Here is a 57,085-nt window from a genome sequence, read left to right on the forward strand (position 1 = left end):
CTCACTGCCGATGCTGTCCCTCGACCTCTCCCAAGTCGCCAGCAACACCACGCTCACCTCGGTGCTGATGACCTGCGCGTCAGCGTGGATGGAACCCGCTCTTCTGGACCCGGCCGGCGGCCGGCGGTGGGTGATCTATGACGAGGCATGGCGGCTGATGTCCCACCCGCCACTCCTGCGGCGCATGGACGCCCAGTGGCGACTCGCCCGCCACTACGGCATCGCCAACATGCTGATCTTCCACAAACTCTCCGACCTCGACACCGTCGGCAACCACGGCACCGCCGAGCACGCCCTGGCCGCATCACTCCTCGCCAACGCCGAGACCCGCATCATCTACCGGCAAGAGTCCGACCAACTCGGCCCCACCGCCGACCAGCTGGGCCTGACCGGCACCGAACGCCGGCTGCTTCCGACCCTGGGAACCGGCCAAGGCCTGTGGCGAATCAAAGACCGCTCCCTCCTCATCCAACACCAACTTCACCCCGACGAAGCCGCCCTGTTCGACACCACCCAACGGATGGCCACCCCATGAGACACGCCACCCAGCCGGCAGCCATCCACCTCACCCCCATCGACACCGACACCCTGTCGATGACGATCAATGGTCGGCCGGTCCCCCGACCGATCAGGCGGCGGGAGCTTGGCCGACTGCTCAGCCACATGTCTGACAGCCACGGACGCCCCGTCACCGTCCACTACCACGACGGCGACACCGTCCACCTCGACCTCCTCACCCCACCTCCCTCCCTCACAGACCCGCCGACCAGCTTGAAAGACCCACGACAGACCCGCCAGGCAGCACCGGCCGCGCTCGCCGGGTTCTGGCCGGGGGAGCGCGTGCACCTTGCGCCGGTCCACTGCACACCTACTGCCGATCAGGACGGGTGTGTCCACCCGCCCCGGCTGCGACGACGGGACCGGCACCGCCCCCTACTTGCCGTCGGGGTCACCTCCGGCCACCACCACCTCCACACCCCGACGTGATGACCCCGCCCCGCGATCATGCCGGGCCAGGCGTCACCATCGGCCTATTCTTGTTGTTCGGTGTTGTCACGGTCGAGCTCGTCCTCCGAGCCGCGGGGCACATCGCCGCGACCCTCCAACAACTCCCCACAACGTCCACGCCAGGACACGGCGGGCTGGCCATCCTCCGCGACCCCGCCAACCCTGCAACGGCGCTGGGACAGCCAGACCTGCAACCGTGGCTGTTCTGGACCACCGCCACCCTGCTCCTCATCGCAGTCCTCGGACTGCTCATCCTGACCCGACAAGTCGCCAAGCCAATACCGACCCACGGGACTGACCCGCTCCGGCTGCCTGGCACGGCCAGCCGGGCCCAGATCACACGCGCCGCAGGGACCCGAACAACCCGGCGCAAGGGCCGCACCCTGCGGCCATCACTGGACCGGCCGGCCGCCTCCGATGTTGGCTACTTCCTCGGTACCGCCCGAGGCCGCAAGGTCTGGGCCACCGTCGAGGACTCCATCCTGCTCATCGGCCCGCCCCGGTCCGGCAAAGGCCTGCACATCGTCATCAACAGCATCCTGGACGCCCCCGGCGCCGTCATCACCACCAGCACCCGCCCCGACAACCTCACCGCCACACTCACCGCCCGCGCCGCGCGCGGTCCGGTCGCCATCTTTGACCCCCAACAGCTCGCACCCGGCCTGCACCCAGGGCCCCGATGGTCCCTCCTCCGCGGCTGCAACCAACCACTCACCGCCATGATCCGCGCCGCCGGGCTGTCCGCCTCAACCGGCATGAACAGCGGCAGCGTCGACAACAGCAGCTTCTGGGAAGGCAAGACCAGAACCGCCATCCAAGCACTCCTCCACGCCGCCGCCCTCGACCACCAGCCACCATCAACCATCTACCGCTGGGCACTCAACCCCGCCAGCGCCGCCGACGCCGTCGCCACCCTCCACACCCACCCCGACGCCGCCACCGGCTGGGCCGACAGCCTCGACGCCACTGTCAACGCCGACCCCCGCACCCGCGACTCCATCTGGCAAGGCGTCTCCCTCGCCTTCGCACCACTCGCCGACCCCCGCGTCCTCGACGCCATCACACCACGCGCAGAAGACAACCACCTCGACCCCGAAACCTTCCTCCAAGAAGGCGGCACCCTCTACCTGCTCGCCACCGGCACCGGCGCCAGCAACGCAGCACCACTCGTCGCCGCCCTCATCGAAGACATCGTCGAGACCGCCCGCACCCTCGGCGCCACCGCCCCCGGCGCACGACTCGACCCACCACTCCTCCTCGCCCTGGACGAGATCGGCAACCTCGCACCCCTCCCATCACTGCCAACCCTCATGGCCGAAGGCGGCGGCACCGGCATCACCACCATGCCCGTCCTCCAATCACTCGCCCAAGCCAGAACCCGCTGGGGCAACCACGCCGCCACCGCCATCTGGGACGCCGCCATCACCAAAATCATCCTCGGCGGCGCCTCCAACAGCCGCGACCTCCAGGACCTCACCACCCTCATCGGCGACCACGACCACACCGTCCACACCACCACCATCGACACCCGAGGCGGGCGATCCACCCAAACCGCCACACGCCGCCAGCCCGTCATGCCCCCAGACACCCTCCGCACCCTCCCCTTCGGCACCGCCATCACCATGCTCCGCACCACACCCCCCATCATCACCCGACTCCGCCCCTGGACAGACCGCCGCGACGCCAAACACCTCACACGACAGCAATCAGCCACCCAAGCAGCCCTTCGCCAAACAGCTGGCCAGACCCACAACCATCGCGCGGACCCAACTCCCAGACCTTCAGGACAGAGTCAGGGCAGTCCCAGGGGAGACGAACCATGAGGCCAGAGCAGGAAACGACACCCGGGGGAACTGCCGCGATGGATGGCGATAGCACCTGGCTGGCGACCGATCTCAACGGGTCACCGTTGTCTGCGTTGGGACTGCCTGAGCCCGCCACGCTCAACGCGCCGGCGTCGTCATTTCCAGACTTCACTCCCGGCCCTGCAGTGACGCCGACCAACTGGCGAACCCTCTCCCCCGAAGAGCTCGAAGCCGCATGGTACGAACTCAACGCATGGGTGAACTGGCTCCGACGAACCTACGGCCTCCCCGCCAGCATCCTGCCGCCCTTCTGGCACCGCCACCCCGAACTGGTCTGGGAACTATCCGCCCTCCACACCCACTGGAAAGCCGCCTACGCACCAAACGCACACGGATCAGCCCCCATCAACTGGCACCGAGACTTTGCCGACTGTCGCGACCGACTCCGAGAATGGACCGCCACCTCCGGAACACGAGCCGACCACGACCAACCAACCCGACAGGCCTGCTGGCCCGGAGAACCTGACATCGACAACTCAACCAACGAAAGGCCCACATTGGCGGACCGAGCCGCGGATTTTACCAAGCACGTCACCAGAGCGGTCGCCACCCGGAGACACGACCCCGAACGACGTCTCCGATCAAATGGAAGTCGCACTGAGATCTGGTAGCAATCCACGCAAGACGACCCTCTCGTGCCTCAGGAAGAGGCACCCAGTACCCGCCGCATCGCGGATCCCGGCAAGGAGTCGCGTCGCTGACGCCGCCAGCGCGCGGAAGCAAGCTGTGTGCTCGAGCTTCCGCGTCTCCCGATAGGGGGGTCACGATAGCTGTGCCAACTCATTGGTCAGCCAGACCCTGGCCTGCGCTCGCTCACGCTTCCTCGTCCCAGAGATGACGGGTCTTGGGCGGGTGCTGATGGTCGATCACACGGATCACGTTGTGCTCATAGGACTTGCCTCCGTCGACGTCCTCCAAGACGGTCGTCGAGAGTTGGACCACGAGCTTGTCCCCTTCGGCGAACGCGATCTCGCCGGCTGCCACACGCTCAACAAAGCGCTGGTCCTCGATCCTCACCCACGCCGACTGCCCGCGGAGGAGGACTCGCCACTTCTCTGACGGATCCAGAGCCACTGCACGGATGTCGAGTGTGGCGTCGTCGAGGTAGGTATCGATCTGCACAGGGTCGCCAATGACCTCAAAGGCACCGATGTCGCCAGCCTCAACAGAGGTCTCGCGTTGAGTGCCGATGCGGGCTCGGATGCGGCGAATGCCTCCGCGAGCCGGCTGTATCCAACGAAGAAGGGCCATGCGAATCGGGCGCGATGTCAGGGCGTCGCTGACCCGCCGTGACACCACCTCCGCGGTCCCGTCCGGCCACTCGATCTCGACCTCATCTTGGGCCAGTGCCGTCTTTCGTACTGGCCAACCCTTGCGTCGCTTGACTTCTTCGACAACGAGGTAGAACGTAGATGCCAGCGTGGCCAGTCCTGTTGTGAGCTGGAAGGCGTCTGCGGATGCCAGTTGATGGGCCAGCCCACCAGAGCTATGTGCAAGCGTGATTTCGGCAATAAACGAGCCGTCCCGGGTCGTCCGGATCCGCACCTCGATATCTGGGTGATCTGGGGACTGCTGGCGCTGCAGTTCCTGCACGGCTTCGGTGAATCCCAACAGGGACTCGCTGAAGTCGGTGACGTTCATGGAACCGTCGGTAACCGCATCGCCTTCATACCGAAGTTCCGCTGGTAGCTCAGCCATCTGGTGTTTCCAGTCCTACGTGGCGCGCCCTGGGGACGTTTCACTCCGGGAGCGCAGGCGATTGCCGTACTTCTTGAGTCGGCAAGTAGCAAGTCGACCTGAGCGCGGCCGCTCCCCGCCGACATCTTCGACGGGCATCCCGGAGCGTGGATTCGCGGAGTCTGATTATGCGGATATCAGCCCTGTGGCAGGCCTACGCCACCCGGCGCCGATCGCACCCCACGGCTTCAGCGTTGAAGGACTCCCCAACGACATCCGCATCCACCTCGCCATACTCCCAGGGGACCAAACCCTCTACCCACTCCACACCATCCCGGCCGGCGAGTACACCGTCCACTGCGGCGTCGTCGGCCACCGAGAAGCCGGCATGGAAACCCCTTCTGGTCGCCCGAGGACCAGCGCCGCATCGACCGTCCGAGAGGCGATGGTGTCGACCACGGCGGTGTCGTCAGATCTAGGCACGGGTCGTGATTGTGTGTCATCAATGGATGGCAACGCTTCACCAGCGCATCCGCGGTGTCCGCCGGAGTCACAGTTGTCAGGTCCACGCCCCAGCTAACCCCGGCGCTGGCTTGAAGCGACTGCCTGGGAACTGCCGGCTACTGGCTACACCGGTTTGCCGAACGACTGACCCAGTAGCGATACGTCCGTCGCGATACGCTGACCGTCGTGATGCAGCGTCTCTCGGATGCCGGCTCGTGCCTCCTGGCTGCTGTTGTCGCGCATGCGGCGACGGGATTCGTCGTTCACGTGCTGCATCTGGATAGGGACCATCCTTCCCACCGCGTGCACGTTCCCCTTGCGGTAGCGGCTGCGGCACTACTCGTCGCAAACGTCGTCTGGCGGGAGCAGGGCACTCGAACCGAAAGAACTCTCGGCTCTTTGGGACCCAAGTCGCTTGTTCTGGGCGGATACTTGCTGCTCGAAGCTGGATTGATAGGTGGATTCGGTTCGCATCTGTTGCTTGATCCTTGGCTTCTTCTGACGCCTGTTGGTGTGCTGCTGGCCCACTTGAGTACAACGGCTGTGGGCACAGCGATCCTGACACTTGCTGTGGGGTTGATTGACAGCGTCCCCTGTCTGCAGGGGAGGGCACGTCGACCGAGCGTGGCAAGGAACCGCCGGTGGGTTCGCCACACTCTCTCCTCCGGGCTCCTGAGTCGAGGGCCGCCGCCCCGACGTACTGCCTGACGAGACCGCGACTAGCGGCCCTCCTTGGGCAGGCTGGGGCGGCTGCATGGCCAGTGAGGCGCGTTGTTGCGGCCGTGCGAGGGCTGGCTACCGGAGACGCCAGGAGTTGGGGGACGCCCATGATACGTACGCCTGTGCGGGTCTTGGACTACTCGGAAAGCGGCAAGGCCGCCACGGCCGACGACTCGCGCGACTGCGTGGCGGCTGAGCCTGCGGCGAGCGATATGACACTAGATGACGACCTGGAAAGGCAAACCATGGACGACAATCAATCACCCCGTAGCGTGACCAAGCGCGAACGGCAGAAGCTCAGACGACAGGAGCGTCTGGAACGCGAACGGGAGAACGCCACGCGGGAAGCACGCCGCCGATGGCTGACTACAGGAGTCATGGTCGTTGTGGGCACAGCCGCAGCAGGCTTCCTGATCGTCAGCGGCATACGTAGTGTCGTCCCGGGCGCGGAGCCGGAAGGGACGACAGACGTTGCGGCGGAAGATCGGACGCATACCGAGGAGGAAGTTGACTACCCGACCACCCCTGCGGCCGGCGGCCCGCACTCCCCGGTGTGGCAGAACTGCGGCTTCTACGATGAACCAGTCGGTGAGGAAAACGCCGTGCATTCCTTGGAGCATGGTGCCGTCTGGCTCACCTTCGATCCAGACCTTGCCGATGACCAGGTGTCGACACTGCAGGACCTGGCCGGTGGCTACGTGTTGGTATCTCCCGCTGACGAAGAACTCCCGTCTCCCGTGGTCGCGTCAGCGTGGGGTAAACAACTGACCCTCGACGGCGCCGACGATCCCCGCATCGAAGCGTTCATTCGCGCCTTCGAGCAGGGCCCACAGACCCCGGAGCCTGGCGCTGTCTGCACCCGAGGGATCGGAGAGCCCGTTTGACGGCCGTGCAGGAGTCAGACTCGATGGACACCACCTCGCCGCGGTGGATACGGATCGGAGGACTACTGGTGGCCGCCTTGGTCGGTGCCGCTCTGGCCACCGTGCTTCTCGTGACACCCTCCCCGGATGATTCGTCGGCAGAAGCAGGGTTTGCAAGGGACATGTCGATGCACCATGCGCAGGCGGTCGAGATGTCCCTGCTGATCATGGATCGAAGCACGGACGAGGACATCCTGGTGCTCGCAGAAGACATGGCCCTATCTCAACAGGCACAGATCGGACAGATGGGCGGGTGGCTGGATCTGTGGGGTCTACCGCGCGCCGGGGCGGAGTCTTCAATGTCGTGGATGGGCATGGGCGGCATGCCCATGATGGGAATGGCAACGTCCGACCAACTCGCAGCCCTCCGCGAGGCTGAGGATGCCGAGGCCGAGCGCCTCTTCTTGGAACTGATGATCGCTCACCACATTGGCGGTGTGGACATGGCGGAGGCGGCCTTGGAGCGGACGGACAACGCCGTGGTGCAAGCATTGGCTACCGCGATGGCGACCAGTCAGTCCAGCGAGATCGAGTACATGGAACGGCTTCTAGACCAACGGGAGTAGGCGGTCGGGGCCCAAGCCACGCCCACGAAAACAGACGCTGCCAGTAGCGTCGGACCGTCCCCGAACCGTACGAACGGCGTCAAGGCCGTCCGCTTCATGACTTCGCCCGTCAGAACCTCTCCGGAGCCGAGCTGGCTCAGCCGCCTGACCGTCCCGTCCGGGTCGATGATGGCCGAATAGCCGGTCGGGGCAGCTTGGGCTATCGCCCTGCCCGTCTCCATGGCGCGCAGACGGGCACCTGCCAGTTGTTGTGCTGGCACGTCTGGCCCGACGTAGGATGACGCGTTCGTCGGCACCACGAGGAATTGACCTCCTGCGGAAACGGCAGCCCGGACGCGCTGTGGGAACATCGCCTCGAACGAGATGACCGTCCCGATGGTGCCGAGTGAAGTCTGAACGGTCGGCGGACCTTCACCCACGATCGCATCTCGGGGCACGCGGCTGAGATCGACCACCCGAGCCAGCAGATCACGTAACGGGACGTACTCCCCGAACGGCACCCTGATCACCTTCTCGTAGCGGTCACCCACCTGACCATCCCCTTCCACAACGACTGCCGCATTGCGAAAGCGAGGAACCTCGCCCAGAGCGTCGTCGTTCTCGGTCACACCGACCAGCATCGTCGTATGGTTCTCTGCTGCCAGTACCCCCAACGACGCCGCCACGTCGCTGTCCTCGAAGGGGAAGGACACCTGAATGACGTTCTCGGCCCACACGACGAGATCAGTCTCTTCCGGGATGTCGGCACTGAGGGCAAGTGCACGGCGTAGCGGAACAGCGGGATCGCCTGTCGCGGCCGACGTACCGGTCGGTCCACCGCCTTGCACGATTGCGACACGAACTACATCCGCCCGACCGTTCTCGACAGACACTGGCCACGGGCCTGACAGGACGAAGGGTGTCAAGGCAAGTGAGAAGGCTGCCATGGTGATCGCCTTCCCTCGTCCTGCAGCGAGACCCGCCGCCAGTGCGCCGCCAACTGCTGCCGTCACCAAGAGAACACCGAGAGAGCCAGCCAGAGGAGCGATAGCGACCCAAGGTGCGTCCACTTGTCCCAGGACCGGACTGGCAAACGGAAGGCCGCTCAGCGGCCAACGCCACCGCAATGCCTCGACGAGCACGACTGCGCCGGTCAAGGCCGTCCACGGTCTAACCGGATTGACCAGCGGACCGATCAGCCCGAAGAGGAGTCCCTGGCATGCGATGAGCACGATCCCCCCGCCGAAATGGAGACCGGTCGCCCACCACAAACCGACCGTCAGCAGCGTTGCGCCTGCAAGCGCCCCCAGCAGGAATCGACACCGCGCTGTGACGTCGCGAAGCGTGGCACCGAGCAGGCCGATGCCCGCGACTCCCAGCGGCCACCATCCGCGGGGCGGAAGGCTGGACGCAAGCAACGCTCCCGCGGCAACTGCGGTGCCGGATCTGATGCTCAACGGTAGTCGGGCGGCGGTTGGACGTTGGTCGGCCATTCACCCAATACTACGAGTCAGTCGTAGCAACAGGGTTGGGCCTTTCGCGCTTCGCGGTACTCTCGAGGTTCCCAAATCACCGATGTTGTTTGGAGCAGGTCCGTGGCTACGCCGACGTCAAATGCGCGGCTGAAGGAGCTTCTCGGCTCGTTGGAACATGCGGTGATGCAGGATCTCTGGGACCAGGGATCGGCCACGGTGTCCTCAGTCCACAAGCGGCTGAACGAGAGCCGCGGAGCCAACGAGGCGTTGGCGTACACGACCGTGATGACGGTTCTGGTTCGACTGACGGACAAGGGATGGCTATCTCGCAGCAAGCCAGGGCGCGGCTACCAGTACACACCGCGCTACAGCGATGAAGAACTGCTCGAACACATGAGTGGTGCGGAAGTAGCGCAACTTGTCGCACGGTACGGCGATGCGGCGCTCGTTCACTTCGCAGGCGCGCTTGAACACGCGGACCCGGACTTGCTCGAGATGGTGATCGCGATGGTCGAGGCAGATGAGTAAGTGGTTGGTTCCGCAGGGCCTCGCGGCGTCGTTGACGGCCACGTGCCTCATTGGTCTCGTGGTAGGCCATGCGGGGCCCGCCCATCTGCTCGGTGCGTTCGGGCTACTCCTCGCCGCGGTTGCAGCCTTGGTGGCTGGCCAGTTGGTCGTGCAGTATCGAATTGCGCGGGCGGCGAGCCGGCAGACCACCTCACGAACCGTCGAGGGGGTCTTGGTGTGGTGCGGGTCGCTTGATGGCCGCGCGTTCGTGGCGGGACTGTGGACTCCCAGGATCTACATCGACGACCGCTTGCTCGGCATGCTGGAGCGAGACGAATTGAAGGCCGTGATCTTCCACGAGTTGGCGCATACCAAATCTTGGGATCCGGTCCGGCGGGCCGTGATTGAAGGGCTAGGTCGCGTCATCCGTCGGCTGCCGGGCGGTCAGGAGTTGGTGGAACGCAGTGTCGCCGCGATGGAGATTCGAGCCGATCGGGCAGCCATGGCCGAGGGCGCGAGCCGTCGTGGATTGGCCTCAGCCCTGCTCAAGATGCCGCAGGCGCGATCGTTGCTCGTCGGGTTCGTGACGGCGACTGACCTACGAATTCGGGCCTTGCTGGGGGATGGGCGGTGCTGTGAGCCGTTGCCACGACAGTCACCAGCTCCGGCGCTGGCTACAGGCACGGCGCTTGTCGTGTCCGTCGCGGTGTTCGCTGCTCACCATGTCTGGGTTGGTGTTCCCCCGATCTGAGGTTGTCACATGTGGGAGCGCGGGTCGACCGGTGAGCCAGCGTCGCGGACTTCCCAATGAAGGTGGTTCCCAGTCGAGTAGCCCGTGGTGCCGACATAGCCGATGACTTGGCCTTGCGAGACAACATCACCAGTGCTGGACGCCAGTTGCGACTGGTGGGCGTACAGCGTGGTGATCCCTCCGCCGTGATCGATGATCACAGCGTTCCCATACCCGCCTCGCCAACCGGCGAAGATGACCGTTCCTGCACCAGCTGCACCGATTGGGGTGCCCCCCGGCGCGGCGATGTCCATGCCGGCGTGCAGCTTGCTGACCCCGCTGATCGGATGGATCCGATACCCGAATTCAGAACTGACCCGGCCAGCCACCGGTATGGAGAACCCACCGGAGGAAACGGTCTGATCAACGGGGGCCGCCTGCGCCACATCGGGCTCCGCCGTAGAGGTGCCTGCTTCCCCTGCCGCCGCATCGTCATCCACTGGTGGATCGGTCGGGTCGCTGTCGCCGTCCGATGGACGTGCGGCAGAGGTCGACGCTGCCGAATCATCGTCACCAGTGAACGAAGACGTCGAGGCCGCGGCCGCTGCATCCGTCTCCTCAGCTGACTCCGCTGCCGCTGCTGCGGCTTCGGCCGCTGCCACGCGTTCAGCCTCTTGGCGCGCGGCGATCTCGGCCAGTTCCTGTCGCAGTTCATCCGACTCCTGCTCGAGCTCTGCCACCAGCGCAGTTGCAGACTCCCGGTCGCGCTGCAAGGCGGCCAGCACTCCCTGCTTCTCCTCGGCCTGAGCCTGCTGGGCCGCAACGAGCTCCGCCTGCTGCCTGACCAGTGACGCGACGTTGTCTCTCTCGGCGGCTGCGGCTGCCCGCTGTCCCTCGCGTAGCGATCGCAGCCGCGCTCGTTCGTCGCGGTCGGCCGCAAGCGTGGCGCGCAGTACCTCGAGTTGCTCAGCGCCGCTCAGTTGGTCTTGCGTTATGCGTTCCAGGTAACTTGATGCCACGGAGACATCGGCGGCGCGGCGAACGCTGAGGAGTGCGGTCACCCCCGTTGGGGCGGTGGACATGTACTCCTGCCTCACCGATTCTCCGAACTCGGTTTCGGCAGTCTGGAGTTCGGTTTCCGTCGTCTCCAGTCTGGCGGCGGTCTGGTCCAGCTGAGCCTGCGTGGCCGCCAGGACACGCTCGCGGTCCTCAAGGTCGGCTTCCGCTTCGCCCAGTTCGGACTCCAACTCGTTGAGCGTGGCTTGGGTCTCTCGCTGCGCAGCCACGATCACGTCCAACTGCGCCACCGTCCCCTCGATCTCGTCCTGGATGCCCGATGACTCGTCCTCGGCCTCATCGATCCGATTCTCCAGTTCCTCGAGGTCCGACTGGGTCTGCGCCGATGCCGCCGATGTCGAGGATGCGAGAACAGCCACGAGGATCAAAACGGTCACCCGCAGGCGCCACGTCGGTAAGCGGACCATTTGCATCAAACGTAAACTACTTGACCGTAGTAGACCGACCCTTGGCCATGCGGGCAGCCAGGAGAGGCGCACGTGATTGGCGGGTGCACCTGCTTGTTCGTTGGGCGCTACGACGGATGAAAGTACTACCGTGTCGTCGTACGATCGGGTGTCGATGCGTTTCCCCGCAACCACACCCCTGCTGGCCCGGTCAGATCGGGGGCCAACCGAACCGGGCGTACCAGCCGAGCATCCGACTCATCAAGATGGTCCACCCGCCGGTCGAGATGGCGATACCCATGCCGATCAGCAGCACCCCACCGGCTACCTCGATACGGCGGGTGTGGTGGACCAACCACGACCACGTCCGTCGACCGCGCACGAGCCCACGCGCGATCACGAGGAACGGCAGACTGAGTCCGGCGGCATAGCAGGCGAGCAGGAGGGCCCCACGGGCGACGCTGGTCTGGGTCGACGCGGTGGCCAGAATGCTGGCCAGGACTGGGCCCACACAGGGTGTCCATCCCAGGGCGAAGGCCGCGCCGAGCGGGAGAGCACCACCAGGGCCCTGTGGCAGGGTATCGAGCCGAAATCGGCGTTCGCGTTGCAGCCACGGAATGCGGATGACTCCGAGCATGCTGACGCCCATGACAACGATGACGACTCCCGCTACCCGATCCAGGACGTCCGCGCGCGACGCGAGGAAGAAGCCGACGGCGGTGGCAGCCGCGCCCAAGGCCGTGAACGTCAGTCCGAAGCCAACCACGAACAGCACCGCTCCGGCCCAGATGCGCCGCGGGGCACCGGACGGGTCGTCCATCCCGGATACGAACGCCACATAACCGGGCACCAGGGGAAGCGCGCAGGGAGACGTGAAGGAGACCACTCCGGCGACGACCGCCAACGCACCGGTGGTGAGGAGTTCGATCACGCGCAGGTTGCCAGCGGGGACATACCACGACGGTATGGCGACGACGTCCACCAGGCACCCCTGATTGCCCGCCTCCACGACGTTTCCCTGACGCTGGGCGGCAGACCTGTACTACGAGGCCTGGCGTTGTCCCTCTTTGCGGGCGAATGCGTCACCGTGGAAGGCCACAACGGCAGCGGCAAGACGTCGCTCCTTCGTCTGCTCGCCGGGCTGGTCCAGCCGGCTGCCGGCCACGGGGAGGTGTTGGGAGTACCGCTTGGCTTCAGACCGCACCTCCCCGACTCCGTCGCCATGGTAGGGCATGAGACGTCGCTACATCCCGACCTCACCGTGCACGAGAATCTGCAGCTCGTCGGGGATCTTCTCGGACGTCCGCGTCGTGAGATCGACACGCAACTCCATCGCGTCGGCCTCGAGGCGCTGGCAGGCCGTGTGGTGAGCGGGTGTTCGGCGGGGATGCGTCGGCGTGCGGAGTTCGCGCGGGTGGGCCTGATCTCTCCCGACCTGTTGCTGTTGGATGAGCCCGACACCAGCCTTGACGGCGATGCCCGTCAGGTCGTGGACGATGCCATCGCGGACGTCCTTGGCCGTCGAGGGACCGTCGTCTTGGTGTCTCACGACCCGGCAAGAGCAGCGATGCTTGCCACGCGGCGGACAGAGCTTCGTCATGGGCGACTGGCAGCCGTGTGAGCAGTTCACACGTCCGCTTGGATGCTCTCGTCCCACTTGTTCGCGCTGAATTGGTGGCAGAAAGACGGACGGGGCAGGCAGCGGGACTCGTCCTGCCCTTCGCCGCCGCAGCGTTGGTGGTGCTGGCCATTGCTGTAGGGGCCGATGCGGCACTTCTCCGGCGCATCGGCCCCGGACTGTACTGGGCAGTGGTCATCCTGTTCGGCAGTCTGGTCACGGCTCGGCCTTCGGTCGAGTCGAGCACCCCACACCGTGAGATGCTTGCACTCCTGGGAGTGGACCCGATTGCTTCCTACCTGGCCAACACGGTTGCCGCCGCTGCCATGATCGGGGTCCTCCAGGCGATCTTGGCTCCCGTCGCCCTTGTGTTGTTCGATCTGCCGCTCCGGGCACTGGCCTCGACCGTCGCTGTCGCTGTCCTCGGATCCTTGGCGCTCGCGTCGATCGGCACACTTGCGGCAGAGTTGAGCCGTGACCAGCGCATCGGTGCTTCCTTCATCCCCCTGATCACGACTCCTCTTGCCGTGCCGCTTGCCATCGCTGCCGTACAGGTTGCCGAGGCGGAGACCTACGACGGCGCATCCCTGCCCTGGTTGTTGCTCGTCGCCGCGATGGCTGTCGTTGCGCTGGCGAGTGGCGTCCTCGTAGCCCGATTCACCGGAGGAAGCGCATGAACCCGGCAGCCGATGCCCCGGTCACAACGGATACCGGAAGCGCGGGGTATGTCCGGCGGACATCGCTGTGGGCCCGAGCCGCCACCGGCGCCATGACGGCGGCAGTGTTCATGATCGTGGTCGCACCCCCCGACCGGCTTCAGGGCGATGTCCAACGCCTTCTCTACGTCCATGTCCCGACGGCATGGCTCGCCTATCTGGCCTTCGCCGTAACGCTGCTCGGCTCGGCCGCTTGGCTGGCCACGCGGCGCCAGAGGTGGGATCGTCTGGCGGCAGCGTCTGCGGAAGTCGGCGTGGTCTTCACCGGGCTCACCCTGGCGTTGGGCTCGATCTGGGGCAAGCCGGTGTGGGGGGTCTGGTGGACCTGGGATCCCCGTCTGGTCACCACGGCTCTGCTCTTCTTCGTCTACCTCGGGTACCTCGCACTACGACGGGCAACGATAGATCCGGTGTTGCGCGCCCGACGTTCGGCCCTCCTCGGAATCGTCTCCTTCATTCAGGTCCCGGTCATCCACTTCTCCGTGGTGTGGTGGCGGACGCTTCATCAACCGGCAACTGTCCTGCGCCCGTCGGCGGCCAGCATGGCACCGTCGATGCTGGCGGCCTTGTTCGCAAGTCTGGCGGCGTTCACGCTGATCTACGTCGTGCTGCTTCGGACCCGCATTCGCCTTCTGACGCTCGAGGAACTCGCTGAGGCGCGAACTGCTGAACGTCCCGTCGCCGGGGACGATGTGCGTCCGGTTGCGGTGGCAGGTGGGACATCCGATGGATGACATCGGTTGGCTCCTTGCGGGTTACGGCCTCACCGCGACGACAATCGTCGTGTACCTGCGTGTCCTCCAGCGTCGGATCCGCGCCCATACGTCCGATGCACACGAAGGGCCTACATCTCGATGAAGTCCGCGACCCTCCTCCTCTCTCTCGGCGGCGTGGCCGCGGTTCTCACGGGCTTCTTGGTCTTCGGTGGACTTGGGGACAACCTGACCTACTACCTGACCCCGACCGAGGCTGTCGATCAACGCGACGACTTTGCCGATGGTCGTCGGTTCCGCCTTGCCGGCGATGTCCAACCGGGAAGCGTCGTCGAGGCAGAGGACGGTCTTGAGTTCGTCGTCGCCGACGGTGGAGAGGCCGTCCGAGTCCTTCATGACGGGCTGCCGCCCCAGCTCTTCTCGGAGGGCATCGAAGTGGTGGTCGAGGGCCTATGGGAAGACGACGTCTTCATGTCCTACACGATGCTGGTCAAGCACGACGAGGAGTACTACCCGCCCAGCGAAGAGGCTTCCCCATGACACGGCTGTTGGCCAATGCATTCCTCACGGTGGGCACGGTTGCCGCGCTCGGATTGCTGACGACCGCAGTGTCTTCCGCCCGCAGGCGTCCGCTGCCCGGCCCCACGCCACGTGCCTTCGCCGCAGCGTGTCTCCTCGCGGCTGGGGCCGCCTTTCTCGCCCTCGAGTTCGCGCTCTTGACTGACGACTTCAGCATCGCCTACGTCGCCGACAACCACGCCCGCTCCACACCGTTGCTGTTCAGCGTCGCCACGGCTTGGGCGGCGCTCGAGGGCAGCATCGTGCTGTGGTGTCTTGTTCTGGCGTTCTTCACGTGGTTGTTCGTGCGGAGCGTGCCCGCCAATGACCGCCTGGGCATGGCCGCAACAGCGGTGATCGCCGTCGTGGCCGTCTTCTTCTTCGGGCTGGTTCTGACGGTCGCCAATCCGTTCGGCGTCGTCGCAAACCCCCTGCCGGACGGTCCCGGCCCGAATCCCCTGCTGTTGAACCATCCACTCATGGCCGTCCATCCGCCGCTGCTGTACCTGGGCTACATCGCGGTCACGATTCCCTTCGGCCTTGGCGTGGGTGCACTTCTGGTCGGTGACGCCGGTTCCGGATGGTTGATCCGGACACGCAACTGGGCCTTGCTCTCCTGGGTGTTCCTCACCGCAGGGATTGGCGTTGGGGCGCTGTGGTCCTATGAGGTCCTGGGGTGGGGAGGGTACTGGTCGTGGGACCCTGTCGAGAACGCCTCGCTGATGCCGTGGTTGGTCCTGACAGCGTTCTTGCACTCGAGCATCGCGCAAGTTCGACGCGGCGCGCTCAGCGCCTGGAACGTGTTGCTCGTCATCGCGACGTTCTCGTTGACGATCCTGGGGACATTCCTGACACGGTCCGGAGTGGTTGCGTCAGTCCACAGCTTCACCCAATCAGAGATCGGTCCGGCGTTGCTGGGCTTCTTCGTCGTGGTTGTGGTGCTCTCCCTGTCACTGATGGGAAGCAGGGCCCACCTCGTATCGTCACCACCGCGCATCGAACGTCTACTCAGCCGCGAGGGTGCCTTCCTAGCCAACAACCTGCTCTTCACGCTGCTCACCCTGGTCGTGCTGCTCGGCACGACCTACCCCATCGTGCTGGAGGCGTTCACCGGTCAACAGGTTTCGGTAGGGCGGCCCTTCTTCGATCGGTTCGCGGGCCCCATCGGGCTGGTGCTGCTGCTGGCGATGGCCGTCGGATCGGTCCTTCCCTATCGGGCACTTCGGCCCAGCGTTCTGTGGAACCGTCTGCAAGTCCCGGTCATCGTGGCACTCGCCGCGGGTGCGACCACTGCTCTGGCCGTGGAGGCAAGCATCTGGTTGGTCAGCACGGTCAGCTTGGCGGCCCTGGTGTGCCTCATCCCGGTGAGCGAGGCGGCACGGAGAACAAGTGGGTCGGTTCTTGATCGTCGTCGCGCACTGGCCCGCATGGTGCGGGGCGATCGACGATACTGGGGTGGGCAACTGGGGCACGTCGGTTTCGCGGTGCTGGCCCTTGGCGTCGTGATGAGTGGCGTCCTGGGATCGGACGCCACGGTCGAGTTGCGCAGAGGTGAGGTGGTCCCGGTTCTGGACCGGGCCTTGCGCTTCGACGGCCTCCGAGAAGTTGAGCAGGTCAATCGAACGGTGACCACCGCCTCGATCGCCGTCATCGAGGGCGGCGCAGAGGTGGCGCAGATGTCACCGGGATTGAACACCTATCCGGCACGGGGTCAGAGCGTCGCCAGTCCGTCAGTCCGGACGACACTCACTGGTGACCTGTACCTGGCCATCCGAGACATGGAGAAGGACCGAGTCGTGCTCGAGGTCTACTGGTGGCCCGTGCAGTGGATCGTCTGGGTGGGAATCGCGTTGATGGTGCTCGGAGGGGCGTGGGCCTTGTCCGGACGCCGAAAGACCACCCGGGGTGTGCAGCAACGGACGGCGGACTTCTCACCGCTGGAAGCCTCGGAGAAGGCGCATGCCTGAGCGCGTGCGCGGTCTGCTGGCCCCACTCGTCGCTGTGGTGCTGCTCACGGTGATCATCGGTGCCGTGATCTCGAGGGCGCCGGTCGAGGACGATCTCGCGGGGTCCCTGGCCGGGCGTCTGAGGTGTCCGGTCTGCCAAGCCGAATCCGTCGCCGCATCCCCGTCCGATACGGCACGGGCGATGGAAGCACAGATCGAAGAGTTTGTCGCCGAGGGGCGGTCCGAGGAGGAGATCATCCGCTACTACACCGACCGGTATGGCGACTGGGTGCTCCTAGACCCTCCGGCCCGAGGTGCAACCTTGGCTCTGTGGCTTGCCCCAGGCGTTCTGGCAGCGGGTGGCGTGGGCCTGGTTGGACTGCAGGTTCGTGGTCGACGACATGACTGACATGCGGATGCGGGCTCTGGTGGACCGACGGGCCATGGCTCTGCGGGACCTCGAGGAGACGAGTCTGCAGGTCTCCCAAGGAGAAATTGACGCGGACACCGCCGACGAACTGCTCGGGCGCTTCCGGCGTGATGTCGCGCGCGTCGAACGTGAGATCGAGGAACTGGACGAGGATCTCGATGAGGTCCAGCCCCCTGACACGGCGTCCAAGAGTGGGAGGTCCTCCAAGCGGGCGTTGGCCGGAGTGCTGGGACTCGTCGTCCTCTTGGCGGCAGCGGGCGTCGTGATGATGACGGAACTGGACGATCGCGCCCCTGGTGGCTTCGTGACGAACGCCGACGAGGACATCCCGCCAGCAGGTCGGGATCTCGCTGACGTGACGATGGAGGAGATGGAGGAGGTGGTCGCAGCCAACCCGCAGATCACGGACATGCGCCTGGCATTGGCAGACCGCTACTTCATGGCCGGAGACGACCGGAGCGCCCTGGACCACTACATGGTCGTGTTGGAGCAGCGGGACGAGCCAGAAGCAATGACGCGAGTGGCGTCCATCCTCGCCGGACAAGGCGAGGTCGAGTTGGCCGAAGAGCTGGCCAACCTGGCGCTGCGAGAGGACCCTGACAGCGTGGAGGCACGCTACGTACTGGCCAGCGTTCAGATCGCTCTCGGCCAGGCCTCGGTCGCAGTTGAGACCCTGGCACCGCTACTGGCCCGGACCGACCTGTCACCGGCCGATGCGAGGACTGTTGACGAGATTGCTGAGCAGGCAGAGCAGGCGGCTGGATGAGCAACTCGGTGCAGACGCCCTGGCCACGTCGTGCGGCCCTTACCGCCGGCGTCGTCCTGTTGCTGGTGGCGGCAGCGTTCGGAACGAGGTTCGGGGAGGACCCAGGGTTGGTCGATTCGCCCTTGATCGGCCGAACGGCCCCCACGTTCGAACTCGAAGACTTGGACGATGGGGAGGTCTGGTCGTCGATCGAGTCTGAGGCCGAAGTCTTGGTAGTCAACTTCTGGGCGTCCTGGTGCGTTCCATGCAGGGAAGAGCATCCAGCACTGACTGCCACTGCCCGCTCCTATGAGCGTCAGGGCGTTCAGTTCGTCGGCATCGTCTACCAGGATTCCCCCGACCAGGCCCGCGAGTTCCTCGATGAGTTGGGCCGCGGGTATCCGAGCCTGCTCGACCCGGATTCGCGCACGTCAATCGACTTCGGTGTCTTCGGCATCCCCGAAACGTTCTTCATCGCGGACGGAACCGTCGTGGCGAAAGTGACAGGAGCAGCCGACGAGGCTCTCCTCAGCAGCACCCTGGACGTCATTCTCTCCGGCGGAACGCCGGACAGTGCCGAACGGCCGGGATACCAGAGCCAGCCACGTTGAACGGACCTCTCTGGTCCCAGCACAACCATCCGTTCAACTCCACCTTGAGGAGCTGACATGAATCTCGCGCAGCGAACGGTCAGAATCACCAGGGCGACGGCTTTGGTCGTCGCTCTCATGCTCTGGACGACTGCTTGTGGACAGAACGGTGGTGGCGCTGCAGATCAGCCGGTCGATGGGCCGATCGACCCGGAAGCGGTGGAAGCGGATGCGGTCTGGGTGGCCGAACAACTTGCCTTCACCGATGCGCCGACCATGATGCCCTCGGGAGACGTGACACTCGGCCTACGCATCGACGGCGGGTTCCCACACAACGTCGTCTTCGAGGGTGTCAACGACGACGAACCGCTCGTGGCCGGCGAGGGGCAGGGGGCTTTCACTGAGACAGCCTCACTCGTGGCTGGGGAGTACACCTACTACTGTTCGATCGCCGGTCACCGGGCGGCAGGCATGGAAGGGCAGATCAGGGTTCGCTGAGCCGAGTCCCACAGAAGCGACGGCCGCGAAGACGTCGGCGCTGGGCAGCGGTCATCCGCGCGCCATGCGGGTGCCGTTGGCGATCACGACCAACTCCGACAACTCATGGGCCAGGACCGCCAACGGCAACCCGATCAGCCCGACCAGTGCGCCCGGAACCAGCACGGCCAGGATGACGAACGACAGTACGAGGTTCTGACGCACGACCTGACGGGTGCGGCGACCGATGCGGATGGCCTCGGTGAGCTTGTGGAGGTCGTCGGCCATCAGCGCGACGTCGGCGGTCTCGACGGCGATGTCGCTGGCTGCGGTGCCCATGGCGATGCCCACCGACGCGGTCGCCAGCGGCGGTGCGTCGTTGACGCCGTCGCCGACCATCGCCACATGTCGGAAGCGGTCGTTCAGCCTTTGGACGTGGGCCGCCTTGTCCTGCGGCGACAGGCCCGCACCGACCTCGTCGATGCCGACCTGGTCGGCGATCGACTTGGCCGTGCGTGGGTTGTCGCCGGTGAGCATCACGACGTGTTCGATGCCGAGGTCGTGGAGGTCGCTGATTGCCCGGACGGACTGCTCGCGGACGGTGTCGGCTATTGCCAGCACGCCGAGGACGGCTCGGTCGTCAGCGAGCAGCACGACGGTGCTGCCCTCCTCCTGGAGCATCTCCACCTCGACGCGGACCGTCCCGAGGTCATGCCCCTGGTCCTCCACGAATCCGGGGGAACCGATCACATGGCGAACGCCGTCCACGGTGGCGTGCGCGCCACCACCGGTCGTCGCCTCGAACCCCTCAGCGGCTGGCACCCGAACCCCACGCTCCGCGGCCGCGGTCACCACCGCACGCGCCAGAGGGTGCTCCGAGAGCCGCTCGACCGCGGAGGCGATCCCGAGCACGACGTCGTCATCGCGCCCCTCGGGGGTTCGGACCTCCACCAGCTGCGGCTGGCCTCGCGTGAGCGTACCGGTCTTGTCCATCGCGACTACCCGCAATCGACCCAGTTCCTCAAGGTAGATCCCGCCCTTGATCAGCACCCCCTTGCGGCTGGCGTTGCCGATTGCGGCGACATAGGTGACGGGGATCGAGATGACCAGCGCGCAGGGCGCCGCGGCCACCAGCACAGTGGCCGACCGCAGGAGCCAGACGTTCCAGTCGCCACTGATCAGCCCGCCGAGGACGGCGATCAGCACGCCGGCACCCAGTACCGCCGGCGAGTAGATGCGGGCAAAGCGGTGCATGAACTGCTCACCGCGACCCGTGCGCTCCTGCGCGTCGCTGACCAGCTCGACGACCTTGGCCAGCGTGTTGTCCGCCGCAGTCGCGGTCGCCTGGACCACCAGCGCCCCATGGGCGTTGGACGTCCCTGCGAAGACCCGGTCTCCGGGACCCTTCTCGACCGGTAACGACTCCCCGGTCACCGCAGACTCGTCGATGGCGGTACGTCCCTCCGCGACGACCCCGTCAGTCGCGACGTTCTGGCCCGGCCGGACCAGGAACCGGTCACCGACGACGAGGTCGTCGAGCTCGACCTCCTCCTCCCGGCCGTCGTCGTGCAGGCGTGTCACCCGTCGCGGGGCGAGGTCCAGCAGCTTGCGGATCGCCGCCCGCGTGCGGTCCTCGGTGAACTCCTCCAGCGCCTCGGAGATCGAATACAGGAACGCAAGCGACGCGGCCTCGCCCCACTCTCCCAGCAGGCCGGCGACGACGGTCGCGACCGCCATCAGCAGCTCGATGCCGATCTCGCGTTCCTCGATCAGCTCCTCCACCGCTTCTGCGGCGAAGAACCGTGCCCCGACCACGGTCGCGAGCACATATATCCCCGTCGGGATGGCCGCTGGGGCACCGGTACGACCGACGACGAAACCCACTGCAAGCAGAGCACCCGCGGAGATCGACCAGCGAACGGGTGCCGCGTCCCACATGCGCTTGTCCGGCCAACGACTCCTCATCGGTGCTCGTAGCGGAGCAGTCGTAGGGCGTTGGCCACCACGACGAGGGTGGATCCCTCGTGGAACACGACGGCTGGACCGATCCCGACGAACCCGAGAAGTGTGGCAGGGATCAGTAGGGCGACGATGCCCAGGCTGAGGTAGAGGTTCTGCTTGATGATCCGACTCGCGCGACGGCTGAGGCCGATCACGACGGGCAGCGTCAACAGTTTGTCGCCCATCAACGCCACGTCCGCTGTCTCCAGCGCCACGTCGGAGCCCGCCGCACCCATGGCGATCCCGACGGTGGCGGTCGCCATCGCTGGTGCGTCGTTGACGCCGTCGCCAACCATGGCCACGAGCGTCTCGGCCTCACGGAGCTTCTCGATCGCATCGACCTTGTCGTCGGGCATCAGGTTGCCCCAGGCGTCGGTCAGGCCGATCTCCTCGGCGATCGCGTCGGCGACCAACTGGTGGTCACCCGAGATCATGATCGCCCGTTCGACACCCATCTCCCGCAGCTGCAGGATCATCTCCTCGGCCCCCTCCCGAGCGGTATCCATCAGCCCGAGCACGCCCAGTGGCCGCGAGCCCCGACCGACGATCATGATGGTGCGACCGGTCTGCAGCAGCTCCTCGGCCGCCGCGCGCACCGCCGGGTCCAAACGCCCGCGCTCCTCGAACAACGCCACGTTCCCGATGTAGACCTCCTCGCCCTCGACGGCGCCGCTCACGCCACGACCTGTGATGGATCGGACGTCCGTCGCGGCGGGTACATCATCAGTACCGAGCCGCTCGAGTCCGTCACGGACGACCGCCGCGGCCAGCGGATGGTCGCTGCGTCGCTCTACGGCGATGGCCGTGCGGAGCAGTTCATCTTCCGACGACCTCTCCGCAGGCACGACGTCGGTCAGCCGGGGTCGTCCCTCCGTCAGGGTCCCTGTCTTGTCGAAGGCCACGGCGCGAAGGGTGCCGAGGTTCTCCAACGGCCCGCCGCCCTTGACGAGCACACCGAGGCGGCCGGCCCGCGCCACCGCGGCGAGCACCGCGCTGGGAGTCGCGATCGCCAAGGCACATGGGCTCGCGGCGACCAGGACCGACATCGACCGGTAGAAGGCCTCCGACCACGACGCGCCGAGAAGGGGGCCGCCGAGGAGCACGGCCACCGCCAAGACGATCACCGACGGCACGAACACCCGCTCGAAGCGGTTGGTGAACCGTTGCGTCGGCGATGCGTTCGTCTCCGCCTCCCGCACCATCGTGGCCATCTGCGACAGGGCGGTGTCGGCCGCCAGACGCGTGACCTGGAGATCGATCTGGCCGCTGCCGTTCAGGGTGCCTGCGAACAGCCGCGACTCCTTGCGCACGTCCCTGGGTCGCTCAGCGGCATCTGCTGGGTCATCGACCGGCTGCTTGTCGACTGGAATGCTCTCGCCGGTCAGCGACGCCTCGTCGACGCTGCTGGTCCCCGCCAGGACGAAGCCGTCTGACGGGATGCGCTCATTCGGCTTGACCACCACGACGTCACCGACCACGAGTTCCTCGACCGGCACCTCGCTCTCCTGGTTGCCCCTGCGGACGATCGCCGTGGGAGGTGCGAGCTCGGAGAGCGCCTCGATCGCGCGACGGGCACGACCCATCGCGTACCCCTCCAAGGCATGCCCGATGCTGAACAGCGCCAGCAGCAGCGCGCCCTCCTCCCACCTGGCCAGGAGCGCCGCGCCACCCGCGGCGACCAGCATCAGGAAGTCGATCTCGAAGCGGCCGTTGCGCACGCCTTGGATCGCCTCGCGCACTGTGAAGAAGCCACCGAACAGGCCAGAGGCGATGAACACCGTCGTCAACGCCGACTCAGGCAGCAGACCACCGAGCTCAGCGGCGAACCCGGCAGCCCACAGCACGCACGAGGTCACCGCGAAAATGATCTCCGATCGTTCGCCGAACGGGCCGCCGTGTGCGTGCTCGTCGTCGTGTGGCGCGTCCTTCTCGCCCGATGCGACCTGGCCAGCCGTGCTTGGCTGTGTGACCACCGGCGCGTCCAGCGGTCCCTTCTCACTCCTCAATGCGGCGTCAACGCGCACGCCGAGGTCGGCCAGCGCGTTTCTCAGCGCACCCTCGGCGATGTCCATCCGGTCGTACTCAACGCGCACCAGGCTCAGTGTGACCTCGGCCTCCACGACGCCGGGCTGGCGACGGAGCGCCTCGGCGACGGACCGGGCACGGCGGGAGTGGGTGATGCCGGAGACGTCCCACAGGACGTGACCGAATCGCTTCGTGATCTCCGCCCCTGCGGACCGGGCGGCCCGCCGCACGTCCCCGACGCTGGTAACCGCACGGTCGACGTGTAGGCACAGGCGGATCGGGGAGTCGTCGTCGGGCGTGATCAGGTGGACCTCGTCCAGTCCCTCCATGCCTTGTAGCGAGCGCTCCAGGCGCCGCAGACAGCGATCAGACTGATCGCCGACGTCGGGCAGCAGCAGTGGGAGATCGAGCTCAACGATGTCGTTCATGAAGGGCTATCCATGCCAGACGCGTCGATATGCGCCTGTGGGTCGGGGGGGAGGTCGGTGGTTGGGCTCGCGTGATCGGGGATGGTTCCCACAGCCAGATAGACCGCGCCGGCGTGACTGGTGGCGACAATCACCTCGCTGAGATGTCGTCGAATACTCGTCCAGGGCGTGATGTCTCGATACGCCGGGTTGACACCGAACGGGCGATTGAGCAGTGAGCCGAGCCGAACGGCCCAATTGGGCCAATGTTCAGGCTCGCGCAGACCGACCGACGCGATCCGTGCCCCTGGGCGCAGACTCCCGACGAGCTGCCGGATGACGGCGTCTTGTTCGGGAACCATTTCCAACGCGAACCCGGCGATCACGCCGCTGGCCGTTGCCGGTGGCTCGTACTCGCGCAGGTCTGCCCGGATGAATTCCACGTTGCTGAAGCCAGCGGCATCGACTCGTCGGCGTGCTCGAGCAAGCATGGCCTCGGAGAGATCAACCCCTATGACCTGACCCTCTCGACCGACCTGCTCGGCCAGAAACGGCAGGTTCCAGCCCGTCCCGGTCCCAAGATCGACGACCGTGTCTCCAGAAGAGAGGTGAAGTTCGGAGACTGCACGACGCTGCAACCGGCGTCCGCCGACCCAGTCGTAGGGCTCTACGAGCACGTCATAGGCGCCGGCGACACGGTCGTACAGCCGCTGGACACCGACGGCATCCCTGATGCCGACTTGCCTGCTGTTCAGCCACGCCAGCCCTCCAACGGCAGCTGCGCATACCAGCAACCGCTTCATCGCGTCGGTATCTGGGTCTCGGGGGGCGGACAGGCGACCGCGCTGTCGATGGCAAGTACGACGTCAAGCAGGTCCGACAGGGCATGAGCCAGGTTCGCGTCCACCAGTTCGTAGCGAACGCGGCGGCCCTCGTAGGTCGCCACAACCAAGCCGCACCCCCGCAGACACGCGAGGTGGTTGCTGACCACCTGTGGGGAGACATCGAGCGCAGCGGCCAGTTGGGCCGGGTATCCCGGACCACCGAGCAGCGCCATGAGCAGACGACAGCGAGTGCGATCAGCGAGTGCCCGGCCGAGCGTTGCCATCGCATCGAGTCGAGAGACAGCGCAATCGTTCATGATCCATCGAACAATACATGATTCGCTGTAATACAACACTCTCCTTTGCCGTACACCTCGCCGCGGGCGTTCGGGCAGGATGGACTGGCGGTGAACGCCACCCTGTTCCTCACGGTGCATCATCGGCGTCGGGGGTCTGATCGAGGGCATGGGCGCGATCATCTGACAGCTGTCGATCTCGACGGACGGTGTAGGCCACGACCGAACCGATGAAGCCCACGATTGCGAGGACGACCACGACGAACACGACCGTGGCGCCACCCCGGCCCGCTCCTGGAGCCGAGTCTGTCGCGGCCAGGAGCGTCGCCAGCGCGTTGACGGGGATCATGAGGTCCCGCTCTCATCTGTCCGGGGAGTGGTGTCAGTTCCCGGCACGGCGGGATCTTCAACCGCATAGACGTCCACGAAGGTGTCAAGGGCGTCAAGATCGACACCGTCACAGCGTTGCAGGACACCCCACCCGGCGAACGTCACCTCACCCTCGCTCAGCGGGTCGTAGGGGGTGACGGAGACCCGATCCGCGTAGTTGTCGCGCACCTGCTGTTCCAGCCTCGACCGCTCGGTGTCCTGCAGCCCGTTGTGGGTGATCACGACCGCTCCCACTTCGAGCACACTCACTTGCTGGGGCTCGCTGAGCGTGTCGATGGTGATCGGGATTGCCCCTGATGCGTGCCAGCCTGAAGTTGGTGGAGTGGAGCTGTACGGCACAGGCGGTGGGGTGTCGCCCAGCAGGTGACTGCCGAACTGCAACGCGGGGAACTCGGGGGCAGAGCAGGCGGCCGTGGCCTGCGGGGTTCGGTCTGCCGGCGCCGCCGTCCCACACCCGATCGCCAGCACAGTCAGTGCGCCACAGAGTGCGGTCACGGCTCCACTGCTCATGCCAGCTGGTCGGCCAAGGCGCCGATCTCCTGGGGTAGGACGGTCAGCGGCCCGTCGAGTCTTCCCGCGATCATGCCGTCGCCGTCGATGCCGAACAGCCAGGGCTCGGACGGCAGATTCCACTCCGTCACTTGGTCGGCCACGGTGAGCCCTGCATCGGTGAACACTTCGAGGTGTACCCAGGCCACGTCCTCGTCGGCCCGGCCGGTGCGGACCGACTCGATGACATCGACGGTCGGACCACAGATCGCGGTCTCGCAGAACGCCGGGGTCGCGATGGTCAGCATGACCGGGGTTCCTGCGGCGATGAGATCATCGAGACTGTCCTCGTGCATCCCGCACGGGGGATCAAGGGTGCAGATTCGCTCGAATCCGAGCTGGTCGTCCGGTGTCGGGGTTCGGACAACCGGAGCCACGACGCCAGGTGCGGGAACGGTTGCGTTGTCGGGGTCAGCGACGCGCAGAGCAGTCTGCCCTGCAGCGCCGTCAGCTGTGAGGGCCGCGAGCGGGATGGCGCCCGGTGCTGGCAGGTCCAGACGGACCACGTACAGCCCGAGAGGTTGGTTCGGGATCTCGGTGAAGCTCGCAGCTACCGGGCCAGTCGGTGGCTCGCCTGGCTCGGCACGCGTCCACACCTCGACATCGGCCCCGGTCACGGGCGTGTTGTCGGCGCCAACCAGACCGAAGGCGAAGATCCGTCCGTCGCCGGTGAGCGTCTCGAAGCTGGCATTGATGACCTGGAGTTCGCTCGTCCGGTCCGGGGCGACCTCGGCGAGCAGATCGTCGGTCTCTGGTTGGGCCGCAGTCGTTGCCGGCGTCGCTGAGGACCCGGTCGCGTCCTGCGGCGGATCCGTGCTGCAGCCGGCCAGCAGGGCGACCACGGCCGCACTGGAGCTCCGGATGAACGTTCGTCGGGTTGGCATGGGTCTCCTGGATCTAGGGGGTGAGTTGTTGGTCGATGGCCCTGATCGCGTCCTCGGACAGGGCGGCAGTGCCACCGATGGCATGGATCTCGTTGATGTCCTGGGCGCGGTCAGCAACCCAGTCGAGCACCGGCGTCGACGCGGTTGGATGCCCCATGAGCAGAAGGACCGATCCCTTGGCCGACATTGCAGGGCCGGCTGCAAGCGCATCGGGGAAGTTGTCTGCGGTGGCAAGGTGGAGCACCGCTGCTGAGGCGTCGACGGGGCCGGCCAGAATGGCATCGGTCACAGCCAGGGCCGTGCTCAGTCGTTCGGGTCCTGCAAGCCGTCGGACCGCAATGCCTTGTGAGGTCAATTGGTCGACGACGTTGTCACTGATGACTGCGGTCCCGCCGATGACGGTGATGTTCTCAAGCGCAGTCAGGTCGTCGATGACGGCCTGCGGCAGTTGGTCTTGGGCCGTCAGGAGGACCGGCGCGCCGGTGTAGGCAGCAAGGGTGCTTCCCATCAGCGCGTCGGGCCATCCTCGTCCTGGATCGCTGCTGAGCGGTGCCAGGACCGCAGCATCCTGCTGTCCCCCTGCCGCACGAACGGCCGCCGCGACCTGTCGGGAGAGATCGACCGGGTCCGTCCCCTGGATCGTTGATGCGGTCGTACCGGTGCTCGACGTCAGCCGGGAGATCGTGGCCACATCGACCGCGCCGACAACGGTTATGTGTTCAGCTTCCAACCGCCAGAGCTCCTCGACCACATCCACCGGCGGCGACCCCTCTGGCGGGACGAGTAGGACCGGCCCGCCCTGCAGGGCCGCAAGCGGTGCGGCAACCAACGCTGCCACGTACTGGTCTGCAGGGGCGACTACCACCTGTTCAGCGGTGTCGTGGCTGGAACGAGACAACGCCACGGCGGTGCCGATACGATCCGGTCCGGCTTCGCGGACGGTGCTGGAGGGCACCTCGGTCGATGTCTGACTGGTGCTGCGGCCTGCCTGCTCGGCTGCGGCCAGCGACGCGTACGGGTTGATCTTGCCCGTCGCTCCCCAGTCGTGATCGTTCCAGATCTCGAAGTGGAGTTGGTCGACGCCGCAGGCGGCATTGCCGGAGGAGCCGTTGTAGCCGATGTGCTCGCCCTTGGCGACCCGGACGCCTGCCAAGGTGCCGCTCGACTGCAACTGCTCGACCAGTCGAGGACTGAAGGCGTTGGCTACACCACCGAGACCGTCGCAGCCGTCCGGTCGTCCCGGCGTGTCGTTGTTCAGGTGGACGTAGAAGTACCCGCGACCGTCGTCGCCAGCGATGGCGAGGTAGTACGACGAGCACGGCTCGTCGGCCGGGCAGTCCTCACCCTTGGCCTTGATGATCTCACCGGCTTCGGCGGCGAAGATCTGATGCATCTGTGGCGCAAGGATGTCCGTTCCTTCGTGGGTCCGACTCTCCCCACGAGGGGCACCCCAGGTGTCGGAGTATGTGGTGACGGGTGTGGCCACCGGGAACCAGATGCCGTCGTCTGTCGTGGCCGCGGGTGGTGGCAACGTCATCGCAAAGAGGGCGGTCAGGACGAGGGTCTGGATCAGTCTCATGATTGCTCCTCAGTTGTGATCGGCACGCCGTCGAACTCAGCCAGCAGGGCTCTGGTCCCCATGACCGCGGCCACGCCGAGCGGGATGACTTGGGCGAGGCTCGCGGCGATCACGGTTCGGGTCAGCCAGCCGGGGAACACACTGGCGGTCTGGGAGGCGCCGAGGACTGAGAAGTACAGCAGCCCTTGGCCGATGAAGATCGTCCCTGCCGAGACCCCCAACGCCGTGAAGGCTCCGTCTCGGGACTGGATCGCCCGCACAGCGCCGAACACCCCGATCGCGATGAATGCGAACGTCTGAACGGCCGAGACGATGCTCTGGCTGAATGGCACCGGCGTGGCGCCAAGATCATCGATCAGGTGAAGGACGTTTGCGGCCGCGATGACCAACGCAATCATGCCGCCAGCCCGAGACAACGCACGCCAGGTGAACGACTCAGGATCAGGCTCACTGCGGCTGAGCGGAATGATGATCGGGATGCTGAGCAGGACCACGGCAGGAATGAGCCACACCAGCGGTGATTGGCCTGGCACCCAGATCAGGTCGCCGGCAACCTCACGCGACGCACCGCCGATCTCGACGGGCACCGTCCACGCGTTGACCGTCTGCACGGTTCCTGGGTTGGCGGCGACGGCCGGTGGATCGGCCTGGGCCATCCAGTGGATCCGGTGGTCATGCCACGCATAGGTCGAGCCCTCGCTGATCTGTTCCCACTCCGGATCCTCCTGCGCACCAACGCCTGCCGGGACAGCTGTCTGGCCGAACCGGTCCTCGTTGAGGTAGGTGGCGGCGCTGTTGCGGTTGCGAAAGACCCCCTCGGGGCCGATGCGCAGGTACGGCTCGCCGGTGTAGCCGGGCACGCGCACCTCGTCATCCGTGTCGTTGCGCAGTTCCAGGTACTCATCACCGTTCAACACCTGCCATTGCAGGCCGTCGACCTCGGGTGTCGCGGTTATCACCGAGGTGAAGTTCGTCGCGTCCGATCCTCGGCCGTGAGCAGCTGCCGGCGAGGCCACGAACGCCATGATCAGCAGTCCAAGAACGCTGACCGTCACCACCCGAGCTGTCATCAGCCCCGTCACATGCCGACTCACTGGATCACCATCGTTGCCGTGGCACGACTGGTCTGACCATCAAGGTCGACATCAACGGTCATCAGATACTGTCCTGCCACAGGGATGCTCTGGTTCAGGGCCGTGTAGTGGCCGGGGCCGGCGAGGAACAGGTCGACGTCGATGTCGTCCGTGCCAGTCAACTCAAGACGTGCGTCATCGACCGGTCGGGGCTGTCCGTTTTCACCCAGGACGTACAGGTGCATCACGTTGGTGCCGGGCCTGGCCGGATCAAGCGTGAGGTTGACGGTCGCCTGATCGGTCAGCTGCATGGTTACGAACTCCACGCGGGCAGCGGCCTCAGCCTCGGCGGGGATGCTCGACGCCAACCCACCTGCAACTCCCAGGGCAAGCGTCATGACCACGAGTTCGGCCGCACCGAACCGTCTGAGGGCGCTCAGCCCCTCAACACTCGTGGAATGGATCGTCGCCGCGCGCAGCCGAGGGATTGCACGACTGCGGTTCACCCACCCGAGTCCGGCGATGATCCCGAACAGAACGGTCTTTGCGATGACAAGCCGACCGTAGGCCGTACTGGTCAGCTGAGCCAACTCTCCGATGTGCAGCAGCGCGGTAACCACTCCACTGGCCAGGACTGCCCAGATGGCAACACCTGCAAGTCGACTGAACCGGACGACGGGTTCGATCCCCAGGGCGGGGTCCTTCCGGCTTGTGTGGATGACACCCACGATGACCGCCAAGCCACCGACCCAGGCGGCCGCGCTCACGACGTGTGTCCAGTCGCTGGCGACGGCGAGTGGGACCGGACTCGTCGTGCCAGCGTGGCCCCAGACGCCGGGCAGAATCGCCGCAGACAGGCCAAGCGCGCTCGTGATCACCGCGCCGCGACGGCCTCGGCCACCCATGGCGAGAGCCGTGATCCCGAGACCAAGTGTGAGCTGAACCAGTACGAACCGGCCAAAACGAGTCGCGGCGAACTGCCCGGCCAGCTCGCTGCTGAGCGCCGCTGGTAGCGGTTCTGCGGCCGCTGTGGACATGCCGAACACGAACACCATCGCCGCAGCGACGCTGAGCGCGCCGCCTCCCCAAGCGGTCAGGCGACGCATCACATGGCGACGATCTGCCGCGCCCTGCCCGTCACCGGTGAACAACCAGAGGTAGCCCACCAGCCCGGCTGCGATCGCGACAAGCGCGAGGTAGTCAAGCACTCGGGAAGCCAACAGACCGACCGCCGTTCCTCGACCGGCGTCCTGCAACTCGATGCCCGGTGACCCCTCGGCCCCCTGTGGCCCCTCCATGGCGGCGGTCGGCGTGGGGTCTGGCGTCGGAACGGCTGCGACAGTGTCCTCCGACGGAGTCGTGCTCGCGGGCGGTGTGAGCTCCGGCTCGGCTTCCGCTGCGTCCTCGACCGGGGCCGACTCAGCTTCCGATGGCTGCATCGAACCGTCCTCCGAGGTCGTCGGTTCTCCCGGTACCGGGGCTTGCTGTGGTGGGTTCAGGATGAAGGTGAATCGCGACTCCACCGGATGCCCGTCCACCCCGATGACCCGGAAGACCACCGTGTAGGTACCCGGGATGGCCACATCCGTCATCGGCACGACGATCTCGGGCCCATCGATCTGTGCTGCTCGCGCGTCCACGCGAACACCGCCCGGATCGAAGACCTGAACGTTGGAGAAGGACGCCTCAACCGGCTCGCTGTACGTCAAGACCACCCGCTGTGGCGCACTCGCGACGGTCTCTCCGCCGCTCGGATCGGTTGCCACCAGTTGCGCGTGTGCGGCCGCTGGGGTGGCCGACATCGCGAGCAGTACCGAGGACGCAAAGACTGTCAAGACCGATACGGCAACGCATCGGAGGAAGAACTGCACAGGAATCAAGACCCATCTCGGCTCGCTGGCCGACGGAGAACACGACCTCACGCATCCACCACCCAGACGGCAGCGAGTGCGTTTCAAGCGGTCGTTGGGGGTCCCCTCCCGAGAACCGAAGCCACCCAGAAACGGGAGTGCCACACCGGTAGGACTTCGACCTGACCACGCGGGATGACCGCCGCGGCGGGCTCCAGGCCAGCACGCGGCCACCACTGGATGAGCGCAAGACTCACCGAGGCGATCGCGGCAGTCGCGCCACTCGCGAGAAGCACACCCAGCGGCGCCAGCGCCAGCCACGGGTCATGCAACAGGTGCGAGCCGAAGCCGTCAACCATGGCCGTCTCGGCGACGAGATACCCCACGACGCCGACAGTGCGGCCGATCACGAGTGACGGGCTACCCAGCCGTGACCGTGCAGACGTCTCTTGACACGCGCGGACAACGACAACGACCAGCGCAACCACCGCGACCGGCAGATGCACCTGGTGGACGCCAACGGCAGCTGCGCCGCTCAGGCCATGGGCCAGCATTCCAATCACCGCGTGGCATAGCGCCACCGCGGCGACCTCAGCAAGAGCACGCTGCCAGATCGACATCACCCTGGAGGCTAACGCGGCCCACCCGCATGACACATGTCTGTTCGGCGACCCGAGCGGTCACGAGACTGCTGTCTTGGTGCCGCTCGCTCGGGCGGACGTGATCGACTAGTCGGACTCTGTCGCGAAGTCGGGCACCGGTCGGCTGGCTGCGTCCTCACCGGTGGTCGCCGCGCCGTTGGTGGCGATGTCGTCGATGAGCCACTGCATCTCCGCGATCTCGCGGCGTTGGGCTTGGATGATCTCGGTGGCGAGCTCTTGGACGCGGACGTCTTGGATGCCGGCTCGTTCGCTGGTGAGGATGGCGATGGAGTGGTGGGGGATCATCGCCTTCATCCAGTTGGTGTCGTTGATGGTGATCTGACTTCTGACGAGGAACAGTGATGCGGTGAACACGGCGATGGCTGCGATGACGATGGTCACGTTGACTGTGGTGCTGTTGTAGGAGCGCCACATGAAGCCGAGCATGATGACGGCCATCGTTGCGCCCATGAGCAGAGCCATCCAGGCCCTCGTCTCAGACCACTCCACGTGGGAGGCCTGGTAGGTGTTCAGATACATGAGGCCGAGCATGACGACGGTGGATGTGGCGATCATCGCTGCGAACCGGCCGTAGGACATGCCGCTGTTGCTGCTGTGGTCGGACTCGGTCGGGTGCTGTTGGGGTTGCAAGGTACTCATACTGTGGGGTAGTACCCCAAAGACCGCGCTGTTGTAACCGCGAATCTCGATCTGGGGTGTTCTGGTTTGAACCGTCGGAGCGAAAGGGTGGCCTGATGAGCGGGTCTCTTCCTACCAAGGGCGAGGTGGTCCCGTCCCGAGAGGGCGTGGTGGGCGCTGTTGTGCCGGCCGTGGCCGGGGTGGTGGTCGGGGCGGTGCTGAGTGGTGTGTATCGGGCGTTGCCATCACGTGTTGGCCGTTTGGCGTTGGTGCAGCTCGGGAGTGCGTTGGGGGCCATCGGGGCGGGCGCGGCCATCCGGTCTGGTCAGCCGCGTCCGGCCGTCGTTGAGAGCACGGCCGCGATCGGGTACGCCGGGGTTGTTCATGCGGCGGCGCATATGGCGCCTGCCGTGTTGCCGCTGGTGATCGCCGGTCATGGCGTCTGGGATCTGGCGCAGCTGGGTCGGCCAGACGCCGTGCCACCGGCGTGGTGGTATCCCGCATTCTGTGCGGGGGTAGATCTGACCTTGGGTGTGCTGCTGACGGTGGTCGGGCGGGAGCGGACACGGTGAGTGATCGGACACGTGAGATGACGAAGGATGAAATGGCCGACCAGGGCGAGGGTCAGCACGACGACCACGGCGGGCACGGAGACGGCGGGCACGATGACCACGCGGCCATGTTTCGTGATCGGCTGTGGCTCTCGCTCGTGCTCAGCGTACCGATCCTCGTCTTCGCTGAGGGGGTCCAGGAGCTGTTGGGGTTCACGGCGCCCAACTTCCCCGGCTCGATGTGGGTGGCGCCGGTGCTCGGGACGGTGGTGTACCTCTATGGAGGATGGCCGTTCCTGACGGGTGGGGTGGGGGAGGCCAGGAGTCGGCAACCGGGCATGATGCTGCTGATCGCGATGGCGATCACGGTGGCCTACGTGGCATCGATGGCCAACGCGTTGGGCGTGTTCTCTCGGGCGATCTGGTGGGAGCTTGCACTGCTGATCGACGTGATGCTGCTGGGACACTGGGTGGAGATGCGTGCGGTCGGTCAAGCCCGCGGGGCGCTGGAGGCGTTGGCCGAGCTGCTGCCCGACGACGCCGAGCGGGTGTCGGAGGACGGCAGCGTCGAGACCGTCCCGGTAAGCGAGCTGTCAGAGGGGGATGTCGTGCTGGTGCGCCCCGGTGCGCGGGTGCCGGCTGATGGGATGGTGGTCGATGGCTCGGCTGATGTGGATGAGTCGATGATCACCGGCGAGTCGACGCCGGTCCCCCGGACCGAGGGGGAGCGGGTCGTGGCGGGCAGTGTGGTGGCTGACTCCTCGATCCGGGTCGAGGTGGATGCGATCGGGGAGGACACGACCCTGGCGGGCATCCAACGCATGGTCGCTGAGGCGCAGGAGTCGAAGTCGCGAACGCAGGTGCTGGCTGATCGGGCCGCGGCCTTGCTGTTCTACGTGGCCGTCGCTGCCGCGGCCATCACGGCTGTGGTGTGGCTGGCCGTGGGCGCGCCCACCGACGCGGTGGACCGGACGGTGGCGGTGCTGGTGATCGCGTGCCCGCACGCGCTGGGTCTGGCCATCCCGCTGGTGACCGCAATCTCAACCTCGAAGTCGGCCAGCCACGGGATCCTGGTGAAGGACCGCGGTGCCCTGGAGCGCATCCGTCTGGTCGATGCGGTGCTGTTCGACAAGACCGGAACGTTGACGCGAGGTGAGCATGTCGTCACCGATGTGGCAACGGTCGAGGGCGTCACTCGCGAGGAGCTGCTGTCTCTGGTCGGAGCCGTGGAGGCCGATTCAGAGCACCCGCTGGCCCGCGCGATCCACACCCTGGCCAGAGACGAAGTGGGGGAGCTGCCCACAGCGGAGGGCTTTGAGTCGATGACCGGACGTGGCGTGCAGGCGACCGTGGATGGTCGCGAGGTCTCCGTCGGTGGTCCCGCCCTGCTCCGGGAACTGGCCGTCCAGGCCCCCGACTCCCTGCAGTCGACCACGGATAGGTGGGCCGAGCGTGGTGCGGCGGTCCTGCACGCCATCGCGGACGGTGAGGTGATCGGTGCGATCGAGCTCGAGGACGAGATCCGCGACGTCTCCGCCGAGGCGGTGAAGGAGCTGCACGACCGAGACATCCAGGTCGTGATGATCACCGGGGATGCCCAGCAGGTGGCCGACGCCGTCGCCGCGGATCTGGACATCGACGAGGTCTTCGCCGAGGTGCTGCCCGAGGACAAGGACGCCAAGGTCGCAGAGCTGCAGGACCGCGGGATGACGGTGGCCATGGTGGGCGACGGCGTCAACGACGCCCCGGCACTGGCACGCGCTGACGTCGGTGTTGCCATCGGCGCTGGCACCGATGTGGCCATCGAGTCTGCCGGGCTGGTGCTGGCCTCCGATGATCCCCGTGGGATCGTGGCCATCCACGACCTGAGCGAGGCGACGTATCGCAAGATGGTGCAGAACCTGTGGTGGGCCGCCGGGTACAACATCGCGGCCATCCCGCTGGCCGGCGGGCTGCTGGCACCCATCGGGTTCGTGCTCCCCATCGCCGTGGGAGCCGCGTTGATGAGCCTGTCAACGGTCATCGTGGCGCTCAACGCACAGCTGCTCCGCCGCGTCGACCTGGACCACGCCTGAACCCGTCCGCGTGCCAAGCCAGGCTGCGGTCGGTGTGCCTGATGTTGCTTGCGATGGTCGCCTCGGGGTGCACGGCGTCACCTATCCATGCTTGGTCGATGACGGCGCGGTGATGGCCGCACAGTTCGCTGGGATCGCCCCGCAGGGCTTGCCCTCAACGGTCCTGATCGATGCTGATCAACGGGTAGGTGTCGCCCTGCTTGGGGCGGTCAACACCGCCCAACTGCTGCCCTACCTGGACACGCTGCTCACCGAGGGCACCACAACCGACGACGTCAACTGAACCGACGCGGCGTCGTGGTTCATCGGGTCAGGTGTTGTCGCATCTGCTGGACCTCACGTGTCTGCATCTCGACCATCGACTCGCTGAGTTCGATCATGGTCGAGGACTGACCTTGCGCCGCGGCCTGGCGAGCCATGCCGGTACCGTGCTCATGGTGGAGGATCATCTGTTCCAAGAACGCCGTCTCCACCTCCGTCGCCGTCGCCTCGCGGATCGCTGCGGGGTCAAACGCCATCCCCGCTGTCTCCTGGACGGTCTGCTCCTGCCGTGCTGCGAGCCACTGGTTCATCGTGGCGTTCTCTGCACGTTGCGCCTCGTCGATGGCCGCGGCGATCTCCCGTATCTCGGGGTCGACCCCGTCGGTCTCCAGGAGCACCTGTGCCATCGCGATCGCGTCAGCGTGGTGAGGGATCATCATCTGCGCAAAGCCCACATCGACCTGGTTGTACGCAGACAACGCCTCTGTTGCATACGGGGAAGGGTCGGCGACGGTCTGGGGTGTCGAGCAGCCGGCGATCAGCACCAGCCAAAGGCAGGACATGGCGACGCGACGAGCGGGTCGGGTGAATCGGATCTCCATCCTAGTAGGGTACTGCGGGGGAGTACATACGGCCTATCCGCCCGATGTCCGTTCGCACGATGGGTAAGGAGACCACGATGACTACCGGTGACGTGTGCGTACCCCCGTCCGGCTGATCCTCGGCGGGTTGGGCCTGACCGCGATGTGGCAGCTCATCCACCGCCTGTCGGCGTCGGTCCGCAGCTGGGAGCCAGCTGACCGTGACCCGGTGTTGGGCGGTCCGTTGGCAGCCAGCGCCACACCCTTGGACGCCGACGGGCCCCTCGTGGTGCTGCTGCACGGCATCACCGCGTCGGGGGGCAGCTTCGGCGCTGCCTACGACGACCTCTCCGTCCCTGTCGTGGTGCCTGATCTACTCGGTTTTGGCGGGTCGATGTTCGTGCAGCGTGCCGACTACACCGCAAAGGAGCACGTCCAGGCGGTCATCGACACACTCCGCGGACTGGGTGTGGCAGAGCGGCCACTGTTGTTGGTCGGTCACTCCATGGGGGCCGTCCTGGCGCTGAAGGTGGCGGCCGTCCTTGCCAACCCCGTGGGGGTCGTGGCCATGTCAGCGCCGCTGTATGACTCAGAGGAGGAGGGCCTGGCCTACATCGGCGAGGCCGACCCGCTGGCCCGTCTGATCGCAACAGGTGTCGTCGCAGAGCGTCTGTGTCGATGGATGTGTGAGCACCGAGCCCTGGCTCGCACGATTTGGCCGCTGCTGGCTCCCAAGTGGCCCCGAGCAATCGCGGCCGACGGTGTCCTCCATACCTGGCCGGCCTACCGGGGTAGTCTGCAATCCTTGGTGCTGGACAGCCGCTACGCAGACGCGCTGGCCACGCTGGCGGCCCGGGCTGTCCCGGTCGTGTTGGTCAACGGGGACCAGGACGGGGTGCCGGTGCCCGGTCGAACCGATGCACTGACTGGCCTGTCCCCGGTGGTTGGTTCCGAGGTCGTCTCGGGAGCCGACCACGGCCTGCCCGTCTCACACCCTCACGCCTGCGTCGCCATCATCGAGCGGGCCCTGCAGCGGCTGCCCGACCAGAGTTAGTTGGCGCGGATGAGTCGGCTGATCGCAGCCGTGGCCTCCGCGACCAACTCCTCCACCTCCGCTGGGTCGTCCCTGGTGACCGCGCCGGTGACACAGTGACCCAGGTGGTCATTGAGCAGGCCGATCGCCACCTTCTGCAGTGCCCCGTCTATCGCGGCGATCTGCTGAAGAATGTCAATGCAGTAGATGTCCTCGTCCACCATCCGCTGCAACCCGCGGACCTGGCCCTCGATACGTGACAGCCGCCCTTTGTACTCCTGCTTGTTCTCGGTATAGCCATACATCAGGCATCGTCCACATCACGTCACGGCCAACAGCGTCTCCCCCGAGTCTACCGACCCGCCCGACGAGCAGGTGCGGGTGAGGGGATGTCAGGTCCGTGGAGGATACTGGCGGGGGGTACCACACGGTCCTACACTCCTGCGGGTGAACGGCGGGATCGTGGTCATCGTCACCGCAGCACTCGTCGTGCTGCAGGGACTTGGCCTGCTGGTCAATCATGACCACCCGCCGGACCTCGCGGGCCACCAGCACCAGTACGTCGGCCATGGCGATGACCATGTCGGGCACGCTGGTGACGCTACTGCGTCTGGCGAGCACGGTGACGCGAGCGAATCCCTGCCCAACCAACGCGCCAGTATCACCACGGTGCTGGCGCTGGCTGCCGTTGTGGCCTATGGGGCGGTGGAGCGTCCCTTTCACGCGACGCGACCGTTTGGCGGGGGCGGCGTAGGCCAGCGGTCACGCTCACCCGGCGGAACCACCATCCTCCGCGTCTAGATCTGGCGGGCGCCCCCGCTCTGCCGCATGGCGGAGCGGCTGTGTGATGCGCCCGACCTCGAACGCCAGATCTGCAACTGCGCCAGGAGGCTTCCTACCGTGACCCGACATCTTCCCGCCCTGCCCATTCCCATCCTGCTGACCCTGGTGGTGATCGCCACCACCGGTCTGATGGCGGCCAGCCCAGCTGCGGCACACTCCGCGCTTGAGTCCGCAGATCCCATGCCCGATTCAACCGTCACCGGCGTGGTGGATCGTCTCGAACTCCGGTTTGGCCAGCCCGTCGACGTCTTGGCCGACAGCGTCGCCCTCACGTCAGCCGACGGGCTCATCGCGTCGCAACCGACACCACAGTTGCAGCCCGACGGCGTCACCGTGCTGGCCGATCTCGCAGACCCGCTGTCGGCCGGCCAGTACTCCGTCCAGTGGCGAGTCATCGGCAACGACGGTCACCCCATCGAAGGTGCCTACGCCATCACCGTTGGCCTACCCGCCGAACCCGACTCCACGCAACCTTCAGGTTCCGAGGAGCCGACTGCAGCGGCAGTGCCCGCAGCAGCAGTGGCCGACACCAGCCCCGCTCCGCCAACCGACCAACCCAACGAGCTGGCCGCCATCGCCTCCCCTACGTCTGTCGACCTGGGCGTACCCATCAATGATCAACAGGCTGAGACGACCAGGCAATCCGGTGCCGAGACCGTCCAGGACATCGGCCGCTGGGCGGTCTTCGTCGGCACGTTGGCCGTTGTCGGCGTGCTCATCTTCGGCCTGGCAGTCCACCCCGACGGGCTGGCAGACCGGCACGTGCTGAGCCGCCTGGTCATCGTGACCAGCGGACTGACCGCCACCGCCACGACGATCCAGTTCGCCGCCCATGTCGCGGTCATCGCCGGCACCGGCGCCGCGGGGGTCCTCAGCGGTGATGCCTGGGGGATCGTGATCGGCAGCGGCATCTTCTGGGCCACACTCCTCCGCGCCGGCTCTGCCATGCTCATCGGCGGCATCGCCCAACACGAACGGTGGATGGACCGGACCACCCACAAGATCGCGGTGGGGCTTGGTGCCGTGGCACTCATCGGATCGTTTCAGTTCACGGGGCACACCGCCACCAGCACTCCGACGCTGATCGTTCGAGTGGCCGACGCGATCCACATCACGGGAGGAGCTGTCTGGACCGGTGGGGTCCTGGCCCTCGCCGCTGTGATGGCTGCCCGCCGCCGACGCCACAGCCCAACCGCCCCGGTCGTCAGCCGATTCTCCGTCGCAGCAACCGTGGCCGTGGCCACCGTTGCACTCGCCGGCGTCGCCCTTGCCGTCGTGGAGCTCGACAGCATCAGCTCGCTGTTCACCACAGGCTACGGCCAGCTGCTGCTCGGCAAGGTCGCCCTGGTCGGCATGCTCGGCGCCATCGGTGCACACAACCACCGCCAACTGGTTCCAGCCATCATCGCAGGACACACGGAGGCACAAACACGCATGCAGCGCACCGTCGGCATCGAGTTGGTCCTGTTCGTGGCCGTTCTTGCCCTGACCGCCGTGCTCGTTCGGCTCTCCCCATGACCCGACAAGCCTCGAACTATGTACTCTGGGGGAGTATGCGCCGACTGCTGGTACTGCTGGCCACAACGGTGGCTCTGACGGCCTGCGCCACCGAAACGCCTCCGGCCGCCAATCCGGTCCTTGACGGCAGCGGCGACGTCGCAGCCGGAGCAGAGCTGTTCACCGCGCACTGCGCGCAGTGTCACGGCCCCGACGCCGGCGGCTCCGACAACGGACCGTCATTCCTGAGCGACATCTACATCCCCTCCCATCACGCCGACGGCGCCTTCCTCCTCGCCGTCCGAAACGGCGTCCAGCCACACCACTGGGACTTCGGGCCGATGCCCCCACAGCCCGGACTGTCCGACCAGGACGTCGCCGACATCGTCGCCTGGGTCCGCCAACAACAGCGAACCGCTGGCCTGATCGAGCAGTGAAATGGAAAACCAGAATGGTGCTCGCTGTGCTGTTGTCGGCCACAGCCACTGGCTGTGCACCGCCCAACGCGCCCACCGACACGCTCACCATGACCGACTTCGCCTACGACCCCCAACCAGTCGTCATCCCAGCCGACACCCCTGGCTACCCCCTCCAACTCATCAATGACGGCACCGCACCCCACGACTTCAGCGTTGAAGGACTCCCCAACGACATCCGCATCCACCTCGCCATACTCCCAGGCGACCAAACCCCCTACCCACTCCCCGCCATCCCACCCGGCGAGTACACCCTCTACTGCGGCGTCGTCGGCCATCGAGAAGCCGGCATGGAAACCCTCCTCGTCGCTCGATGAACAGGTTCTGGACCTCACCGGTGTTGACGATCACCGGGATGCTCAACCGCGTCGTCCACAACAACTTGTCGCAGACCACAGCGCGTCATGCCCAGCACCAAGCTCTTCAACAATCTCTCGGCGCGACACTCACTTCTCCAAGGGGTATACGCACCCAACGCAGGGCCACTACTCCGCCGAACGTCATCACGTCCGCGGGCGGTTCCTCGCCCTGGATCCGACCCGGGCATGCCAGGTGGCTGAACCAGCGTTCTCGGAGGTGACACGCCACTCAAGTGCTCGGCGGAGATGCCGATGAGCCCAGCGTGGCACATCTTCAACGCCGCCCATGGCGACACGTACTGACGACAACGCTCGTCTTCGGCGTCCTGGCGCTTCCTACCCCCGGCGTCGCCCAGCAGGCCCAGCCTGCGGTCGGGGACGAGGGCGTCGAGCAAGTGGCTCCTGCGGATCTGACCGCTGAGGAACTCGGCCGGATCGGGCAGGCCGAGGCGCTTCTCGAGCAGTCGATGGCCCAACGGGAAGCGATCACCCAGCGACTCGACGATCTAGCCCGCGACTTCGAGTCTGCGCGAGCTCACTCCGAACGCTTGTCAGGCGAACTTGCGGGTGCCGACGGCCTCATCGAGCAGGCAGAATCCGAAGCGCAAGCCGCGGTCCGTGCTCAGGCGGACCAAATTCGTTCCGCCTACATGCAGCCGGGCCTGGACCTTGCACGGGTCTCTGGCGCATTCCTGCTGGCACCCGATGCCAGCAGCGCACTCCACTCCAGTGCGGTCATGCAACGCGTCGCAGCCAACCGCGGAGGCATTGCCGAGGCGCTGGTTCGCCAAGGTCAACAGGTCGTGACTGACGTGAGCACTGCTCGTGGGATCGCCAACGGGACTGCTGCTGCCATGGCCGATCTCGAGAATCTATCCGACACGTTCAACGAGGCGCTCGACACGGCGACCAACGAGGTCGCGCAAGCTGAGAGCCTCCTCGCTGCAGCCCAGGCGGATGCACAAGCCGCAGCCGAAGCCCGGGTGGCTGCGGCCGATGCTGCGACCGCATCCGCACAGCTCGCGGCCTCGGACGGCGTCGGCAGTTCGGCACTCATCGGTGTGACCGGAACCTCACCCGTTCGACAGGCGACTGTCAACGGCGGCACGCAGGCCATGACATGTCCGCTGGGTCAACCAAACGGCTTCATCGACTCCTGGGGCTTCCCCCGTTCCGGCGGCCGCAGTCATCAAGGGGCAGACATGTTCGCGGCTCGTGGCGTGCCGCAGTACGCAATCGCAGACGGCGTCGTGGGACGGGTCAGCAACGGGGGTCTTGGTGGTGTGGCCCTGCGAATCATCGACGATCTCGGAAACCGCTACTACTACGCCCACCTGTCGGCCGCATACGTGTCAGAGGGACAGCGCATATCAGTCGGGCAGTTGGTGGGCGCCACCGGCAACAGCGGCAACGCTCGTTCCACACCACCTCATCTGCACTTCCAGTTCCACCCTGGCGGCGGCAGTCCAGTGAATCCGTTCCCCTTGGTCTCGGGGCTCTGTCGGTAGGCTGCGGTGCCGGATGAGCAATTCAGAGTCCCTTCGGGCACCGCGTTCGACCAAGTCGTCGCTGACCACTAACGCGACGACCTCCCCGCCCTGATCACCGCGCATCTTCGCGTGGTTTGGGAAGAGGGGGACAGCATGTCCATCGGGCAGTTGCGATCTGGGTGGGCCTGCCGGTCCCTCGGGTCAAGAGCACAGTTCCTCGTGTTCTGACGCGGTGGTGTTGTACCGACGCTCGTCCTCAACCGGCTGCGTGCACACCTGACAGGGTGCTTGAAACTTCGGAGTCTCAGAGGCCTGACGGCTGCCCTTGACGTTCAACCTCGGCAGCAGGTCTACCCGTCAGAGAGGGGCGGCGCACACACCCACTACAATCCTGTAGTATTTGCACCAATGCCCCACAACCCCACTCGATGGGCCCGTCCAGTAGCCGCAGTTTGTGGCCTCATCGTGCTCGCGGCTGGCTGCTCTAGGGATTTCGACGGCAGCCCCAGCAGTGCGATCCCCGGGCCTGATCCGGGACGCGAGTTGCCCGCCGACGCGCTGCAGCCGTTCGGGCCGGTCGCGGAAGCTCAGGACGCGCTGTGGGATCTGGCCTACCCGATCGCCATCGGGGTGTTCGTCCTCGTCTTCGCCGGTCTGGCCTACATCCTGGTCCGATTCCGGGACAAGGGGCAGGAGGAGCTGCCGGTCCAGACACACGGCAACACCCGCCTGGAGATCGTCTGGACCATCATCCCGGCGCTGATCCTGGTCGTGATCGCCATCCCGACCGTGCAGACCATCTTCGACCTGGCCCGCGAGCCCGACCCTGACTCGCTGATCATCGACGTTGTCGGCAAGCAGTACTGGTGGGAGTTCCGCTACGAGGAGGCCGGCATCTGGACGGCGTCGGAGCTGCACATCCCGACCGGGCGGGACATCTACATCCGCCTCGACGGCTCCGAGCCGGGCAACACCACCGTGTACGGGCAGCCACCCGTGATGCACTCTTTCTGGGTCCCCTCGCTAGCCGGCAAGCGAGACTACGTGCCCGGCGCCATCCGTGAGATGCGCATCCAGGCCGACGAGCCCGGCGTGTACCCGGGCAACTGTGCGGAGTTCTGCGGTTTGTCGCACGCCAACATGCGCTTCACCGTGATCGCCCACTCCCCTGAGGACTACGAGGCCTGGGTGGCTTCGCAGCAGGAGCCGGCACTGCTGGCACAGGACGAGCTGGTCCAGCAGGGTCAGGAGCTGTTCGTGAGCGGGGCCTGCATCGGGTGTCACAACATCACGGGTCATCCTGACGTGGATCCTGATGCACCCTCGCGTGTCGGGCCGGACCTGACCCACTTCGCGGCCCGCGAGGCATTCGCCGGGTACATCTTCGATTCGCCGTTCGGCGAGCAGGTCGAAGACCCCGACCAGGCCATGGAGAACCTCCGTGCGTGGATCCGCAACTCCTCCGCCATCAAGCCGGGCTCCCACATGCCCGCCACCCAAGTCGACGGTGCCCCGGTCGACGGAGAACAGCTCGACGCCATCATCGCCTACCTCGCAACGCTGGAGTAGCTCGTGACCGCCATCGCAGAGAACCCCTCCACCGGGACGCTTCCGCGCCGCCGCGGGATCTTCCCGCGGCCCACCAAGACCACCGGTGCCCTGTCGTGGTTGACCACGGTCGACCACAAGAAGATCGGCATCATGTACGGGATCGGGGCGCTGATCTTCTTCGTCGTCGGTGGGCTGGAAGCCCTGCTCATCCGGGCCCAGCTGGCCACACCCAACGGTGAGGTCCTCTCCGCGGACCTGTACAACCAGGTCTTCACCATGCACGGCCTGACCATGATCTTCTTCGTCGTCATGCCGCTGGGCGCCGCGTTCATCAACTACCTGCTGCCGCTACAACTGGGCGCACGAGACGTCGCCTTCCCCCGCATCAACGCGGTCAGCCTGTGGATCTGGGTCGTCGCCGGCCTGTTCGTCTACAGCAGCTTCTTCTTCGAGGGCGCGCCCAACGGCTCGTGGGTGTCCTACTTCCCGCAGGCCCTCGTCGGCCCTGACCCGGCCGGCAACCTGGCGTCTGACGCGGTCGCCATCCAGCAGTCACGGATGCTCTTCTACTCCATGGGTCTGCAGATCGCCGGTGTGGCCTCACTGGCCAGTGCGGTCAACTTCGTTACGACCGTGCTCAACATGCGCGCACCCGGCATGACGCTGATGCGGATGCCCGTGTTCAGCTGGATGAGCTTCGTCACCGCGTTCCTGCTGCTCTTCGCCATGCCAGTCATCGGCATCGCCCTGTGGCAGATGATGTTCCAGATCCGCTTCGCCGGTCCCTTCTTCGATCCGCTGAACGGCGGAGACCCCGTCCTGTGGGAGCACATGTTCTGGCTCTTCGGACATCCCGAGGTCTACATCATGATCCTGCCGGCCTTCGGGATCGTCTCCGAGATCCTGCCGGTGTTCAGCCGCAAGCCGCTGTTCGGATACTCAGCGATCGTGTTCAGCGGGATCGCCATCGGCTTCCTGGGCTGGGGAGTGTGGGCCCACCACATGTTCACCGCAGGACTCGGTCCGGTCGCGGACTCCGCCTTCGGAATCGCCACGATGCTGATCGCTGTTCCGACGGGGATCAAGATCTTCAACTGGCTCGGAACGATGTGGGGTGGACAGATCAGATTCACCACCCCGATGCTGTTCGCCATCGGGCTGGTGTCGATGTTCACCATCGGTGGTCTGTCCGGCGTGACGCACTCGCTGGTGCCGCACGACACGCAGCAGCACGACACCTACTACGTCGTCGCCCACTTCCACTACGTCCTGTTCGGCGGCGCCCTGTTCGGGCTGTTCGGCGGCATCTACTTCTGGTTCCCCAAGGCCTTCGGGCGCCTCCTGAACGAACGGATCGGCAAGCTCCACTTCTGGTCGATGCTGATCGGGTTCAACCTGACCTTCGCCCCGATGCACCTCCTCGGCCTCAACGGCATGCCGCGGCGCTACTACACCTACGCCGACGGCATGGGCTGGAACTTCTGGAACGCCGTCGTATCAATCGGCTCGTTGGTGATCGCGCTTTCCTTCGCGATCTTCGTCATCAACATCATCGTCAGCCGGAACAACCCGCCGGCCGGCGCCGACCCCTGGGACGCCAGGAGCGTGGAATGGCTCACCTCCTCCCCGCCGCCCGTCCACAACTTCGACGACATCCCCGTCATCAGTGACAACGACGAGCTGTGGTACCGCAAGTACGCCAGCACCAGTGACGAGGACGCGCCGGTCAGAGTTGCGGCCGGAGGGTCCGACGACGAGAACCCGGGTGGCCCGTACGGCGACAGGGTCAGCGGCAAGACCGCGAAGGAACTGGGCATCCACATGCCGGACCCCTCCTGGTTCCCGCTGCTGCTCTCACTCGGCCTACCCATCGCCGCCTACGGCGTGTTCTTCGAGGATCGCATCACGATGACGGCGTTCTTCGCCGTCGGTGGGATCCTCACCTTCGGCTCGATGCTCGGATGGGCGCTGGAGCCCTCCGCTGAGGAGGACCACTGATGAGCACCGTCGACGCTGCTGAACACGGCGCGGCCGACCACGGGCACGCCACCAACCTGGGGATGTCCAACGAGAAGTTGGGCATGTGGACCTTCATCGGGTCGGAGTGCCTGTTCTTCGGCGCGATGATCGCGACCTACCTGCTGTACCTGAACCGGACCAACGGCGGGCTGACCGCCTTCGACGTCTTCGACATCCCCTTCACGTCAGCGTCGACGTTCATCCTGCTGATGTCCTCCCTCGGGATGGTCCTGGCACTGGACGCCCTGCACAAGCGCGACATGCGCGGCTTCCAGACCTGGACGCTGGCGACGGCTGTCATGGGAATGGTGTTCCTGGCGGGTCAGAAGTATGAGTTCGCCTTCTTCGTCGAAGAGGGCTTCAAGCTCGAGACCAGCCCGTTCAGCGTGTCCTTCTTCATGCTCACCGGCTTCCACGGCATCCACGTCACCGTCGGCGTCGTCATGCTGGTCATCCTCTGGGCCCTGTCGCTGCGCGGCGGCATCACCGCCGACAAGCACACCGAGACCGTGGAGCTGGTCGGCCTGTACTGGCACTTCGTCGACATCGTCTGGATCGTCATCTTCACCGTCATCTACCTGATCCCGGTCGGATGACGGAATTTCCACCCGTTGCCGGCCAAGTCCCCCCTTGGGCGCTGATTGCTCCAGTGTGATCGCAGAATGCGGTGCCACCGGCCCCCCCCGGGCCGAGGCCGGCCACCACGGCCTCGTGGTGTTCTGGGCGGGACCATCATCTTGTCCTCGCGAACGTGCGGACTGGAGTCTGCTGCCCTCCTGCAAGATGGCCAGATCACATCCGCGATCGGCCTGTCAGTTGGGCTCCCGCTAGATCCAGGGACCGTCGGAGCACCTACCGGGTGTACCAGTTCGCCGGCCCGAACGGAGCAGCACGGATGGCCATCGTCGTTCCACCGCTCAAAGACGAACTGCACTGGCTCACGAGCGCAGACCCCGTCTCCCCGGATGTAGGTCAACTTGCTGACGAGATTGTCCGCCGATTGAACAAGCACATCGCTTCGACGCGCCTCCTAACCCTGCCCGAGGTAGCCGACATGCTGCGATGCTCACAGAAGAGCGTCCGGCGAATGGTGAGAGATGGGCGTCTCAGCGCGTTCAAGGTTGCTGAGCGGATTCTCTTCAAGCCAGACGAGGTTGGGGCCCTAGTCTCACGGTCGAGGGTGACCTACATCAATTGACACCACCGAGTCCTACGTCAGGAGTGCAGCGAGGCGGTCGGCGTGCTTGTCCTCATCGAGCAGATGGGCATAGATGTCCGAAGTCGTCGAGACCTTCTCGTGACCGAGCCACCTGGCAACGTCGACCATCGTCGCGCCATTCGCCAGAAGACGGGATGCGCACGTGTGCCGCAGGTCATACGGCTGGATCCTCGGTTGGCCAATGGCCTTCTTCGCCGGATTCCAGACATTGTTTCGCCAAGCGGTCAAGCCGAAGGATTGGTCCGGCGTCCTGCGATCCGGGAACAGCCACTGGTCAGCTGACCGCCCCTCCGAGTACGCCTGCAACACGTCCATGAGCGGCTCTGCTAGCCCGATGACTCTGGTCCGCTCGTGGTCATCGTGCCCCTTGGCCGTCTGGACTGTGACCCGGCGCCTTTCGAGGTCCAGGTCACCGACCCGGAGCGCCAAGGCTTCGACAGGACGACAGCCCGTGTAGGCGAGCCACATGACGAACACGCGGTCTCGTTCGAAGCGCAACTGGTCGATGAGCTGGCGAATGACGACGTCGGGTATCGGCTTCGCCTTGCGGCGTGGCGCCGGCGACGGCACCTCGGCTATCGCCGTGCATGGATTGAATGTGAGCCGCCGCTGGGTGATCGCCAGCTTGAAGGTTCCATCGATGATCTGATAGCACTTGCGCCGGTATGCGGAGGACCGACCGGCATGCTTCATTTGCCGCAGGACGTCTTCTATATCTGCGGCGCTGATAGCCCCCAGCGGCAGGTCGGCGAACGGTCGTCCGTCCGTCGCGGGACGCACCTCCCCATCGTCATACGGGAGACCGATCCACTTCCGAGAGATGCTCAAGAGCGTCTGCTCGTAGTCAGCCCTCCGTGTCTTCGTGTCGAGCCACGTCCTCAGCGCCTCTACGAACCGCCTATTGCTCTCGACTGGAGACACGTACTGTCCGGTGGCGACGTCAACTTCGACACTGGCTCGAAATGCCGCTGCTTCGCGGTGTGACCCGAAGGCCTTCGAGCGATTGGTCCCATCCTTGGGGTCCCGATAGCGGACTTCGAACGAACTTCCGCGCTTGTGGATGCTGGCCACCACGCCTCCTCAACAACCCGGTCGGAGGCCACAGTCTAGCTCTTCCGTTCGCATCTGTTCGCACTTCGTTCAGCGGGTGGGACGATCCATTGTTCGATAAACAATTGTGAGCTGCAGTTTCGTGTGGAGCGGGTGAGGGGAATCGAACCCCCGTATCCAGCTTGGGAAGCTGGTGTTCTACCATTGAACTACACCCGCGGGGGACACGGGATCATACCGGCGCTGGCCGGCGGGGTCAGCCCTGCGTCGCCGGGAGCACCGGTGGGCGGGACTGGATCAGCTGCACGATCGCCGGGTCGGGCAGCGCCGCCTCACCGCCAACCACGACGATCGATCCGGGACGGTCCGCCACCGACTCCGCCACCGCCGTCGGAACCCGCTGGAGGCCCGACAGGACCAGGGGCGCCCGGCCGGCCGCCATCGTGGTCGCCGACAGCGCATCGGCGAACGAACTGCCCTCCACCACCACGGCGGCGATGCGGGACCCCGTGTCCGGGAACACCTCGGCCACGGCCGCCGAGGTCTCGAACCGGTTCTCGCCGGCGATCCGCTCCAGCGTCGCCTGGCCGGCCGCGCGACTGGCGTCCTGTGCCGTCCGCGACGACACCGCACTACTGCCACCGACAACGACGAGCGAGTCAGGCCGGACCTCGCCCAGGTACACGGCCGCCGACTCCGGCACCGACTCACCCATCAGCAGCACGGGCTGCTTGGCCGTGGCCGCCACCGCTCCCGCCGACAGGGCGTCGGGGAAGTCCAGACCCGTCGTGATCCACACGGTGCCCGGGTCGGTGAAGAACAGATCGGCCACCCGGGCGGCCGTGTCGAAGCGCGTCGGCCCGAACACCCGACCGACGTCCGCACCCGATGCATCCCGGATCGCCCGGAACGTGGGACTGCTCACGGCGTTCGGCCCACCGATGATGACGACCTGCTCGGGCTGCAAGCGGGCGAGCTCTGCCGCCGTCTCGGCCGGCAGGCTCTCACCCGCGGTCAGCAGCAGCGGTGCCCCGATCGATCCGGCCGCCGCACCACCGGACAGCGCGTCGGCGAAGTTCTCCCCGCTGGCCACCAGCACCAGTGGCGCTCCACCCGGGAACGTGAACCGACTGGTCGCCGCCGCGGTCGCGTATCGGCTCGCCCCACTCAGGCGCTCGGCCCCGATCGTCGGAGCGTCCGGCACGATCGCGTCGAAGGTCGGCACACCCTGCACGGCACATGCCGGCACCGTCACGTCAACCCCGGCACCCAGGAAGGATGAGACCACCTGCCCGCCACATGAGCCCAGCCCGATCAGGGGCGCGTGGACGCCGTCCGGCACCACGACCTCGACCGCGGCACTCAGAGTCTGCGCGGTCCGGCCCACGTAGCTGGCCGGGGTGATCTGATCGAAGGCAGCGCCGACGACCAGCGCCGGGATGTCGCTCTCGACGCTGGTCAGCGTGGTGGGGTCGGCGGTCGCGACATCCCAGATCTCACACACCGGCGCGCTGATCGCACCGCTGAACGGCGCGGCGGCGAACGCCTGCGCCAGCGGGCTGGCGGCGGCCTGGTTGGCCGCTGCCGCCTCAGGGTCGGCCAGACCGAACTCCTCGGCGCAGATGTTGGACAGCTGCATCCCGTAGGCGGATGGCAGCGGGCCCTCCTCACCGGAGGAGGGAGGCTGGACGACCAAGGGGGGCCCGTCCGCGCTGGTTCCCAGCGTGAACGCGAAGGCCTCATAGTCCCGGTCACCGAGGGCATCGAGCAGTGGCGCAATGGGCGCCTCGTCCAGGTAGTGCAGGTTGTACAGGGCGGAGGCGACGAGGTTCGCCGTGAGGGTCAGCGACACCTCCGGGCCACCGGCCACCGGGCTCGGCACGGACACGGTGACGGGCGAGGACGCCAACTCCGTGACGGCAGCACCGGCCCGCTCCAGCAGACCGTCGAAGGTGCACCGCGGATCCGCATCACAGGCTGCAGCGACGGCGGCGAGGGCCTCGTCGTAGGACGGCGGCAACTCCTCCACGAAGTTGGCGTCACCTGGGATCGGCGAGTTCAGGATCACCCGGTCCCACGAGTCGGGGAACAGCGCCATCGCCCGCAACGCCAGCTTCGAGCCGTAGCTCGTCCCGTACAGCGTCAACTGGTCCTCGCCGAGCGCCTGTCGCAGCAACTCCACATCCCGCGCGTTATTCAGGGTCGTGAAGGCGTCGAGGTCAGTGATCTGAGCCAGACGGTCGCGACAGGCTTGGACGGCAGCCAGGAACGGGGACTCCCCCTGCTCCTGCAGGAAGGTCTGCGCGTCATCCACCGGCGACGGCTGAGCAATCCAACTGCCACCGCCCACACCGGCCCCGATCTCGGGGCAGTCCAGGTTGGGCTGGCTGTACCCGGTGCCCCGCTGGTCCAGCAGAACCACGTCGCGGGACACCCCCTCCGGCCCGAGGGTCGCCGAGGCCGCCAGCCCGAACAAGGTCAGTCCCAGCGGGATGGCCGGCTCACCCGGACCACCGGTCAGCTTGAGGATTGGTGGCCCCGTCGGCTCACCCACTGCGGAGAGGACCGCGACCGCCAGTGTGGCCGTCCCATCCTGCGGCGCGTCGTGGAACAGCGGCACCTCCAGTTCGAAGCAGTTCACCTCCCTGATGGTCTGCAGCGTCTGCAGTTCGGTGGAGGTGTCGAGGCCGAAGCACGACTCGTTCGACACCAGCGACGGCTGCCGTGTCGCCGGGTCGTCCCCGCCAGCGGTCTGCGCCGCCGCCGGGACCACGGCCCCGACGAGTGCGAACACCAGCGCTACCACGATGGCGGCATTCCGAGTGACGAGTCCGTCCATGCCCTGCTCCTCCATAGCTGACTGCTCCTCCCGTAGCTTGCTCTCTCCGGCTCAAGTGAGCGTGAATCACCAGGGCCGCGACACCTCCATCATGGCGCAGATCCTCCGACGACCGGGATCACGTCAACGATGTGCCGTGTCGGCCGGTCGAGGTCGCCGGCGATGCGGCCCAGCCGCAGCGGCAGAAACCAAGCGTGGCCTGAGTTGGTTGGCGCACCAGAAGTCGGCCCGAGTTCGTGGAGGAGCGCCGGCGTGTGAACCCCCGTGTCTAGACTGCGGCGCACTCCGGCCGGCGTGCCTCGCCGGCTGCGACTCCAGACGTTGAGGTTGACGCACCCGTGATCCTGTCCGACACCACCATCCGTGCCGCCCTCGAGGAGGGCCGGATCGCCGTCGATCCGCTGGGCGAGGACGCCATCCAGCCCTCCAGCATCGACCTGCGGGTGGACGCAGAGTTCCGGGTCTTCAACAACCACCTCTATCCCTACATCGATGTGCGAGACCCTCAGCCGGACCTCACCGAGTCCATCACCGTCGAGGAGGACCAGCCGTTCATCCTCCATCCGGGCGAGTTCGTCCTGGGGTCAACGTTGGAGAAGGTGACGCTTCCGACCGACCTGGTGGCCCGCATCGAGGGGAAGAGCAGCCTGGGCCGTCTGGGTCTGCTGGTGCACGCGACCGCCGGGTTCGTGGATGCGGGGTTCTCGGGCTGGCTGACGCTCGAGCTCTCCAACGTCGCCAACCTCCCCATCGCCATCTACCCCAGCATGAAGATCGGACAGCTGGCCTTCTTCCAGCTGGACCAAGAAGCGTCGGTCGCGTACGGGGACGCCGCGTTGGGGTCGAAGTACCAGGGGCAGCGCGGGCCGACGGCGAGCCGGTACTTCAAGAACTTCGACTGATGGGGTCTTGCGGGGGCTGTGTCGCCTTCCGCGCACCCCCAGCCCGACATATCCCACACCCCGCTGGACCCGGTGCACGCCGAACGGGTTCCCCCTGGCCGCTGTCACAGGTGTCTTCTAGGTTGCACTTGTACGGCACCACCCCTGGAGGACCCCATGCCCACACGCAACAGCTACGAACCCGGCACCCCCTGCTGGATCGACCTCAACAGTCCCGATGTCGACGCGTCAACGGCCTTCTACACCGGTCTGTTCGGCTGGAAGGCTGAAGATCAGTTCGCCCCGGACGGCACCAGGATCTACACCAACTTCATGCATGACGGCGCGAACGTCGCGGGGATGGGCGCCCAGCCGCCGGAGATGGCCGGGATGCCCAACGTGTGGATGAGCTACGTCGCCACCGAGGACATCGAGACCACGCTTGCCAGAGCCACAGAGGCCGGCGGCGAGGTGATGATGCCGGCCATGGATGTGATGGAGGAGGGGCGGATGGCGATCATCCGCGACCCCTCTGGCGCCTCGATCTCCCTGTGGCAGGCGGGTAACCACATCGGCGCCGGCGTGTGCAACGAGGCCAACACCTGGTCGTGGAACGAGCTGATGAGCCGCGACCTCGAACCGGCGAAGGCCTTCTACAGCCATGTGTTCGGATGGGAGTACGACGTGATGGACATGCCGACCGGGACCTATCACGTGATCAAGGGTGGCGAGGAGGGCGGGCTGGGCGGCCTGATGGACATGCCGGACGAGGTGCCGCAGCAGGTGCCGAGCTACTGGGGCGTTTACTTCACGGTCGAGGACGCGGCGGCGATGCTGGCCAAGGCGAACGACCTTGGCGCTTCGACCACGTTCGAGCCGATGACGACACCAGGCGTGGGCACGATGGCCGGCGTGACCGACCCGTTGGGCGGGGCCTTCACGCTGATGCAGCCCGAGAGTTCCTAGCGCTCAGTCCGAGCGGGCCACCCGGTTTCGTCCGGCGTGCTTGGCGCGGTAGCAGGCAGCATCTGCGCTGCGCATCACCTGATCGGGTGTCGCACCGGGCGTGATCCGGGCAAGGCCCGCGCTCATGGACACCGCGACGTGGCGGTCGTCCCAGGTGAACCCGTGCGCAGCGATCCAGACGCGAAGCCGGTTGATGACGTCTTCACCCTGCGACATGCCGCAGTTCCTCAGGATGATCACGAACTCGTCGCCGCCGATGCGGGCGACCAGATCCCCCGAGGTCGTGTTGGCGCGGAGCTGACCAGCCAACTCCACCAGCAGCGCGTCCCCGGCCGCGTGGCCGAGGGTGTCGTTGACCTGCTTGAAGTGGTCGAGGTCCACGTAGCACAGGACGGCGTCCTCGCCGGTCGCTGTTATCTCCTCCACCGTTTGCGCCAGAACGCGGTCGAACTCGGCGCGGTTGGCCAACGACGTCAGGCCATCGTGCCTGGCGCGGTGCTCGAGCTCTGCCGTGGCTCGGACCCGATCAAGCGTCGCGCCCATCTGACGGGCCAACATCCCCAGCACCTGCTCGTCCTCAGCACTGAAGGCCTGGAACGGCCTCGCGCCAAGGACCAGGAGGGCTGTGATCGCGCCGCCCAGGGTCAGTGGGACGTTCAGCGTCGAGCGGATCCCGTGTGCGGCAAGCGCTCGTGCGTCGGGCCTGTTGCAGGTGAGGAGGTCGGTGATGTGGACCACCTCAGCCGCCTCCATGATCTCCATCGAGCCGCTGCCTGCCAGTGGAAAGACGCCGACGGGGTCGTCTTCGAGGCCGTGGGTGGTGATGAGGCGGCTGGTCAGCGTCGTTCCGTCGGGCGCGATCGTGCCGAGGAACATTCGATCGAAGGTGAGGAGGTCGGGTCCGGAACGGCCGACGATCGCAAACACCTCGTCCTCGGTCGTCGCCGCAGCCAGTTCCTGACTGGTGCTGTTCAGACGCTCCAAGCGGTAGGCGTAGCGACGCGCGGCGGTCTGCGACCGCTCCAGACGCGTCTCCAGCCGTCGGCGGACGACCCAACCGGTGACGAGGTAGGTCACGTGCTGGGCAAGCTCCTCATCGGCCTCGCTGAACCCGACCTCGGAACCGGTCATCAGCCGTACTGCGCAGACGAGTTCCTCGCCGATCATGAACGGGATCAGCATCATGTGCCGCATGCCGGCCTCGTCCAGCAGGGGGTAGGCGTCTCCGCTGGCGGAGGGGGTGATCTCGGACCGGACCAGGCTCCCGTGCGCCATCAGGCTCCGCATTGGCAGGTTCGCCGACGGCAACACGATGATCTCGTCCAGTCCAGGTGCCCCCGAACCCCCGATTCTCGTGAACCGAACCTCGTCGCCATCGTTGATGGTGCGCATGTTGTCCACGCGGTCGGCCCCGGTCTGATCGGCGATGAAGGCCCCCGTGGCCGCCAGTACCTCCTTGAAGGTCGTCGCGCCGCTGATGGCGATGACGAGCCGACCGAGATCACCACGGCTTCGTGGTCCGGCGGCTGGAGGGGCGCACATGCCCGTCACCTGACGCCACCTCGACGAGTCGCGAAGGTGTGGCCGCCAGTTCCAGGCAGCGCGAGGTGGTTCTCGAGGACTGCAATCACTACGTGTAGTTCGACACTCCGCACGGTGACTTGAGCGGAATTGGTGGTGACGTGCGGTGTACGGTCCGCCCCGCCATGAGCTCACCTGATGCACGACCGCCGGCGACCGGGCCACTCCACGGCGTTCGTGTGCTCGACTTCGGGCGCTACATCGCCGGGCCGTTCTGCGCTGCCCTGCTCGGGGATGTCGGGGCGGAGGTCATCCGGATCGAGCGGATCGATGGGGGTGCCGATCGCGGGATCACACCGCTCGGGCCCGACGACGGCGACGCCGGTGCGATGTTCGTCCAGATCGCTCGCAACAAGCGGGGCATGACCCTCAACCCGATGAAGCCCCGGGGGCGCACGATAACCGGGCAGCTCATCGCCACCGCCGATGTGGTGGTCGCCAACCTGCCACAGATGGCACTGCAGGCCATGGGGCTGGATGCGGCCTCGGTCCACGCCATCAACCCCGAGGTGGTGCTGGCCACCACCGACACGTTCGGCCCGGGCGCGTGGTCGGACCGTCTCGGCTTCGACGGGCTCGGCCAGGTGATGTCAGGGGCCGCGCACCTCTCGGGGCCGCCGGACGTCCCAGCCAAGACCTACGCCCTGTGGGTCGACCACCTGACGGGCGCGCTGAGTGCCTTCGGCGTCGTCACGGCGCTGCTCGACCGCCTCTCCACCGGGCGCGGGGAACACGTCCAGACCGCGCTGCTGCACTCGGCGCTCACGGTCATGTCGGGGAGCCTCGCCGAGCAGGCCATCCACCAGCCCAATCGTGTCGGAACGCACAATCGGTCCCAGACGGCCGGCCCGGCGGACATCGTGCAGACCTCGGATGGCTGGATCATCATCCAGTGTGTCGGGGACCGGTTGTTCGATCGGCTGGCGGGTGTGGTCGGCCATCCTGAGTGGAGCACGGACCCTCGCTTCGGCTCAGACCTGGCTCGGGGTGAGCATCGCGACGAGCTGATCCCGATGATCCAGGCGTGGTGCCGGCCGCAGACCACCGACGCCGTGCTGGAGCAGTTCCGCGAGGCCGGCGTTCCCAGTGGGCCGGTCCTGAGCCCGCAGCAGGCTCTGGACCACGAACACGTGCGGTCGAGCCCCATGATCGAGCCTGGCCGGTACGGCCACATCACCGGGATCCCCCTCGTCACCGCTCCGGTGCGCTTCGGCACCCAGGAACCGATCGCCGGCCCCGCGCCGACACTCGGTGCAGACACCGACGCGCTGCTCACCGAGTTGGGTTACTCGGCGAGTGCCATCGCGGAGCTTCGACGGGACCGGGTGGTGTGACGCGCATCCGGTCAGCTCGGCAGCCTGACCGGGCAAAATGCGATTCGCAGGGGGGTCGACCGGTTAGGTTCGGCTCGTGGATGTGATGTCACGATGACTCTTGAGTCAGACGGGCCCTCCGAGGCGGGACTCGGCAACCGCGAAGCCACGGTCGCAGCGGAGTGGACCGACGCCCCGGTGTCGGTCAGCGACGTCACGGTGGGAGGTCGAACCTGGCGGCGGCTCCTCGTCAAGACCCCATGGATCCACTCCGGTGACGACCTCGAGACGATCCTCCGAGTCAGCTTGCTCCCACACGCCGAGCCGAATGACCTGATCGTGCTCAGCGAGAAGGCCACCACCATCGCACTGGGGGCCGTGGTCCCCATCGACACGGTGACCGTCGGACCACTCGCGCGGCGGATGGCCCGCATGGTGCGGCCGCGCGGGGTCTCCAAAGGGCTCAGCATCCCGGAGAAGATGCAGTACGTGATCGACGAGATCGGTCGGCCTCGCGCCGTCCTGGCCCTGATCGCGGCCGGATTGACCCGACCACTGGGCATCCGGGGCGCCTTCTACCTGGTGGCCGGCCGCCGGGCACGCGCGATGGATGGTGGTCGACCGCCGTTCGAGCATCTGCTGCTGCCACCACTCACCCCGCAGCAGTCACACGCCGAGGCCTCGGCCCTTCGTCGGGTGCTCGGCTACGACGTCGCGATCTCTGACATGAATGACCGCGGCGGGTCGATACGGGCCGTCTCGGGAGGACCGATCCCACCGCGCCTTCTGCGTCGGATCCTGGCAGACAACCCGATGGGGCAACGCGACGCGCGGACTCCGATCGGCCTGGTCCGTCAGATGCGCTGAGCCGCTCTCACCGGTCAGACACGCGATCCAGCGAGCCCAGCAGCGGGAGGTCTCGCAGGAGTGAGGGACGCCCCACCAGCAAGACGGCGATGTGCACTGCGGTGACGACGGCGACAGCGGCGAGCAGGCTGATCAAGCTCGGGACCACCCCCTCCAGCGCCCGGGCAGTCAGCGCCCCGAGCATCGCCGAGAGGGCGGCTGAGGCAGCCAGCGCCGCGGCAGCCGCAGTCACCACCGACCGCACGCCACGGGCGACACCGGTCGCGTGCACCGCCACGGCCGCCGACACACCCTGCGACAGCGACGTGGCGGCAGCCAGCCCGGCGACACCAACCGTTGGGCCCAGCGTGATGTCGCCCACGACGTTGGTGACGCCACCCACCGCCGCCACGATCAACGGGCGACGCCGGTCCTTGGCCGCGTACAGCCCCCGCAGCGCGAGGTCCCGGATGCCGCTGACGAGCAGTCCGGGAGCGAACGCGATGATCGCAAGGGCGGTCAGACGTGCGTCCTCCGCGTCGAATGCCCCCCGACCGAACACAACGGTGGCGAGCTCCTGGGACTGGATCATCAGCACCACCACGACGGGCGTGAGGATGACCGACAGGGCACGAATGGCTTGTCGGAGCAGTCGCGACGCCTGCTCGGGGTCACCCGTTGCCAGCGACGCGCTCATGGAGGGGAACACCACCGTCACCAGGGCTTGCGTCAGCAGACCCTGCGGGAGCGAGACCAACCGATGGCCGAAGCCCAGAGCTGAGATGGCGCCGGCCTGCAGCGTCGAGCCGACGACCCGGTCCACCACGTTGTTGATGTTGGAGATGACGTGGCTGGTCACGACCGTGGGGACCAAACCACCCGTCGCGCGGACCCCGACGGATCGGATCGCCCAACCGGGGCGGATCCGTGAGCCGGTGCCGATCAGGCCGGTCAGGGCCAGCGCCAGTCGGGCCAGCGACCCGACGACGAAGCCGATCGCGAGCGCGTCGATGCCGAACTCGACGCCGAACAGCAGCGCCGCCCCGATCATCACGATGTTGAAGGGGAGTCCCTCGAGGGCTGGCCAGGCGAACCGGCGGTGGGCGTGGAGCAGGGCCGACACGAGGTTGGTGGCTGCGACGACGGTGACGGCCAGCAGGACGATGCGCGCGAGCCGAGCAGCCAGGTCAGCCTGTGCGCCCTCGAATCCCGGGGCCAGGACGGCGATGACGGCGGGGGCGCCGAACCACAGGATGACCGTGGCCGGGATCAGCAACCCGATGACG

General features: G+C 66.4%; 56 protein-coding genes and 1 tRNA gene (2 of these 57 running past the window's edge). 33 read left to right on the top strand and 24 right to left on the bottom strand.

Annotated elements, in window-relative coordinates:
- The 3 genes in view from C1746_RS03795 to C1746_RS03805 are tightly spaced (each overlapping or abutting the next) and all read left to right on the top strand, a layout consistent with a single transcriptional unit that may run on beyond the window.
- A protein-coding gene (locus tag C1746_RS03795; protein WP_205711689.1) for a TraC family protein crosses the window boundary here: on the top strand, window positions 1-535 show its final stretch. The gene continues 782 nt to the left of window position 1, outside the view; 535 of the gene's 1,317 nt are visible here — the last part of the coding sequence; its start codon lies beyond the left edge, outside the window; its stop codon occupies window positions 533-535.
- A complete protein-coding gene (locus C1746_RS03800) occupies window positions 532-987 on the top strand; it encodes a hypothetical protein (RefSeq protein WP_116713357.1) in 456 nt (151 codons plus the stop codon). Before C1746_RS03795 ends, C1746_RS03800 begins: the two co-directional genes overlap by 4 nt.
- The gene (locus tag C1746_RS03805; RefSeq protein WP_116713358.1) at window positions 987-2,831 is read left to right on the top strand and encodes a type IV secretory system conjugative DNA transfer family protein; all 1,845 of its coding nucleotides are present in this window, start codon (window positions 987-989) and stop codon (window positions 2,829-2,831) included. The genes C1746_RS03800 and C1746_RS03805 overlap by 1 nt, the downstream gene beginning before the upstream one ends.
- Before the next feature lie 855 nt (window positions 2,832-3,686).
- Here C1746_RS03805 and C1746_RS03810 read toward each other — a convergent pair.
- Complete coding sequence (locus C1746_RS03810) at window positions 3,687-4,571, bottom strand: LAPAL motif-containing putative phage structural protein (RefSeq protein WP_162867350.1); 885 nt, start codon at window positions 4,569-4,571, stop codon at window positions 3,687-3,689.
- Between the two features lie 294 nt (window positions 4,572-4,865).
- Window positions 4,866-5,033: a hypothetical protein gene (locus C1746_RS21880; protein WP_162867351.1), complete on the bottom strand. Its 168-nt coding sequence runs from the start codon at window positions 5,031-5,033 to the stop codon at window positions 4,866-4,868.
- 872 nt (window positions 5,034-5,905) lie between these two features.
- On the opposite strand from C1746_RS21880, the gene C1746_RS03815 reads away from it, so the two are divergent.
- Complete coding sequence (locus C1746_RS03815; protein ID WP_205711691.1) at window positions 5,906-6,658, top strand: DUF3105 domain-containing protein; 753 nt, start codon at window positions 5,906-5,908, stop codon at window positions 6,656-6,658.
- 23 nt (window positions 6,659-6,681) lie between these two features.
- Window positions 6,682-7,263 (top strand): DUF305 domain-containing protein, encoded by a 582-nt coding sequence (locus C1746_RS03820; RefSeq protein WP_116715554.1) that lies wholly within the window; start codon window positions 6,682-6,684, stop codon window positions 7,261-7,263.
- Here the strand turns inward: C1746_RS03820 and lnt are convergent.
- Window positions 7,212-8,660, bottom strand: a complete 1,449-nt coding sequence (gene lnt, locus C1746_RS03825; RefSeq protein ID WP_162867352.1) for an apolipoprotein N-acyltransferase — start codon at window positions 8,658-8,660, stop codon at window positions 7,212-7,214. The genes C1746_RS03820 and lnt overlap by 52 nt on opposite strands.
- Before the next feature lie 177 nt (window positions 8,661-8,837).
- On the opposite strand from lnt, the gene C1746_RS03830 reads away from it, so the two are divergent.
- Together C1746_RS03830 and C1746_RS03835 are read left to right on the top strand one after the other, a co-directional pair.
- A complete protein-coding gene (locus C1746_RS03830; RefSeq protein ID WP_162867353.1) occupies window positions 8,838-9,245 on the top strand; it encodes a BlaI/MecI/CopY family transcriptional regulator in 408 nt (135 codons plus the stop codon).
- Window positions 9,238-9,975: a M56 family metallopeptidase gene (locus C1746_RS03835; RefSeq protein WP_116713362.1), complete on the top strand. Its 738-nt coding sequence runs from the start codon at window positions 9,238-9,240 to the stop codon at window positions 9,973-9,975. The genes C1746_RS03830 and C1746_RS03835 overlap by 8 nt, the downstream gene beginning before the upstream one ends.
- 5 nt (window positions 9,976-9,980) lie before the next feature.
- Here C1746_RS03835 and C1746_RS03840 read toward each other — a convergent pair whose 3' ends face one another.
- The gene (locus tag C1746_RS03840) at window positions 9,981-11,390 is read right to left on the bottom strand and encodes a M23 family metallopeptidase (RefSeq protein WP_162867354.1); all 1,410 of its coding nucleotides are present in this window, start codon (window positions 11,388-11,390) and stop codon (window positions 9,981-9,983) included.
- Window positions 11,391-11,628: 238 nt separating this feature from the next.
- Entirely contained in the window at window positions 11,629-12,426 is a 798-nt protein-coding gene (locus tag C1746_RS03845; protein WP_205711692.1) for a cytochrome c biogenesis CcdA family protein, read from the bottom strand.
- 48 nt (window positions 12,427-12,474) lie between these two features.
- Between C1746_RS03845 and ccmA the strand changes: the two genes are divergently transcribed.
- The 9 genes from ccmA to C1746_RS03890 all read left to right on the top strand — a co-directional run bounded on the left by ccmA (window position 12,475) and on the right by C1746_RS03890 (window position 19,231).
- Entirely contained in the window at window positions 12,475-13,038 is a 564-nt protein-coding gene (ccmA, locus tag C1746_RS23125; protein ID WP_414627947.1) for a heme ABC exporter ATP-binding protein CcmA, read from the top strand.
- The gene (locus tag C1746_RS03855) at window positions 13,035-13,712 is read left to right on the top strand and encodes a heme exporter protein CcmB (RefSeq protein WP_116713364.1); all 678 of its coding nucleotides are present in this window, start codon (window positions 13,035-13,037) and stop codon (window positions 13,710-13,712) included. Before ccmA ends, C1746_RS03855 begins: the two co-directional genes overlap by 4 nt.
- The gene (gene ccsA, locus C1746_RS03860) at window positions 13,709-14,485 is read left to right on the top strand and encodes a cytochrome c biogenesis protein CcsA (protein ID WP_116713365.1); all 777 of its coding nucleotides are present in this window, start codon (window positions 13,709-13,711) and stop codon (window positions 14,483-14,485) included. Before C1746_RS03855 ends, ccsA begins: the two co-directional genes overlap by 4 nt.
- A gap of 120 nt (window positions 14,486-14,605) precedes the next feature.
- On the top strand, window positions 14,606-15,004 hold the full coding sequence (locus C1746_RS03865) for a cytochrome c maturation protein CcmE (protein ID WP_116713366.1): 399 nt from the start codon (window positions 14,606-14,608) through the stop codon (window positions 15,002-15,004).
- Complete coding sequence (locus C1746_RS03870) at window positions 15,001-16,989, top strand: heme lyase CcmF/NrfE family subunit (protein ID WP_162867356.1); 1,989 nt, start codon at window positions 15,001-15,003, stop codon at window positions 16,987-16,989. Before C1746_RS03865 ends, C1746_RS03870 begins: the two co-directional genes overlap by 4 nt.
- Window positions 16,982-17,377, top strand: coding sequence for a cytochrome c-type biogenesis protein (locus C1746_RS03875; RefSeq protein ID WP_116713368.1), 396 nt, complete (start codon window positions 16,982-16,984; stop codon window positions 17,375-17,377). Before C1746_RS03870 ends, C1746_RS03875 begins: the two co-directional genes overlap by 8 nt.
- Window positions 17,370-18,164, top strand: coding sequence for a tetratricopeptide repeat protein (locus C1746_RS03880; RefSeq protein WP_116713369.1), 795 nt, complete (start codon window positions 17,370-17,372; stop codon window positions 18,162-18,164). The genes C1746_RS03875 and C1746_RS03880 overlap by 8 nt, the downstream gene beginning before the upstream one ends.
- Window positions 18,161-18,754 (top strand): TlpA family protein disulfide reductase, encoded by a 594-nt coding sequence (locus tag C1746_RS03885; protein WP_116713370.1) that lies wholly within the window; start codon window positions 18,161-18,163, stop codon window positions 18,752-18,754. The genes C1746_RS03880 and C1746_RS03885 overlap by 4 nt, the downstream gene beginning before the upstream one ends.
- 57 nt (window positions 18,755-18,811) lie before the next feature.
- The gene (locus tag C1746_RS03890; protein WP_205711695.1) at window positions 18,812-19,231 is read left to right on the top strand and encodes a plastocyanin/azurin family copper-binding protein; all 420 of its coding nucleotides are present in this window, start codon (window positions 18,812-18,814) and stop codon (window positions 19,229-19,231) included.
- Window positions 19,232-19,282: 51 nt separating this feature from the next.
- On the opposite strand, the gene C1746_RS03895 is transcribed toward C1746_RS03890, so the two are convergent.
- From C1746_RS03895 to C1746_RS03950, 12 genes are all read right to left on the bottom strand, one after another.
- Entirely contained in the window at window positions 19,283-21,175 is a 1,893-nt protein-coding gene (locus C1746_RS03895) for a heavy metal translocating P-type ATPase (RefSeq protein ID WP_116713372.1), read from the bottom strand.
- A complete protein-coding gene (locus C1746_RS03900; protein ID WP_116713373.1) occupies window positions 21,172-23,664 on the bottom strand; it encodes a heavy metal translocating P-type ATPase in 2,493 nt (830 codons plus the stop codon). Before C1746_RS03900 ends, C1746_RS03895 begins: the two co-directional genes overlap by 4 nt.
- Entirely contained in the window at window positions 23,661-24,446 is a 786-nt protein-coding gene (locus C1746_RS03905; protein WP_116713374.1) for a class I SAM-dependent methyltransferase, read from the bottom strand. The genes C1746_RS03900 and C1746_RS03905 overlap by 4 nt, the downstream gene beginning before the upstream one ends.
- Window positions 24,443-24,751 (bottom strand): ArsR/SmtB family transcription factor, encoded by a 309-nt coding sequence (locus tag C1746_RS03910; RefSeq protein ID WP_276309951.1) that lies wholly within the window; start codon window positions 24,749-24,751, stop codon window positions 24,443-24,445. Before C1746_RS03910 ends, C1746_RS03905 begins: the two co-directional genes overlap by 4 nt.
- Window positions 24,752-24,893: 142 nt before the next feature.
- Window positions 24,894-25,112: a hypothetical protein gene (locus C1746_RS03915; RefSeq protein ID WP_116713376.1), complete on the bottom strand. Its 219-nt coding sequence runs from the start codon at window positions 25,110-25,112 to the stop codon at window positions 24,894-24,896.
- Entirely contained in the window at window positions 25,109-25,663 is a 555-nt protein-coding gene (locus C1746_RS03920) for a DUF3105 domain-containing protein (protein WP_116713377.1), read from the bottom strand. The genes C1746_RS03915 and C1746_RS03920 overlap by 4 nt, the downstream gene beginning before the upstream one ends.
- Complete coding sequence (locus tag C1746_RS03925) at window positions 25,660-26,586, bottom strand: hypothetical protein (protein WP_116713378.1); 927 nt, start codon at window positions 26,584-26,586, stop codon at window positions 25,660-25,662. The genes C1746_RS03920 and C1746_RS03925 overlap by 4 nt, the downstream gene beginning before the upstream one ends.
- A gap of 13 nt (window positions 26,587-26,599) precedes the next feature.
- On the bottom strand, window positions 26,600-28,165 hold the full coding sequence (locus C1746_RS03930; protein WP_116713379.1) for a cell wall-binding repeat-containing protein: 1,566 nt from the start codon (window positions 28,163-28,165) through the stop codon (window positions 26,600-26,602).
- The gene (locus C1746_RS03935) at window positions 28,162-29,235 is read right to left on the bottom strand and encodes a hypothetical protein (protein ID WP_205711696.1); all 1,074 of its coding nucleotides are present in this window, start codon (window positions 29,233-29,235) and stop codon (window positions 28,162-28,164) included. Before C1746_RS03935 ends, C1746_RS03930 begins: the two co-directional genes overlap by 4 nt.
- Window positions 29,236-29,255: 20 nt before the next feature.
- A complete protein-coding gene (locus tag C1746_RS03940; protein WP_116713381.1) occupies window positions 29,256-31,040 on the bottom strand; it encodes a copper resistance CopC/CopD family protein in 1,785 nt (594 codons plus the stop codon).
- Between the two features lie 152 nt (window positions 31,041-31,192).
- The gene (locus tag C1746_RS03945; RefSeq protein ID WP_116713382.1) at window positions 31,193-31,708 is read right to left on the bottom strand and encodes a hypothetical protein; all 516 of its coding nucleotides are present in this window, start codon (window positions 31,706-31,708) and stop codon (window positions 31,193-31,195) included.
- Between the two features lie 108 nt (window positions 31,709-31,816).
- Window positions 31,817-32,329 (bottom strand): DUF305 domain-containing protein, encoded by a 513-nt coding sequence (locus tag C1746_RS03950; RefSeq protein WP_116715557.1) that lies wholly within the window; start codon window positions 32,327-32,329, stop codon window positions 31,817-31,819.
- A 155-nt stretch (window positions 32,330-32,484) separates the two neighbouring features.
- Here C1746_RS03950 and C1746_RS03955 point away from each other — a divergent pair, with 155 nt between their 5' ends.
- The 3 genes from C1746_RS03955 to C1746_RS03965 all read left to right on the top strand — a co-directional run bounded on the left by C1746_RS03955 (window position 32,485) and on the right by C1746_RS03965 (window position 35,277).
- Entirely contained in the window at window positions 32,485-32,940 is a 456-nt protein-coding gene (locus tag C1746_RS03955) for a hypothetical protein (protein ID WP_116713383.1), read from the top strand.
- A gap of 17 nt (window positions 32,941-32,957) precedes the next feature.
- A complete protein-coding gene (locus tag C1746_RS03960) occupies window positions 32,958-34,994 on the top strand; it encodes a heavy metal translocating P-type ATPase (RefSeq protein WP_205711698.1) in 2,037 nt (678 codons plus the stop codon).
- Window positions 34,995-35,106: 112 nt separating this feature from the next.
- Window positions 35,107-35,277, top strand: a complete 171-nt coding sequence (locus C1746_RS03965; protein ID WP_162867358.1) for a hypothetical protein — start codon at window positions 35,107-35,109, stop codon at window positions 35,275-35,277.
- A 19-nt stretch (window positions 35,278-35,296) separates the two neighbouring features.
- Here the strand turns inward: C1746_RS03965 and C1746_RS03970 are convergent, their stop codons facing one another.
- A complete protein-coding gene (locus C1746_RS03970; RefSeq protein ID WP_116713385.1) occupies window positions 35,297-35,857 on the bottom strand; it encodes a DUF305 domain-containing protein in 561 nt (186 codons plus the stop codon).
- A gap of 94 nt (window positions 35,858-35,951) precedes the next feature.
- On the opposite strand from C1746_RS03970, the gene C1746_RS03975 reads away from it, so the two are divergent.
- The gene (locus C1746_RS03975) at window positions 35,952-36,890 is read left to right on the top strand and encodes an alpha/beta fold hydrolase (protein ID WP_116713386.1); all 939 of its coding nucleotides are present in this window, start codon (window positions 35,952-35,954) and stop codon (window positions 36,888-36,890) included.
- On the opposite strand, the gene C1746_RS03980 is transcribed toward C1746_RS03975, so the two are convergent.
- Entirely contained in the window at window positions 36,887-37,174 is a 288-nt protein-coding gene (locus tag C1746_RS03980) for a metal-sensitive transcriptional regulator (protein WP_116713387.1), read from the bottom strand. The two genes, C1746_RS03975 and C1746_RS03980, sit on opposite strands and share 4 nt — an antisense overlap.
- Window positions 37,175-37,316: 142 nt before the next feature.
- Between C1746_RS03980 and C1746_RS03985 the strand changes: the two genes are divergently transcribed.
- From C1746_RS03985 to C1746_RS04025, 9 genes are all read left to right on the top strand, one after another.
- Window positions 37,317-37,670, top strand: a complete 354-nt coding sequence (locus C1746_RS03985; RefSeq protein WP_116713388.1) for a hypothetical protein — start codon at window positions 37,317-37,319, stop codon at window positions 37,668-37,670.
- Between the two features lie 99 nt (window positions 37,671-37,769).
- Complete coding sequence (locus tag C1746_RS03990; protein WP_162867359.1) at window positions 37,770-39,230, top strand: copper resistance CopC/CopD family protein; 1,461 nt, start codon at window positions 37,770-37,772, stop codon at window positions 39,228-39,230.
- A gap of 35 nt (window positions 39,231-39,265) precedes the next feature.
- Window positions 39,266-39,646: a c-type cytochrome gene (locus C1746_RS03995; protein ID WP_205711699.1), complete on the top strand. Its 381-nt coding sequence runs from the start codon at window positions 39,266-39,268 to the stop codon at window positions 39,644-39,646.
- Window positions 39,647-39,660: 14 nt separating this feature from the next.
- Entirely contained in the window at window positions 39,661-40,002 is a 342-nt protein-coding gene (locus C1746_RS04000; protein WP_116713391.1) for a cupredoxin domain-containing protein, read from the top strand.
- A 305-nt stretch (window positions 40,003-40,307) separates the two neighbouring features.
- Window positions 40,308-41,552 carry a M23 family metallopeptidase gene (locus C1746_RS04005; RefSeq protein WP_162867360.1) on the top strand — a complete coding sequence of 415 codons (1,245 nt, stop codon included), beginning with the start codon at window positions 40,308-40,310 and terminating at the stop codon, window positions 41,550-41,552.
- 525 nt (window positions 41,553-42,077) lie between these two features.
- Window positions 42,078-43,103: a cytochrome c oxidase subunit II gene (gene coxB / locus C1746_RS04010; protein WP_162867361.1), complete on the top strand. Its 1,026-nt coding sequence runs from the start codon at window positions 42,078-42,080 to the stop codon at window positions 43,101-43,103.
- Between the two features lie 3 nt (window positions 43,104-43,106).
- The gene (gene ctaD / locus C1746_RS04015; protein WP_205711700.1) at window positions 43,107-45,083 is read left to right on the top strand and encodes a cytochrome c oxidase subunit I; all 1,977 of its coding nucleotides are present in this window, start codon (window positions 43,107-43,109) and stop codon (window positions 45,081-45,083) included.
- Window positions 45,083-45,700 carry a cytochrome c oxidase subunit 3 gene (locus tag C1746_RS04020; protein WP_116713394.1) on the top strand — a complete coding sequence of 206 codons (618 nt, stop codon included), beginning with the start codon at window positions 45,083-45,085 and terminating at the stop codon, window positions 45,698-45,700. Before ctaD ends, C1746_RS04020 begins: the two co-directional genes overlap by 1 nt.
- Before the next feature lie 299 nt (window positions 45,701-45,999).
- Window positions 46,000-46,302, top strand: coding sequence for a helix-turn-helix domain-containing protein (locus tag C1746_RS04025; RefSeq protein ID WP_116713395.1), 303 nt, complete (start codon window positions 46,000-46,002; stop codon window positions 46,300-46,302).
- A gap of 12 nt (window positions 46,303-46,314) precedes the next feature.
- On the opposite strand, the gene C1746_RS04030 is transcribed toward C1746_RS04025, so the two are convergent.
- The 3 genes from C1746_RS04030 to C1746_RS04040 all read right to left on the bottom strand — a co-directional run bounded on the left by C1746_RS04030 (window position 46,315) and on the right by C1746_RS04040 (window position 50,212).
- Window positions 46,315-47,394, bottom strand: coding sequence for a tyrosine-type recombinase/integrase (locus C1746_RS04030; RefSeq protein WP_162867362.1), 1,080 nt, complete (start codon window positions 47,392-47,394; stop codon window positions 46,315-46,317).
- 124 nt (window positions 47,395-47,518) lie between these two features.
- Window positions 47,519-47,592 (bottom strand) — tRNA-Gly (locus tag C1746_RS04035).
- Window positions 47,593-47,629: 37 nt separating this feature from the next.
- Window positions 47,630-50,212 carry an alpha/beta fold hydrolase gene (locus C1746_RS04040; protein ID WP_162867363.1) on the bottom strand — a complete coding sequence of 861 codons (2,583 nt, stop codon included), beginning with the start codon at window positions 50,210-50,212 and terminating at the stop codon, window positions 47,630-47,632.
- Between the two features lie 338 nt (window positions 50,213-50,550).
- Between C1746_RS04040 and dcd the strand changes: the two genes are divergently transcribed.
- Window positions 50,551-51,114: a dCTP deaminase gene (gene dcd / locus C1746_RS04045; RefSeq protein ID WP_116713398.1), complete on the top strand. Its 564-nt coding sequence runs from the start codon at window positions 50,551-50,553 to the stop codon at window positions 51,112-51,114.
- 156 nt (window positions 51,115-51,270) lie between these two features.
- Complete coding sequence (locus C1746_RS04050; protein WP_116713399.1) at window positions 51,271-52,059, top strand: VOC family protein; 789 nt, start codon at window positions 51,271-51,273, stop codon at window positions 52,057-52,059.
- Window positions 52,060-52,062: 3 nt separating this feature from the next.
- Here the strand turns inward: C1746_RS04050 and C1746_RS04055 are convergent, their stop codons facing one another.
- Complete coding sequence (locus C1746_RS04055) at window positions 52,063-53,601, bottom strand: GGDEF domain-containing protein (RefSeq protein WP_116713400.1); 1,539 nt, start codon at window positions 53,599-53,601, stop codon at window positions 52,063-52,065.
- Window positions 53,602-53,765: 164 nt separating this feature from the next.
- Here C1746_RS04055 and C1746_RS04060 point away from each other — a divergent pair, with 164 nt between their 5' ends.
- Both C1746_RS04060 and C1746_RS04065 read left to right on the top strand, forming a co-directional pair.
- Window positions 53,766-54,974, top strand: a complete 1,209-nt coding sequence (locus C1746_RS04060) for a CaiB/BaiF CoA transferase family protein (RefSeq protein WP_116713401.1) — start codon at window positions 53,766-53,768, stop codon at window positions 54,972-54,974.
- 93 nt (window positions 54,975-55,067) lie between these two features.
- Window positions 55,068-55,820 carry a coenzyme F420-0:L-glutamate ligase gene (locus tag C1746_RS04065; RefSeq protein WP_116713402.1) on the top strand — a complete coding sequence of 251 codons (753 nt, stop codon included), beginning with the start codon at window positions 55,068-55,070 and terminating at the stop codon, window positions 55,818-55,820.
- A 7-nt stretch (window positions 55,821-55,827) separates the two neighbouring features.
- Here the strand turns inward: C1746_RS04065 and murJ are convergent, their stop codons facing one another.
- Window positions 55,828-57,085, bottom strand: partial view of a murein biosynthesis integral membrane protein MurJ gene (gene murJ, locus C1746_RS04070; protein WP_162867364.1) — the 3' portion only. It continues 281 nt past the right edge of the window; 1,258 of the gene's 1,539 nt are visible here — the last part of the coding sequence; the start codon falls outside the window, past its right edge — the gene reads right to left on this strand; its stop codon occupies window positions 55,828-55,830.

Source organism: Euzebya tangerina (assembly GCF_003074135.1).
GTDB classification, from domain to species: Bacteria; Actinomycetota; Nitriliruptoria; order Euzebyales; family Euzebyaceae; genus Euzebya; species Euzebya tangerina.

Excerpts from the sequence above, each read along its gene's own strand:
- C1746_RS03800 (WP_116713357.1), top strand. The coding sequence starts at position 532 with ATGAGACACGCCACCCAGCCGGCAGCCATCCACCTCACCCCCATCGAC.
- C1746_RS03805 (WP_116713358.1), top strand. The coding sequence starts at position 987 with ATGACCCCGCCCCGCGATCATGCCGGGCCAGGCGTCACCATCGGCCTA.
- C1746_RS03810 (WP_162867350.1), bottom strand. The coding sequence starts at position 4,571 with ATGGCTGAGCTACCAGCGGAACTTCGGTATGAAGGCGATGCGGTTACC.
- C1746_RS03820 (WP_116715554.1), top strand. The coding sequence starts at position 6,682 with ATGGACACCACCTCGCCGCGGTGGATACGGATCGGAGGACTACTGGTG.
- C1746_RS03835 (WP_116713362.1), top strand. The coding sequence starts at position 9,238 with ATGAGTAAGTGGTTGGTTCCGCAGGGCCTCGCGGCGTCGTTGACGGCC.
- ccsA (WP_116713365.1), top strand. The coding sequence starts at position 13,709 with ATGAACCCGGCAGCCGATGCCCCGGTCACAACGGATACCGGAAGCGCG.
- C1746_RS03865 (WP_116713366.1), top strand. The coding sequence starts at position 14,606 with ATGAAGTCCGCGACCCTCCTCCTCTCTCTCGGCGGCGTGGCCGCGGTT.
- C1746_RS03870 (WP_162867356.1), top strand. The coding sequence starts at position 15,001 with ATGACACGGCTGTTGGCCAATGCATTCCTCACGGTGGGCACGGTTGCC.
- C1746_RS03875 (WP_116713368.1), top strand. The coding sequence starts at position 16,982 with ATGCCTGAGCGCGTGCGCGGTCTGCTGGCCCCACTCGTCGCTGTGGTG.
- C1746_RS03880 (WP_116713369.1), top strand. The coding sequence starts at position 17,370 with ATGACTGACATGCGGATGCGGGCTCTGGTGGACCGACGGGCCATGGCT.
- C1746_RS03885 (WP_116713370.1), top strand. The coding sequence starts at position 18,161 with ATGAGCAACTCGGTGCAGACGCCCTGGCCACGTCGTGCGGCCCTTACC.
- C1746_RS03890 (WP_205711695.1), top strand. The coding sequence starts at position 18,812 with ATGAATCTCGCGCAGCGAACGGTCAGAATCACCAGGGCGACGGCTTTG.
- C1746_RS03895 (WP_116713372.1), bottom strand. The coding sequence starts at position 21,175 with ATGAGGAGTCGTTGGCCGGACAAGCGCATGTGGGACGCGGCACCCGTT.
- C1746_RS03900 (WP_116713373.1), bottom strand. The coding sequence starts at position 23,664 with ATGAACGACATCGTTGAGCTCGATCTCCCACTGCTGCTGCCCGACGTC.
- C1746_RS03905 (WP_116713374.1), bottom strand. The coding sequence starts at position 24,446 with ATGAAGCGGTTGCTGGTATGCGCAGCTGCCGTTGGAGGGCTGGCGTGG.
- C1746_RS03910 (WP_276309951.1), bottom strand. The coding sequence starts at position 24,751 with ATGGCAACGCTCGGCCGGGCACTCGCTGATCGCACTCGCTGTCGTCTG.
- C1746_RS03915 (WP_116713376.1), bottom strand. The coding sequence starts at position 25,112 with ATGATCCCCGTCAACGCGCTGGCGACGCTCCTGGCCGCGACAGACTCG.
- C1746_RS03920 (WP_116713377.1), bottom strand. The coding sequence starts at position 25,663 with ATGAGCAGTGGAGCCGTGACCGCACTCTGTGGCGCACTGACTGTGCTG.
- C1746_RS03925 (WP_116713378.1), bottom strand. The coding sequence starts at position 26,586 with ATGCCAACCCGACGAACGTTCATCCGGAGCTCCAGTGCGGCCGTGGTC.
- C1746_RS03930 (WP_116713379.1), bottom strand. The coding sequence starts at position 28,165 with ATGAGACTGATCCAGACCCTCGTCCTGACCGCCCTCTTTGCGATGACG.
- C1746_RS03935 (WP_205711696.1), bottom strand. The coding sequence starts at position 29,235 with ATGACAGCTCGGGTGGTGACGGTCAGCGTTCTTGGACTGCTGATCATG.
- C1746_RS03940 (WP_116713381.1), bottom strand. The coding sequence starts at position 31,040 with ATGTCGGCCACCCCAGCGGCCGCACACGCGCAACTGGTGGCAACCGAT.
- C1746_RS03945 (WP_116713382.1), bottom strand. The coding sequence starts at position 31,708 with ATGTCGATCTGGCAGCGTGCTCTTGCTGAGGTCGCCGCGGTGGCGCTA.
- C1746_RS03950 (WP_116715557.1), bottom strand. The coding sequence starts at position 32,329 with ATGTCCTACGGCCGGTTCGCAGCGATGATCGCCACATCCACCGTCGTC.
- C1746_RS03955 (WP_116713383.1), top strand. The coding sequence starts at position 32,485 with ATGAGCGGGTCTCTTCCTACCAAGGGCGAGGTGGTCCCGTCCCGAGAG.
- C1746_RS03960 (WP_205711698.1), top strand. The coding sequence starts at position 32,958 with ATGACGAAGGATGAAATGGCCGACCAGGGCGAGGGTCAGCACGACGAC.
- C1746_RS03965 (WP_162867358.1), top strand. The coding sequence starts at position 35,107 with ATGGCCGCACAGTTCGCTGGGATCGCCCCGCAGGGCTTGCCCTCAACG.
- C1746_RS03970 (WP_116713385.1), bottom strand. The coding sequence starts at position 35,857 with ATGGAGATCCGATTCACCCGACCCGCTCGTCGCGTCGCCATGTCCTGC.
- C1746_RS03980 (WP_116713387.1), bottom strand. The coding sequence starts at position 37,174 with ATGTATGGCTATACCGAGAACAAGCAGGAGTACAAAGGGCGGCTGTCA.
- C1746_RS03995 (WP_205711699.1), top strand. The coding sequence starts at position 39,266 with ATGCGCCGACTGCTGGTACTGCTGGCCACAACGGTGGCTCTGACGGCC.
- C1746_RS04000 (WP_116713391.1), top strand. The coding sequence starts at position 39,661 with ATGGTGCTCGCTGTGCTGTTGTCGGCCACAGCCACTGGCTGTGCACCG.
- C1746_RS04020 (WP_116713394.1), top strand. The coding sequence starts at position 45,083 with ATGAGCACCGTCGACGCTGCTGAACACGGCGCGGCCGACCACGGGCAC.
- C1746_RS04025 (WP_116713395.1), top strand. The coding sequence starts at position 46,000 with ATGGCCATCGTCGTTCCACCGCTCAAAGACGAACTGCACTGGCTCACG.
- C1746_RS04040 (WP_162867363.1), bottom strand. The coding sequence starts at position 50,212 with ATGGACGGACTCGTCACTCGGAATGCCGCCATCGTGGTAGCGCTGGTG.
- C1746_RS04050 (WP_116713399.1), top strand. The coding sequence starts at position 51,271 with ATGCCCACACGCAACAGCTACGAACCCGGCACCCCCTGCTGGATCGAC.
- C1746_RS04055 (WP_116713400.1), bottom strand. The coding sequence starts at position 53,601 with ATGTGCGCCCCTCCAGCCGCCGGACCACGAAGCCGTGGTGATCTCGGT.
- C1746_RS04060 (WP_116713401.1), top strand. The coding sequence starts at position 53,766 with ATGAGCTCACCTGATGCACGACCGCCGGCGACCGGGCCACTCCACGGC.
- C1746_RS04065 (WP_116713402.1), top strand. The coding sequence starts at position 55,068 with ATGACTCTTGAGTCAGACGGGCCCTCCGAGGCGGGACTCGGCAACCGC.